This window comes from Pseudomonas sp. GW821-FHT05D12, from assembly GCF_059419825.1.
Map to the genome: position 1 here is coordinate 365424 of NZ_JBWKSN010000006.1, position 55800 is coordinate 421223.

At 57.4% G+C, this 55800-nt stretch carries 59 protein-coding genes and 2 tRNA genes (1 of these 61 cut by a window edge); 22 read left to right on the forward strand and 39 right to left on the reverse strand.

Annotation, left to right across the window (positions count from 1 at the left end):
* Positions 1 to 134: 134 nt before the first annotated feature.
* From fecE to AC07SI_RS14135, 5 genes are all read right to left on the reverse strand, one after another.
* Positions 135 to 923, reverse strand: a complete 789-nt coding sequence (gene fecE / locus AC07SI_RS14115; protein WP_065903609.1) for a Fe(3+) dicitrate ABC transporter ATP-binding protein FecE — start codon at positions 921 to 923, stop codon at positions 135 to 137.
* Positions 924 to 927: 4 nt separating this feature from the next.
* Positions 928 to 1896 (reverse strand): iron chelate uptake ABC transporter family permease subunit, encoded by a 969-nt coding sequence (locus tag AC07SI_RS14120; RefSeq protein WP_495005916.1) that lies wholly within the window; start codon positions 1894 to 1896, stop codon positions 928 to 930.
* A complete protein-coding gene (gene fecC / locus AC07SI_RS14125; RefSeq protein WP_120449169.1) occupies positions 1893 to 2882 on the reverse strand; it encodes an iron-dicitrate ABC transporter permease FecC in 990 nt (329 codons plus the stop codon). Before fecC ends, AC07SI_RS14120 begins: the two co-directional genes overlap by 4 nt.
* A 2-nt stretch (positions 2883 to 2884) precedes the next feature.
* On the reverse strand, positions 2885 to 3799 hold the full coding sequence (locus tag AC07SI_RS14130; protein WP_371920694.1) for a Fe(3+) dicitrate ABC transporter substrate-binding protein FecB: 915 nt from the start codon (positions 3797 to 3799) through the stop codon (positions 2885 to 2887).
* A gap of 443 nt (positions 3800 to 4242) precedes the next feature.
* Positions 4243 to 6648, reverse strand: coding sequence for a TonB-dependent siderophore receptor (locus AC07SI_RS14135; protein ID WP_495005917.1), 2406 nt, complete (start codon positions 6646 to 6648; stop codon positions 4243 to 4245).
* 255 nt (positions 6649 to 6903) lie between these two features.
* On the opposite strand from AC07SI_RS14135, the gene AC07SI_RS14140 reads away from it, so the two are divergent.
* Complete coding sequence (locus tag AC07SI_RS14140) at positions 6904 to 7755, forward strand: WaaZ-like lipopolysaccharide core biosynthesis protein (protein WP_495005918.1); 852 nt, start codon at positions 6904 to 6906, stop codon at positions 7753 to 7755.
* Between the two features lie 55 nt (positions 7756 to 7810).
* Here AC07SI_RS14140 and AC07SI_RS14145 read toward each other — a convergent pair whose 3' ends face one another.
* The gene (locus tag AC07SI_RS14145; protein ID WP_106803202.1) at positions 7811 to 8359 is read right to left on the reverse strand and encodes a cytochrome b; all 549 of its coding nucleotides are present in this window, start codon (positions 8357 to 8359) and stop codon (positions 7811 to 7813) included.
* Positions 8360 to 8810: 451 nt separating this feature from the next.
* Here AC07SI_RS14145 and AC07SI_RS14150 point away from each other — a divergent pair, with 451 nt between their 5' ends.
* Positions 8811 to 10265, forward strand: coding sequence for a tyrosine-type recombinase/integrase (locus AC07SI_RS14150; RefSeq protein WP_495005919.1), 1455 nt, complete (start codon positions 8811 to 8813; stop codon positions 10263 to 10265).
* Positions 10266 to 10988: 723 nt separating this feature from the next.
* On the opposite strand, the gene AC07SI_RS14155 is transcribed toward AC07SI_RS14150, so the two are convergent.
* Positions 10989 to 11165, reverse strand: coding sequence for a transposase (locus AC07SI_RS14155; protein ID WP_495005920.1), 177 nt, complete (start codon positions 11163 to 11165; stop codon positions 10989 to 10991).
* A gap of 313 nt (positions 11166 to 11478) precedes the next feature.
* Here AC07SI_RS14155 and AC07SI_RS14160 point away from each other — a divergent pair, with 313 nt between their 5' ends.
* From AC07SI_RS14160 to AC07SI_RS14170, 3 genes are read left to right on the forward strand one after another with little or no spacing between them, the layout of a single operon-like run.
* Positions 11479 to 12783, forward strand: coding sequence for an HD domain-containing protein (locus AC07SI_RS14160; protein WP_495005921.1), 1305 nt, complete (start codon positions 11479 to 11481; stop codon positions 12781 to 12783).
* Positions 12770 to 13954 carry a DNA methyltransferase gene (locus tag AC07SI_RS14165; RefSeq protein ID WP_495005922.1) on the forward strand — a complete coding sequence of 395 codons (1185 nt, stop codon included), beginning with the start codon at positions 12770 to 12772 and terminating at the stop codon, positions 13952 to 13954. Before AC07SI_RS14160 ends, AC07SI_RS14165 begins: the two co-directional genes overlap by 14 nt.
* A gap of 18 nt (positions 13955 to 13972) precedes the next feature.
* The gene (locus AC07SI_RS14170; RefSeq protein WP_495005923.1) at positions 13973 to 14719 is read left to right on the forward strand and encodes a class I SAM-dependent methyltransferase; all 747 of its coding nucleotides are present in this window, start codon (positions 13973 to 13975) and stop codon (positions 14717 to 14719) included.
* Here the strand turns inward: AC07SI_RS14170 and AC07SI_RS14175 are convergent, their stop codons facing one another.
* The 15 genes from AC07SI_RS14175 to thrS form a co-directional block, all read right to left on the reverse strand.
* Positions 14720 to 15274, reverse strand: coding sequence for an AAA family ATPase (locus AC07SI_RS14175; protein ID WP_495005924.1), 555 nt, complete (start codon positions 15272 to 15274; stop codon positions 14720 to 14722).
* Positions 15250 to 16164, reverse strand: a complete 915-nt coding sequence (locus tag AC07SI_RS14180; RefSeq protein ID WP_495005925.1) for a hypothetical protein — start codon at positions 16162 to 16164, stop codon at positions 15250 to 15252. Before AC07SI_RS14180 ends, AC07SI_RS14175 begins: the two co-directional genes overlap by 25 nt.
* 572 nt (positions 16165 to 16736) lie before the next feature.
* On the reverse strand, positions 16737 to 17264 hold the full coding sequence (locus AC07SI_RS14185) for a condensin complex protein MksE (RefSeq protein ID WP_495005926.1): 528 nt from the start codon (positions 17262 to 17264) through the stop codon (positions 16737 to 16739).
* Positions 17265 to 17310: 46 nt separating this feature from the next.
* Positions 17311 to 18735: a hypothetical protein gene (locus AC07SI_RS14190; RefSeq protein WP_495005927.1), complete on the reverse strand. Its 1425-nt coding sequence runs from the start codon at positions 18733 to 18735 to the stop codon at positions 17311 to 17313.
* Positions 18735 to 21683: a hypothetical protein gene (locus AC07SI_RS14195; RefSeq protein WP_495005928.1), complete on the reverse strand. Its 2949-nt coding sequence runs from the start codon at positions 21681 to 21683 to the stop codon at positions 18735 to 18737. Before AC07SI_RS14195 ends, AC07SI_RS14190 begins: the two co-directional genes overlap by 1 nt.
* Positions 21680 to 22492, reverse strand: coding sequence for a hypothetical protein (locus AC07SI_RS14200; protein WP_495005929.1), 813 nt, complete (start codon positions 22490 to 22492; stop codon positions 21680 to 21682). The genes AC07SI_RS14195 and AC07SI_RS14200 overlap by 4 nt, the downstream gene beginning before the upstream one ends.
* Before the next feature lie 549 nt (positions 22493 to 23041).
* A tRNA-Pro gene (locus AC07SI_RS14205) sits at positions 23042 to 23118 on the reverse strand.
* Positions 23119 to 23208: 90 nt separating this feature from the next.
* Positions 23209 to 23565, reverse strand: a complete 357-nt coding sequence (locus tag AC07SI_RS14210) for a MerR family transcriptional regulator (RefSeq protein ID WP_003174972.1) — start codon at positions 23563 to 23565, stop codon at positions 23209 to 23211.
* On the reverse strand, positions 23546 to 23848 hold the full coding sequence (gene ihfA, locus AC07SI_RS14215; protein ID WP_002553164.1) for an integration host factor subunit alpha: 303 nt from the start codon (positions 23846 to 23848) through the stop codon (positions 23546 to 23548). Before ihfA ends, AC07SI_RS14210 begins: the two co-directional genes overlap by 20 nt.
* Before the next feature lie 3 nt (positions 23849 to 23851).
* Positions 23852 to 26230 carry a phenylalanine--tRNA ligase subunit beta gene (gene pheT, locus AC07SI_RS14220; protein ID WP_282397102.1) on the reverse strand — a complete coding sequence of 793 codons (2379 nt, stop codon included), beginning with the start codon at positions 26228 to 26230 and terminating at the stop codon, positions 23852 to 23854.
* A 26-nt stretch (positions 26231 to 26256) separates the two neighbouring features.
* Positions 26257 to 27273, reverse strand: a complete 1017-nt coding sequence (gene pheS, locus AC07SI_RS14225) for a phenylalanine--tRNA ligase subunit alpha (RefSeq protein ID WP_034099107.1) — start codon at positions 27271 to 27273, stop codon at positions 26257 to 26259.
* 109 nt (positions 27274 to 27382) lie between these two features.
* A complete protein-coding gene (gene rplT, locus AC07SI_RS14230; protein ID WP_002553161.1) occupies positions 27383 to 27739 on the reverse strand; it encodes a 50S ribosomal protein L20 in 357 nt (118 codons plus the stop codon).
* A 30-nt stretch (positions 27740 to 27769) separates the two neighbouring features.
* Complete coding sequence (gene rpmI / locus AC07SI_RS14235; RefSeq protein ID WP_002553160.1) at positions 27770 to 27964, reverse strand: 50S ribosomal protein L35; 195 nt, start codon at positions 27962 to 27964, stop codon at positions 27770 to 27772.
* Positions 27965 to 28024: 60 nt separating this feature from the next.
* The gene (infC, locus tag AC07SI_RS14240) at positions 28025 to 28576 is read right to left on the reverse strand and encodes a translation initiation factor IF-3 (protein WP_169850653.1); all 552 of its coding nucleotides are present in this window, start codon (positions 28574 to 28576) and stop codon (positions 28025 to 28027) included.
* The gene (gene thrS / locus AC07SI_RS14245) at positions 28576 to 30498 is read right to left on the reverse strand and encodes a threonine--tRNA ligase (RefSeq protein ID WP_065903656.1); all 1923 of its coding nucleotides are present in this window, start codon (positions 30496 to 30498) and stop codon (positions 28576 to 28578) included. Before thrS ends, infC begins: the two co-directional genes overlap by 1 nt.
* 367 nt (positions 30499 to 30865) lie before the next feature.
* Here thrS and AC07SI_RS14250 point away from each other — a divergent pair, with 367 nt between their 5' ends.
* Both AC07SI_RS14250 and AC07SI_RS14255 read left to right on the forward strand, forming a co-directional pair.
* Positions 30866 to 31180, forward strand: coding sequence for a hypothetical protein (locus AC07SI_RS14250; RefSeq protein WP_083221367.1), 315 nt, complete (start codon positions 30866 to 30868; stop codon positions 31178 to 31180).
* A 289-nt stretch (positions 31181 to 31469) separates the two neighbouring features.
* On the forward strand, positions 31470 to 31682 hold the full coding sequence (locus AC07SI_RS14255) for a cold-shock protein (RefSeq protein WP_003234260.1): 213 nt from the start codon (positions 31470 to 31472) through the stop codon (positions 31680 to 31682).
* Between the two features lie 74 nt (positions 31683 to 31756).
* On the opposite strand, the gene AC07SI_RS14260 is transcribed toward AC07SI_RS14255, so the two are convergent.
* Together AC07SI_RS14260 and AC07SI_RS14265 are read right to left on the reverse strand one after the other, a co-directional pair.
* A complete protein-coding gene (locus AC07SI_RS14260; RefSeq protein ID WP_065903659.1) occupies positions 31757 to 32077 on the reverse strand; it encodes an I78 family peptidase inhibitor in 321 nt (106 codons plus the stop codon).
* A gap of 144 nt (positions 32078 to 32221) precedes the next feature.
* Positions 32222 to 32530: a hypothetical protein gene (locus AC07SI_RS14265; protein WP_065903662.1), complete on the reverse strand. Its 309-nt coding sequence runs from the start codon at positions 32528 to 32530 to the stop codon at positions 32222 to 32224.
* Positions 32531 to 32701: 171 nt separating this feature from the next.
* On the opposite strand from AC07SI_RS14265, the gene AC07SI_RS14270 reads away from it, so the two are divergent.
* Positions 32702 to 32914, forward strand: a complete 213-nt coding sequence (locus AC07SI_RS14270) for a hypothetical protein (RefSeq protein WP_010209115.1) — start codon at positions 32702 to 32704, stop codon at positions 32912 to 32914.
* A 33-nt stretch (positions 32915 to 32947) separates the two neighbouring features.
* On the opposite strand, the gene AC07SI_RS14275 is transcribed toward AC07SI_RS14270, so the two are convergent.
* Genes AC07SI_RS14275 through AC07SI_RS14305 form a run of 7 tightly spaced genes read right to left on the reverse strand, consistent with a single transcriptional unit; the run spans position 32948 to position 39911 of the window.
* Positions 32948 to 33976: a nucleoside hydrolase gene (locus AC07SI_RS14275; protein ID WP_495005930.1), complete on the reverse strand. Its 1029-nt coding sequence runs from the start codon at positions 33974 to 33976 to the stop codon at positions 32948 to 32950.
* Between the two features lie 25 nt (positions 33977 to 34001).
* On the reverse strand, positions 34002 to 34406 hold the full coding sequence (gene rbsD, locus AC07SI_RS14280; protein WP_065903671.1) for a D-ribose pyranase: 405 nt from the start codon (positions 34404 to 34406) through the stop codon (positions 34002 to 34004).
* Positions 34403 to 35320, reverse strand: coding sequence for a ribokinase (gene rbsK, locus AC07SI_RS14285; RefSeq protein WP_495005931.1), 918 nt, complete (start codon positions 35318 to 35320; stop codon positions 34403 to 34405). Before rbsK ends, rbsD begins: the two co-directional genes overlap by 4 nt.
* Before the next feature lie 23 nt (positions 35321 to 35343).
* Positions 35344 to 36366 (reverse strand): LacI family DNA-binding transcriptional regulator, encoded by a 1023-nt coding sequence (locus AC07SI_RS14290; RefSeq protein WP_495005932.1) that lies wholly within the window; start codon positions 36364 to 36366, stop codon positions 35344 to 35346.
* A gap of 3 nt (positions 36367 to 36369) precedes the next feature.
* On the reverse strand, positions 36370 to 37347 hold the full coding sequence (locus tag AC07SI_RS14295) for an ABC transporter permease (RefSeq protein WP_010209107.1): 978 nt from the start codon (positions 37345 to 37347) through the stop codon (positions 36370 to 36372).
* The gene (locus tag AC07SI_RS14300) at positions 37344 to 38897 is read right to left on the reverse strand and encodes a sugar ABC transporter ATP-binding protein (protein WP_065903699.1); all 1554 of its coding nucleotides are present in this window, start codon (positions 38895 to 38897) and stop codon (positions 37344 to 37346) included. Before AC07SI_RS14300 ends, AC07SI_RS14295 begins: the two co-directional genes overlap by 4 nt.
* A gap of 57 nt (positions 38898 to 38954) precedes the next feature.
* On the reverse strand, positions 38955 to 39911 hold the full coding sequence (locus AC07SI_RS14305; RefSeq protein WP_065903701.1) for a sugar ABC transporter substrate-binding protein: 957 nt from the start codon (positions 39909 to 39911) through the stop codon (positions 38955 to 38957).
* A gap of 563 nt (positions 39912 to 40474) precedes the next feature.
* Here AC07SI_RS14305 and AC07SI_RS14310 point away from each other — a divergent pair.
* The 3 genes from AC07SI_RS14310 (at position 40475) to AC07SI_RS14320 (ending at position 42687) form a co-directional block, all read left to right on the forward strand.
* Positions 40475 to 41563, forward strand: a complete 1089-nt coding sequence (locus AC07SI_RS14310; protein WP_065903702.1) for an asparaginase — start codon at positions 40475 to 40477, stop codon at positions 41561 to 41563.
* Between the two features lie 178 nt (positions 41564 to 41741).
* Positions 41742 to 41993, forward strand: coding sequence for a DUF1654 domain-containing protein (locus AC07SI_RS14315; RefSeq protein WP_495005933.1), 252 nt, complete (start codon positions 41742 to 41744; stop codon positions 41991 to 41993).
* Between the two features lie 4 nt (positions 41994 to 41997).
* A complete protein-coding gene (locus AC07SI_RS14320) occupies positions 41998 to 42687 on the forward strand; it encodes an endonuclease (RefSeq protein WP_106803194.1) in 690 nt (229 codons plus the stop codon).
* A gap of 31 nt (positions 42688 to 42718) precedes the next feature.
* Here the strand turns inward: AC07SI_RS14320 and AC07SI_RS14325 are convergent, their stop codons facing one another.
* A complete protein-coding gene (locus tag AC07SI_RS14325; RefSeq protein ID WP_065903706.1) occupies positions 42719 to 43084 on the reverse strand; it encodes a penicillin-binding protein activator LpoB in 366 nt (121 codons plus the stop codon).
* A gap of 263 nt (positions 43085 to 43347) precedes the next feature.
* Between AC07SI_RS14325 and csrA the strand changes: the two genes are divergently transcribed.
* The 3 genes from csrA (at position 43348) to AC07SI_RS14340 (ending at position 44395) form a co-directional block, all read left to right on the forward strand.
* The gene (csrA, locus tag AC07SI_RS14330; RefSeq protein WP_027604095.1) at positions 43348 to 43542 is read left to right on the forward strand and encodes a carbon storage regulator CsrA; all 195 of its coding nucleotides are present in this window, start codon (positions 43348 to 43350) and stop codon (positions 43540 to 43542) included.
* 210 nt (positions 43543 to 43752) lie between these two features.
* A complete protein-coding gene (locus AC07SI_RS14335) occupies positions 43753 to 44004 on the forward strand; it encodes a hypothetical protein (protein ID WP_106803193.1) in 252 nt (83 codons plus the stop codon).
* A 94-nt stretch (positions 44005 to 44098) separates the two neighbouring features.
* Positions 44099 to 44395 carry a hypothetical protein gene (locus AC07SI_RS14340; RefSeq protein ID WP_120449182.1) on the forward strand — a complete coding sequence of 99 codons (297 nt, stop codon included), beginning with the start codon at positions 44099 to 44101 and terminating at the stop codon, positions 44393 to 44395.
* 20 nt (positions 44396 to 44415) lie between these two features.
* On the opposite strand, the gene AC07SI_RS14345 is transcribed toward AC07SI_RS14340, so the two are convergent.
* Positions 44416 to 45093, reverse strand: a complete 678-nt coding sequence (locus tag AC07SI_RS14345; RefSeq protein ID WP_106803191.1) for an HAD family hydrolase — start codon at positions 45091 to 45093, stop codon at positions 44416 to 44418.
* Positions 45094 to 45303: 210 nt separating this feature from the next.
* On the opposite strand from AC07SI_RS14345, the gene AC07SI_RS14350 reads away from it, so the two are divergent.
* The 5 genes from AC07SI_RS14350 (at position 45304) to AC07SI_RS14370 (ending at position 48979) form a co-directional block, all read left to right on the forward strand.
* On the forward strand, positions 45304 to 46074 hold the full coding sequence (locus AC07SI_RS14350) for an alpha/beta hydrolase (protein WP_495005934.1): 771 nt from the start codon (positions 45304 to 45306) through the stop codon (positions 46072 to 46074).
* A gap of 112 nt (positions 46075 to 46186) precedes the next feature.
* Entirely contained in the window at positions 46187 to 46432 is a 246-nt protein-coding gene (locus AC07SI_RS14355; RefSeq protein ID WP_106803190.1) for a DUF2790 domain-containing protein, read from the forward strand.
* A gap of 42 nt (positions 46433 to 46474) precedes the next feature.
* Positions 46475 to 47146, forward strand: coding sequence for a heavy metal response regulator transcription factor (locus tag AC07SI_RS14360; RefSeq protein ID WP_065903725.1), 672 nt, complete (start codon positions 46475 to 46477; stop codon positions 47144 to 47146).
* Positions 47143 to 48543, forward strand: a complete 1401-nt coding sequence (locus tag AC07SI_RS14365; protein WP_495005935.1) for a heavy metal sensor histidine kinase — start codon at positions 47143 to 47145, stop codon at positions 48541 to 48543. Before AC07SI_RS14360 ends, AC07SI_RS14365 begins: the two co-directional genes overlap by 4 nt.
* Positions 48544 to 48754: 211 nt before the next feature.
* Positions 48755 to 48979 carry a hypothetical protein gene (locus AC07SI_RS14370; RefSeq protein ID WP_065903730.1) on the forward strand — a complete coding sequence of 75 codons (225 nt, stop codon included), beginning with the start codon at positions 48755 to 48757 and terminating at the stop codon, positions 48977 to 48979.
* A gap of 16 nt (positions 48980 to 48995) precedes the next feature.
* On the opposite strand, the gene pcp is transcribed toward AC07SI_RS14370, so the two are convergent.
* Genes pcp through AC07SI_RS14385 form a run of 3 tightly spaced genes read right to left on the reverse strand, consistent with a single transcriptional unit; the run spans position 48996 to position 51308 of the window.
* Complete coding sequence (pcp, locus tag AC07SI_RS14375; protein ID WP_106805624.1) at positions 48996 to 49637, reverse strand: pyroglutamyl-peptidase I; 642 nt, start codon at positions 49635 to 49637, stop codon at positions 48996 to 48998.
* 7 nt (positions 49638 to 49644) lie between these two features.
* Positions 49645 to 50595, reverse strand: a complete 951-nt coding sequence (locus tag AC07SI_RS14380; RefSeq protein WP_065903735.1) for a DUF979 domain-containing protein — start codon at positions 50593 to 50595, stop codon at positions 49645 to 49647.
* Positions 50592 to 51308, reverse strand: a complete 717-nt coding sequence (locus AC07SI_RS14385) for a DUF969 domain-containing protein (protein ID WP_065903737.1) — start codon at positions 51306 to 51308, stop codon at positions 50592 to 50594. The genes AC07SI_RS14380 and AC07SI_RS14385 overlap by 4 nt, the downstream gene beginning before the upstream one ends.
* A gap of 339 nt (positions 51309 to 51647) precedes the next feature.
* Between AC07SI_RS14385 and AC07SI_RS14390 the strand changes: the two genes are divergently transcribed.
* Entirely contained in the window at positions 51648 to 52193 is a 546-nt protein-coding gene (locus AC07SI_RS14390; protein ID WP_065903742.1) for a DUF4410 domain-containing protein, read from the forward strand.
* A 68-nt stretch (positions 52194 to 52261) separates the two neighbouring features.
* On the opposite strand, the gene AC07SI_RS14395 is transcribed toward AC07SI_RS14390, so the two are convergent.
* Positions 52262 to 52891, reverse strand: a complete 630-nt coding sequence (locus AC07SI_RS14395) for a YajG family lipoprotein (RefSeq protein ID WP_495005936.1) — start codon at positions 52889 to 52891, stop codon at positions 52262 to 52264.
* 186 nt (positions 52892 to 53077) lie between these two features.
* On the opposite strand from AC07SI_RS14395, the gene AC07SI_RS14400 reads away from it, so the two are divergent.
* Complete coding sequence (locus AC07SI_RS14400) at positions 53078 to 54505, forward strand: DHA2 family efflux MFS transporter permease subunit (RefSeq protein ID WP_495005937.1); 1428 nt, start codon at positions 53078 to 53080, stop codon at positions 54503 to 54505.
* A 16-nt stretch (positions 54506 to 54521) separates the two neighbouring features.
* Here AC07SI_RS14400 and AC07SI_RS14405 read toward each other — a convergent pair whose 3' ends face one another.
* Together AC07SI_RS14405 and AC07SI_RS14410 are read right to left on the reverse strand one after the other, a co-directional pair.
* Positions 54522 to 54956 (reverse strand): hypothetical protein, encoded by a 435-nt coding sequence (locus tag AC07SI_RS14405; protein ID WP_120449185.1) that lies wholly within the window; start codon positions 54954 to 54956, stop codon positions 54522 to 54524.
* A gap of 148 nt (positions 54957 to 55104) precedes the next feature.
* Positions 55105 to 55181: transfer RNA gene (locus AC07SI_RS14410), tRNA-Val, on the reverse strand.
* A 184-nt stretch (positions 55182 to 55365) separates the two neighbouring features.
* Here AC07SI_RS14410 and AC07SI_RS14415 point away from each other — a divergent pair.
* On the forward strand, positions 55366 to 55800 hold the beginning of the coding sequence (locus tag AC07SI_RS14415) for an NAD(P)/FAD-dependent oxidoreductase (RefSeq protein ID WP_495005938.1). 849 nt of this gene lie beyond the right edge of the window; the window shows 435 of its 1284 coding nt (coding positions 1-435); the start codon lies at positions 55366 to 55368; its stop codon lies off the right edge, out of view.

A 55800-nucleotide genomic window follows, 5' to 3' on the forward strand; every position in this document is an offset into this window, starting at 1 on the left:
GCCGATGTACGACCCGGTTCGAACTTGAAATACAACCCAAATGTGGGAGCTGGCTTGCCTGCGATAGCGGTCGGTCAGCCACTGCATGAGGTGACTGACACACCGCCTTCGCGAGCAAACCCACTCCCCATTTTCTAACCGAGCCGGGTGCTCTTCTCGACCAGGCACATGGGCGTGCCCGCCACCGGCTCCTGCATGATCTGCACTTGCACTTCAAACACCTGGCGCATCAATTCGGCACTGATCACTTGCTCCGGCGCGCCATCGGCCACCAGCTTGCCGCCGTGCATCACCGCCAGGTGATCGGCGTAGCGGCAGGCCTGGTTGATGTCGTGGAGCACGGTGATCACCGTCTTGCCTTCGGCGGCGAGTTCGCCCATCAGGTCGAGCAGTTCGACCTGGTGGCTGATGTCGAGGTAGGTGGTGGGTTCGTCGAGCAGCACCACGGGCGCGTTCTGCGCCAGCACCATGGCCAGCCAGGCACGTTGGCGCTGGCCGCCGGACAGGTCGGCCAGGGCACGGTCGGCCAGGTTATCCAGTTCCAGGCGCTGCATGGCCTGGGTCACATGAGACTGGTCGTTGCCGCTCAGGCGCCCCCACAGTGAGTTGTGCGGGCTGCGACCGTAGGCGATCAACTGGCGCACGCTGACGCCCTCCGGCACCGGCAACACCTGAGGCAGAAACGCGACCTGTCGGGCCAGTTGGCGGGCAGACAGGCTCGCATAGGCCTGGCCATCCAAGGTCAACTCACCCTGGGTCGGCTTGAGAATGCGCGCAAATGCCTTGAGCAAGGTGGACTTGCCGCAGCCGTTGGGGCCGATCAACGCGGTGACCTTGCCCACCGGCGGCGCGAACGACAGGCCCTGCACGATGCGCGTCGCGCCGTAACCGATATCGAGCTGTCGTGCGTGGAGAATACTCATGTGATCAGCCCTTGAACCGTGCCAGCAACCAAAGAAAATACGGCGCGCCAATCACCGCCGTGAGCACCCCCGCAGGGATTTCGCTGGGCGCAATCAAGCTGCGCCCGAGGGTGTCGGCGAGCACCAGCAGCAGCGCGCCGATCAGCATCGCCGCCGGCAGCAAATAGTGGTGATGCCCGCCCACCAGGCGCCGCGCCATGTGCGGTGCGACCAGGCCGATAAACCCGATCGGGCCGATCACGCCCACCCCCAGGCTGGTGAGCAGCACCGCGCAAACCATTGCCAGCCAGCGCGTGCGGCCGAGCGCGGTGCCCAGGCTGTGGGCGGCTTCATCGCCCAGGGCGATCAGGTTCAGCGGCTTGGCCAGGCACAATCCCAGCGGGATCAGCACCAGGAACGGCAGCACCAGCGCCACATGGTGCCAGTTGCGGCTCCACAGACTGCCGGTCAGCGCGAGCAAGGCGGTGTTGATATCCAGCGGATGGGACAGGATCAGAAACTCGGTGACGCTGGACAGGGTCACCGCAATCGCCACCCCGGACAGCGCAAAGCGCACCCCGGAAAAACTCACGCCGGTGTTGTACAGCGCCAGCAGCAACGCGCCGCCGGCACCGCCCAGGCACGCCACCAGCGGCAGCCAGGCGATCGGCAGGTGCGGCCAGCCGATGATCGCCACGGTCAGCGCCAATCCCGCGCCTTGGGTCACGCCGAGAATTTCCGGCGAGGCCAGCGGGTTGCGAATCACCCCCTGCACAATCGCCCCGGCCAGGCCGAATGCGCAGCCTGCGAGGATCGCGATCAGGCTGCGTGGCAGGCGGTGGTTCCACACTTCAAAGTCGAGCGCGTCATGGGCCAGCAGGCGGTCCAGCACGGTCTCCGGCGCGAGCCAAACGGTGCCCGCGCTGAGGCTGACAAAGGCCGCCAGCAGCAACAGGCCGAGCAACAGCCAGAGGCGCAATCGTGGCTGGGTCATAGGGCACGCCTGGCGAGAAAGAGGAAGAACGGTGCACCAATCAACGCGGTGACCACCCCGGCCGGGGTTTCCACCGGGAAGGCCACGGCGCGGCTGAGCAGATCGGCGCCCAGCACGATCACCGCACCCAACGCCGCGCTCAGCGGGATCAGCCAGCGGTAATCGTTGCCGAGAAACTGGCGCAGGATATTCGGCGCGATCAGCCCGACAAAACCAATCGGCCCCACCGCGCAAACGCTAGCGCCCACCAGCAACAGGCTGGCGACAAACACCTGCAGGCGCAGGCTGGCGATGCCCACGCCCAACGAGCGCGCGGCGTCTTCGCCGAGGTTGATCAGGTTCAAGCGCGGCGCGCACCACAGCGCCCACAGGCCGCCGATCAAGGTGCACGGCCAAAGCAATTGCACCTGCGCCGCACCGACGTTGGCCAGGGAACCGGCCAGCCAGTTCAACACGCTTTGCGCCTGGGCCTCGACCAGGATCACAGTGAGGCGGGTCAAGGCAGCACACAGGGCTGCGACGGCAACGCCCGCCAATACCAGGCGCCCCTGGGCCGTGGTCGGCGACCAGGCACCGCCGAGGCTGAACACCGTGATCCAGGCCAGTGCGCCGCCCAGGCAGGTCATCAGCAAGGCGCCGCCGGCGAACGGCAACGCGACCAACCCGGTGGAAAACAACGCAAGCCCCAACGCCGCCCCCGCCGTCACGCCGAACAACGAAGGCGATGCCAGGCGGTTGCGGGTGATGCCTTGCATCAGCGCCCCGGCCAGGCCCAGGCAAGCCCCCACCAACGCCGCGCACACCGCTCGCGGCACACGCAACTGAGCCACGATATAGGCCATGTTGCCGCCGACACGGCCCTGATGAACCAGGCCGTTCCAGGCATCCGCCGCCGTCAGGGTGAACGGTGACCAGCTGTACAACGACAGCCAGAACAACCCGGCGCCGAGCAGCAGAATGCCGGCTGCCGCCACACTGCGCGCCATGCTTATTGGCTCAGTACGGCTTTACCGCCCTTGAGAATCGCCAAAGCGTCTTCGGCGATCTGCTCCGACGCCAGCACCCCACGGTTACGCGCCCAGCTGTCGCCATCCACTTCGGCCACCTGCTGGTGACGTACGGCGCCGAGCACTTGCCACAGCGGCTGCTTGCTCCAGCTGTCGACGATGCTCGGGCGGCGGTAATGGCCGACCAGCAACCAACCCGGGTCGAGGGCGAGGAGTTGCTCCAGGCTGACGAACTCGGTCGGCGCCGCATTCGCGCGTACCGCTGGCACCTTCAGGCCGATCGCCTGCAGCACGCTGCCCGCGTAGGAGTCCGGGCCGTGCACCGAGAAGCTGTCTTCCCGCGCGACACCAAACAATACGTTGGTACCGGCAGGGATCTGCGCGGCGATTTTTTTCAGGTTGTCGCGGTTCTGCGCGATACGCGCTTGCATCTGCGGGCCTTTGCCGAGGGCCTTGCCGATCAGTTCGGCGGACTTGAGGCTACCCTGGTAATCCTCGCCGCGCGAGGGCAGCAACAGGGTCGGCGCAATGCTTGCCAAGTCGCTGTACAGCGCCTGATGACGGTTAAGGTCGGCAACGATCAGGTCCGGCTTGAGCCGGGCGATTTCCTCGATGCTCGGCTGCGAACGCAGGCCCACGGACTGCCACTGGCCGATGGCTTGGCGCACCCTGGGCAGCACGCGGTTGGCGTCGCCATCGTCGGCGGCGCCAACGGGTGTGACGTCGACGGCGGCCAGGCTGTCGAGAAAGGAGAACTCCAGCACCACCACGCGCTTGGGCGCATCGGGCAGATGCACGGCGTGCTGGCCGTCATTGAGGTCGATGGGCGCAGCGCTTAATACGCTTGAAGAAAACGCCAGGAGGCAGGCGGCAAGGGTCGGGATGGAGCGCAGCATTCGCATGACAAGTACCTCGGCGTTAAAACACCCCGGCTAGACAGGCTGGGGAAAACGGCGGGTACTATTCCATATCGGCGCGGCGTGATCAAAAAACATTCTCATTTCCACCCTGGCAACGGGCTTGCTGTGCTGAGCAAGCCTGTTGGGGTCAGCAAACTTGTTAGGGTGAGCAGGTTTGTTGGAGTCAGCAAATTTATTGTGGTGAGCACGCGCCTGTGGCGAGCGGGCTTGCCCCGCGTTGGGCTGCGCAGCAGCCCCAAAACAGATCAGCATGGAATACCTGGCACACCGCATTTTGCTTGAAAGGGGCTGCTGCGCAGCCCAACGCGGGGCAAGCCCGCTCGCCACAAAAGATCCTGTGCACCCCGCCCTGCAGGCTCACCTTAGAAAGCCTGCTCACCATAGAAAGCCCCCCCACCCAGGCATACCCGTCACAGCGATCAGAAATCGACAGTAGCCGACAGCAAATACGTACGCGGTGTCGACAGGGTCAGCCCCGGCTCGCTGTCATCCGACGCTCCCGCCGAACTCCAGTAGCGTTTATCGGCGACGTTTTCCACGTTCGCGCGCAAGGTAATGTGCTTGTCATCCACCTTGAACGCATAGCGCGCGCCGACGTCGACACGGTTCCAAGCGTCGATCTCCTTGACGTTGGAGGTGTCCAGGTACTGCGAGCTGGAGTAGATGCCACGGCTGGTCAGGGTCAAACCTTCGAGGCCCGGCACATCCCATTCGGCGCCGAGGTTGACGTTGTACTTGGGCGTGGCCGGCGCGCGGTTGCCGTTGGTGGCGCCGTTGGTGGTGTCCTGCAGCTTGCTGTCGATGTACATCACCCCGCCGAGCAGGCGCACGCCCTTGAGCGGCTCGCCGAACATGCTCAGCTCCGCACCGGTGTTCTGGCGCTTGCCGTTGGGACCGAACACCGTCGTGATGGCATTGGTTTCGTAGGCAGGCTGCTTGATACGGAACACCGCAGCGGTCACCGCAAAGGCGCCGGCGTCGTATTTGGCGCCGACTTCCACCTGGCGGCTGATGAACGGCGGGAAGATTTCATCGTCGTTGGCCGAGGTCGACGGCGCGACCTTGCCCTGGCTCAGGCCTTCCATGTAGTTGGCATACAGCGACAGTTTGTCGGTGGCCTTGAACAACAGGCCACCGGACGGCGAAACCTTTTCCTCGTCGTAGGCGGTGCGGCCTTTGACCCCGTTGTTCCAGTCATCCACCTTGACCCGCTGCCAGCGCGCGCCGAGGGTCAACAGCAGGCGGTCGTCGAAGAAGCCCAGGGTGTCGGACAACGCCACGCCGCTGAAGCGGTTCTCGGTGTAGACCTTCGGATCGGGGCGGGTTTGCACCGAGGGTGTCGGTATCTGCACCGGGTTGTAGAGGTTGCTGCGACCCTGCGCATACCGTGCGCCGCCGTTTTCGAAATCCATATAGAAGTAGCTGGCGGCCAGGTTGACCTCATGGCTCACCGAGCCGGTCTGGAACCAGTTGCGCACGCCGGCGGTGTAGGTGCGCACGTTTTCATCGCGGGTGAAATCGCGCGGCAGCACCAGGAAGTCGCCGGTGGCGTTGGTCACGGACACTGCATGGCGCAGGAAGTCGTGGTTACTTTTGCGCGCGCCCATACCGCCGTACAGCATCACGTTATCGCTGAGATCGTACTCGGCGTTGACCGTCCCGAAGGTGTCGTTGGTGCTGGCCTTGCTCCAGGACTGCGCGTAATTGCGACGCACATCGTTGGCGCTCGGCACCGGCGCATTGGCTGCCACCTGCACCCGCTCCTGCGGGGCATCGGTGTCGCGCTCGGTGTGACCGATATCCGTGGAAAGACGCAGGCGCTCGCCACGAAAATCCAGGCCGAGCACGGCCATTTCACGGTCGACACTCTGGTGGTCCCACTCGGTGTCGCCGGACTGCTTGACGCCGTTGAAGCGGATACCGAACTTGTTGTCCTCGCCAAAGCGCCGCCCTACATCCACGGCGCCGCCGGCCTGGCTGTCGGAGGCCCAGTTGCCGGTAAACGAGTTGATGTCCTTGTCGGTGGCGCGCTTGGGCACCACGTTGATCCCGCCGCCCACGCTGCCACGCGGCGAGATGCCGTTGATCAACTGGGTCGGGCCTTTGAAGATGTCGACGCGGTCGGCCATTTCCATGTCGATGGTGTAGGTCGGCAACACGCCGTAGAGGCCGTTGTAGGCCACATCGCTGTTGAACAGGCTGAAGCCGCGGATGGTGAACTGTTCATAGCGCCCACCGGCCGGGTTGGTGGCGCGTACCGACGGGTCGCTGGCAATCAGGTCACCGAGCGTGCGCGCCTGCTGATTCTTCACCGCATCCTGGGTGTAGGTGGTCATGCTGAACGGGGTTTCCATGAAATCCCGCGTGCCCAGCAGGCCCTGCGAGCCACGCCGCGCCACCTGGCCACCGGCGTAGGTGTCGCCGTCGTAGAGGCCGGTGGTGCCGAGAATCGAGGTCGGCGCCAGCTCCAGGCTGCTGCCATCCGGTATCGGCACCAGCATGTAATCGCGGTCGCCCATCGGTTGCAATTGCAGGCCCGACCCTTGCAGCAAGCGGGCAAAGCCCTCCTCCACCCCATATTCACCGGACAAGCCACTGCTGCTGCGGCCGCTGACCAGCGCCGGGTCGACGGACAGGTTGACGCCCGACAACCCGGCAAACCGGGTCAGCGCCGCGCTCAGGCTACCGGCCGGCACCTGGTAACTGCGCCGGGCGGCAGTGTCTTCGGCATAGCTGACGGGGACGAACAACGGGCTGGCGCTGAGGCTCAGCATCAGGCTCAGTTTCAGCAACGGGCGCAAGCGCAAAGGTAGAACTGCGGGCATTGGAGGAAGCTCTCGATTTTGTTCACTTGCCTGGAATGACAGGCGAGGCGAAAAAAGGGGACAGGCTTCGGCCAACTTTCTTCAACATCGCAGGGAAATGGCGACGCCACCTCCCTGAAAAATGGGGAAAACAGCCACAAGAATTTCGGATTTTTCGAAGCGTGCGTTTATGTAGTCTTTTTTATAAAGGAACTCCCACGAAGCTTCCGGGTCGGCTGATGTACCTATTTTCATTTCACTACACGGATGGGTCGGATGAAACAGATGTCCTTCGTCGAGACCGAGCATGCTGGCGCCGCCAAGGACGCTCTGTATGCCCGCCTCTCAGGCCCCAGGCACGCTAACGCAAGCCAGCAGGCTGTGCACGACTTTGATAGCTGTCGGAATATCGAATCAGGCGCCGTATTCATTATTGCCTCCGGCCTGTCAGCCAAGTCGTTCCCGTTCGAAACGTTTGCGCACGTGCCAATGATCACGATGAATGGCGCTGTCTCGATGTTTCTGAACACAGACATCCAACCGTTTTTTTACGCCTGCACCGACAGAAGCTTCTCCAAGCAACAGCCGGATTTATTCAAATACGCCATGGCAACCAGCAAACGCGTGGCGCTGTGGGAGGACCATGCGCAATCGTCCCGTGCGCGTCCGACCGGGCAGCTCTATCGGCTGACCAAGGCGAAAAGACCCTCCTGGCTCGATGCGGCCATGGGCAGACACGCTGCCCTGGTGGCCGACCACTCCCTGCTCGCAATGCGCAAAAGGCCGGTAGGCTTCAGCAAGGATATGAGCAAGGGCTTTTTCGACGCACGAACCGTGGCCTACCTGGCCATCCAGTTGGCCTACCACGCAGGCTTCACCAAGGTCTTTCTGGTCGGCGTCGACCTGCATGAAAATTCGGGACGATTCTACGAGACCCAAGACTCGGTCAAGTCGCCCTGCGGGCTCGATGAGCACTACGAAACCCGCATCCTTCCCTCGCTCGAGCTGATGTCCAGGAAGGTCATGGGTGATGACTTCATGGTGTACAACTTCTCCGACTGCTCGCGGATCCCCGAGAGCGTCATACCCCGCGTGACGCTGGGGGAAGTCCAGGCGATGCTCCAGTAAGCTTACGCGCACTTCCAGGGCCCAAGCCCTGGAGCGCGCCGATCACGCTCCCCCTTCAATCGCCGCGGCCGGGCAGCATGCCTGCGAGCACGTTGTCCTTGTCAATGAAGTGATGCTTCAGCGCCACCAATGCATGCCCACCCACAAGTACCCCGCATAACCAGGCAGTGTAGGTGTGGATGGCCTTCGCCAAGTCATAGAGACTTTGATCGGGCTCCACCAGCGGCGGCAACAGCAACAACCCGGCGAGCAGGATGGGTTTGTCTGCAACCGAACTCCAGTACCAGCCAGACATCGGCAACCCCACAAGCGCGACGCCGTACAACAGCAGATGACCGACGAACGCGCCCCGCTGCATCAGCGGGCTCATCGTCGCAGGCATCGCCGGGGCCGCATGTGTAAGACGCCAGCCAACACGCAGCACGATAAGCAAGAGCAGAACGCTGGCCATCGCCTTATGGACAAAGGTGAGCTGGTGCTGAGGGTTAAGCTCATCGCGCCAATGCACCGCCACAATCCCGACAAACCAAGCCACCACCCAGATCAGCGCCATGCCCCAGTGCAACCACTTCGCGGTGGCCGTATAGCTTTCTGCCTTCGACATTCGGATAGCCCTCTTTTTTTTAGAAGCTTGGATTATCGTCAATGGGCGTTATCGAAAAACCGTAAAATGCCGATGATGATGATCGAGTTTTCTGATTTTTCAGGGGGGATGGCGGGTCTTCAGATAGGCTGCAGCGTTAACAAAGTGGGGACTTCACCGACCTTCGCGGTCAGCGTGCGAGGCGCGATTATTTTTTGCGGGCATGAAAAGCCCAATCGTTTCAGATTGGGCTAAGTCATTGAAAATATGGTCGGGACGGAGTGATTCGAACACTCGAACCTAGCACCCCATCTCCTTTTTCATACTTCTTGAAAGACTCCAAAATTTTACTGTGGATTTTTCAAAGCGAGTATTTACGTGAGCTCCAGCGGTGTTCTGCTCTACGAGAGTCCAGTAACGTCCATCAAGAGCCGACGTTTTTGTGAGGGTAAAAGTAGGGGGAGTCCGTTTCTTGGCCAAAATCACCATCAAAGAACTCGAGTCGCTGACTCCCAACGATGCCGGCCGAATCCTCCGAGAGGATGGCAATCTGGCCGGTCGAATCTCAGTCCGCAAGGACGGTGTGTCGGTCAGTTTTTTCTATCGTTATCGCTGGGGCGACCAGAACAAAGAGTACGCCTGCGGAACCTGGCCGCGCAAATCCCTGACGGACATCCGCAAGGCCCGCAACCAGGCCCGTGCGCTCATCGATGAGCAGATCAATCCCAACGAGCAGAAGAAAACCGCCAAGGCACAAGCATACGCCGCTGCTAACGTAGAGGCTGAACTAGTAAAAACGACGAAGGTGCAAACGCTGGCCGTCCAGGATCTGGCCAAGGCCTGGCTGCTGGATGGCGTGGCGCGAAAAGACGGCAATGCCGAGTTGCAGCGCCGTTTTAACAAGGACCTATTCCCGGCACTTGGCAGGACCGCGGTGAACAATGTCTCCGAACACGATGTTCGGGCGCTGATTCGCACCGTGATCAATCGCGGCGCTCACCGGCAAGCCATCAGCTTCTTCGCCGACCTCACCCAGATGTTCAGCTGGGCTAGAAAGCGTCAGCCTTGGCGGGCCTTATTGATCGAGGGTGATCCGACTGAGCTGGTCGACATCTCCCCCTTGATCCCAGCCGACTACGAGGCAGAAAGAAGCCGCATCCTCTCACCGGCTGAGCTGTTGGAACTGCACAACCGCTTCCAGCAAATGACTGCCGATTACGACGCCCTCCCCGCGGGCAAAAAATACGACGGCATTCGTCCGCTAAAGAAGGAAACGCAGCTCGCGCTCTGGATCAGCCTGGGCACGCTGTGCCGGATTGGTGAATTGCTGCAGGCCGAATGGAAGAATGTCGATCTGGACGCGCAAACCTGGTTCCTCCCCAGCGAAAACGTCAAAGGCACCCGCGGCAAGAAGCAGGACCACCATGTCTTCCTCTCGCCCTTCGCCGTGCATTTCTTTCAGGAACTCAAAACCCTGACGGGCGACTCGCAATGGTGCTTTCCGAACAAACTGAATGATGGGCATGTGGACGTGAAAGTGGTGAGCAAACAGGTCGGCGATCGCCAGGCTCGCTTCAAAAACCGCAAAGCCCTCTCCAGACGGCGTCACGACGATACCCTGGTCCTTGCCGACGGCCAAAACGGCGAATGGACGCCGCATGACCTGCGCCGCACCGGCGCGACCATGATGCAGGCTTTAGGGATCAGCCTGGACGTCATCGATCGCTGCCAAAATCATGTACTGGCCGGCTCTCGGGTGAGACGCCATTACCTACATCACGATTATGCCGACGAGAAGAAAAACGCCTGGAACCTGCTGGGCGATCGACTCAATGCGGTGCTGTCCTCGACCTACGAGCACACGCCAAACGAGTCGATGTTGTCTTTTCCAGCGAACGCGGTGCCAGAGACACGAGTACCCTCATAAGCGGTTGCACTCAGAGTTTCCAGAAATTTAACATCCGCGCCCCCGTGTTATGACCTTAAATTCGCGATGAGCAAAGGTGACAGACTACATGTACACATTCGTGAGCTTCACCGTCGTGGAACTGTTCGAAAAAGTATCGTAAACACCCAGGGTCAAACTGGCCCACGACATTGGTGTTTGCGACGTCGCGGTCGCCAAAGCTTGTCGCAACGCCGGCCCCCCTCTCCCTGGGCGTGGCCACTGGAACAAATCGGAAAAGCAGCGACACTGCAAACCCTCCTCAGGTCGAAGGCAATATCAGATTCCAAGTGCTCGACCGTGACAACTCGCTCGCCAGGATTGGCACTGATTTGAACTCACCTAGACTCCGGCGGAATATTGAAGCCCCCCATCAATTAACGGAGCCTCACGCGATAGTGAGTCAATGGCTAAAGAGCACAAAAACGTCGAAGGTCAAGGACGGCTATCTCGAATACGCAGGCAAGCGCGCCTTGGTGGTCAGGCCTCCGAGACTACGGCCTGGCGCATGACGCTGAGAGTTCATCAGCCCTCCTTTTTCCCGGCGCCAGATTAGGCTCGGGCTGCATAACCCGCGTTGAAATCGATCATCCAAGTTTCTAGATCAATCAGTCCTTTTTCGTTTAGCTTGATGTGCAGCCACTTGAGCATCAGGTCGAACGCTCTCTCATTGCGCCAAACTAGAACCCGTCGGTAGACCGTTGACTAAAGCCCAAAACGTTCGTGTATGTCGCGCCACGCAGCGCCTGAGCAAAGCACCAAGAACACGCCATTGAGCATCAAATGGTCATCGACTCTCGGTCGACCGATACGCCGAGGCTGTCCAAAAAGATCAGCAATCAGCTCCCAGGGTGCATCGGTTTTTTTGTGCCGCTTAACCATCGTGGCCTCCTGCCTTCGATGGGCGCGAACGCTACCGAATACCGAGACTCAAATGTGGCGACATTGGTTTCAAATGATTTCATACAGAACCTAGCACACGCACTCGACAAGGGAACGCGCGAGCATAGCTGGCAAAGCCCTTGATCCAAACGTGATGACGCTAGACACGACTGTAAATCTTGTGTCAGATCACTCCAAAAGAACGGCTACAGCTTGGAAAGACATGGGCTATACGTATGATCCACGAGTCTTTAGCGTGTACAATTGAAAAATTTGGGTAGCACCCACCGATACGCTTGAAATGAAGGGCCTTATGGAATTCCACGACATTTTGCATGGGATCATACGGTTTTCGGATGAAAACCTAACCTCTTTGCTCGCTGATCTTATCGATAGCCCGGAGATCCATCGGCTGCGCAATATGCGTCAAATGAATTTTGATGTCCCCCTAATCCAAGAACTTGGCAGATCCCGACGCCTGCCGCATTCCATCGGAGTTACATACTTAGCGGTTGAACTTGCACACAATAGCAACCTTAGCCCTGATGCGACAAAAGCTCTGTTAGCAGCAGCAATTCTTCATGACGCCGCCATCCCACCTTATGGTCACTTGGTAGAATCAGAGCTTAAGCGGGTCGCACCTAACTTCAACCATGAAGAAACTCTATCACAGCTAATTCGTGGAGTGATTGGTGAAGGTAATGACTATGAAGAAATAGTACCTGGAAAACAGCTGCAGCTCGCGAAAATTTTACGAAATCATAATATTGATCAAAGCGCTGTGATCAGTTTAGTTTGCCCAAAAAAAGGCACTCACAGTGCTGTATCTGCTGATATTGATATTGACAACATTGACAATGTTCACCGCATGGCAGCAATGCTTGGCTGGGATAACGCCAAAGAAAACATAGCTGAAATACGTAAACACATGCGACTTAATGAAAAATCAGGTCTCTCTTTCAGCCGAGAGGCCATAAAACCGCTTGAACAATGGTTGGATTTCAGACAGCGCATTTACACTATGATAATAGCGCATCCAGAGTGCATCCCATATAACGCACTTCAAACCGACCTTGTCCGCCTTGCAGTTGATAGCGAAATAATTACACCTAAAAACTGGTATATGACAGAGCCGGAATTCGAAGAAAGACTGCGACAGCACAAAAATACAAAGCTTCTTGCGCAGCAGTTAATATCTGGGTGCGAGTACCACCTTGTTGACTATGTGTGGTTCAAGAATTTCAATACTTCTAAGAAATTAAGAAATGCTGAAATCGCCGAATTCATTTCTGAAAAGGTGAAAGTTTCTTTCAATGACTCCGGCTATTTTGTATGGAATGAAAAAAGTTTAGTCTGTCGAGAAATAAAAATAACTATCGATAATGATTCCGAAATAAAAACCCTGGGAGAAAATTCCACGAGTTGCATGATCGCACTCATTAAAAAGACACAGGGCAAAGCAAAACTACTAAAAAAAGATATAAGCGATTGGAGAGAGGGCGTAACAAAATCTTTCCTCAATCTTTTTGAAGTTGATACTTTCGAAGCTGAATTCCCGGAAACATATAAAGGAAGCTTCTTCGCAGAAACGGACGAGCTGCACTTTGAACTCAACTGAACATTTAGAAAGTATTGACTGGTCATTCCCAAATCAAAGCAATTCGGGGATACACTCTCTTCATTGGTATCCAGCAACATACATAGCTGCAATTCCGGGTACTCTGATCCCTGCGTTCACTCAAAAGAACGACATCGTTCTAGACCCGTTCAATGGATCTGGGACTACTGGTGTCGAGGCAATAAGGCTCGGTAGAAATTTTATTGGAATCGACACCAACCCAATTGCCTTACTTATGAGCGAGGCTAAGCTTTTCTTCCCCGACCCAAAAAGTTTGCGCAAGCGAATCGATAAAATTATAAATCAGTCGGAAGATTTATTTGGGACACTGCATCCAGAATCACATCCTCATGAAGAAGAGCTCAGAGCCTGGTATCACCCGGATACTTTATTTACATTAAATCGCCTTTTAGCATCCATCCTTGAGACCCCAAACCCTCAACTAAAAAAATGTCTGCTCGCTATATTTTCAGGAATACTAAAAAACACGTCCTCGCAAGGACGGCACTGGGGTTGGGTTTGCGATAACGTCAAGCCAAAACCCTTCGAAATCGTGTCTAAAGATGCTCTGTTAATATTCAGAAATGCTTGCAATGAATATCTAAAAATCACAGAGCTATCACACAAGGCAGTTCAAGTTCACATTGAAGGCGAGACGAGAGCACAAACGCGCTCTCGCTACAAATTATTAGCTGGCGATTGCGTAGCTAATATGAAAGCCATTAAAAGCGAACATGTTGATTTTATCATGACATCGCCTCCATATTATGGTGTTGCCGACTATGTGAAATCTCAGCGGCTTAGCTACTTATGGTTCGATAAGGACGAGCTTGCAGCAGAAAGGCTGGGCTTCAGAGATTTCGAAAAACTTAGAGCAATTGAATCCGGCGCCCGATCCAATCGTTTTAGAAAAGATAGTCATGAACGTTATATGAACTTCATTACTAACTTTTTCGAACAAAGCTTCCGCATATTGAAGAAAGGTTCTTCAATGGCTTTAGTAGTTGGAGAATCTCAAGCTAGAGCATCAACGACGGAAGACCTTATTACCGCTGCAGTTGAGCGTGGCTTCTCCCTCGCGTTGAGAAAAGAAAGAAACATAAAAATAAGCCGTAGACGCTTGATGGCGAAAGTCAAGTGCGAAGATATCCTGATATTTGTTAAAAATTAAATTCCGAGGGAATGGAGCATGAACGAGGCTATGTTTGAAATTGTCGAAGATGGCGTACTGAAAATCGTTGACCACACAAAAAAAGGGCCAGAAGCAATTGTATATTTCAAAGTGAATTATTATCGCTTCATGGACTACTTTTATACTCAAACAAAGCATCTAGATGAGCTAACACCAGAAGGTGTCAGCAGCCTTTGTCGTGCTCGTGCAAAATACCCGCTATTAATAAGCAAGACTAACGTAGAAGTACGCTCCCTTTTTAAAGCGCTAGCTAAAAAGGTCGGCCCAGAGACTCTTTTAGAAATAGGAGCAGGTAGGAATCCCGTATTTGAAGATGAAGTGCCTGCAGAAATGCACTACGTACTATCTGATGCAGATAGCGAAGTTGTAGTGTTCCATTCTGAGAGAAACTCAGAGTGCTATGCCTTCTCTGGGGAAATTTGCAACCTGCCCTCTAAGACAGATTATTTTAAAATGGTAATTGCCGTATTTGTACTGCACTTTCCATTTCACAAAAAACAACTCATTGAACTGTATAAACGTCTAAGCTCATCTGGTGTTATCGTAGCGAATGTCTATCGCCGTAGCAATGAAGCTAGGGAAAAACTAACTTCCGAAATGATAGAGGCCGGATTTAAAATTAAAAAAATCATCGACAGCGCCAATCTATGCCGCGATCATGAATACTGGATTCTCGGAAAAAGTGACGCGCAGCTTGAAAACTGCGCAATCACACTAAAAGAATTAATAGATCGGCAGCCCTGACTATGATCGCCATTCCTTCAGGGTCTTATCTACTTTTTGTTTTAGACTCTGAAGCCCACCTTCATTATTGATAATCTTATCTGCTCTCAATATGAGAGAAGGAACATCAAGTTCACTTCTCGAGTGTACAAAGCTGTCGAAAGCTTCACGGGAGATTCCGACATCTTTAAACTCCTTAGACTCCCCAACCGCCCGCTGAAATCGAAGATCTGGGTCTGCCGTAACGGCTAACAACCTAAAATCAGACACTTCAGCATAGCGTGCTAACTCGTCAGGATATCGAATTCCATCAACTACAATCCGCCCCATGTGGAGATTGCCCAAACGATATCTAGCAATAATGTCATTTCCCAAAACCTTGAAAATAGAGTCCCCTAGAGCCCCTAAGCTCTTTCTATCAGGCTCGATTCCCATCCCTTTTAAAACCCCCCTTAAAATATCCGAATTAGACGCTGAGATATACCCGTACTTTTCTACTAAGTACTTCGTAACTGTAGTCTTACCCGCCCGAATTGGGCCGACTATTCCAATTATTGAAGGAAGCTCGGAGGCCATATCAACACCATATAAGAATAAATGTACACCAAAGTTAGGAACATCATACCGACTGATGCTCTAGTCGAAGGAGGATGGTTTCTCTTAGTATTGTCTCTACTCTCTTCACCTGGAAAAAAATTAATCAAGTAAAATTCTAATTGCTTACCTAATGCAAAGAAAAGCAAAAGAGCTACCAATGCGATGTCACCCCACAAAGCTTCATAGGCATTACCTGCAGAAGGCGCGACTCTGCTTATCAGCCATGCCGCAAATGCACAGAGGAAAGAAATCGAACAATAACACAAGATCCCTTGCAAGAAAGTATAAACTCTATCGCGCTTACGAGTTGGGTGAGGAGCCCGGGGACTATATATAACATCTACGATCACATCCCAGATAAAAAACACTGAAAACACCCACATCATCTGAAGAGCTTCCGGCCTAGCAGATGTAACTCCTACATATGTAGCTATCTCCTTATTTTTTGAATATGCCGAAAAATCTTGCTCCATTGTTTTTGCAATAGCAAAATATAAAACTACTAGAAAAACCTCTATCAATAAAAGTACAAATTCTTTTGAAAAAATACTCTTTATTTCGGTCTTATGTCCAGCTGCCTGAGACTTTGACCACATAACCCAGCTCATTGAAACCAGTAAAAGCGCTAGAAATGAGTGACTTAGTGACGCAAATAAAAGCCCATTTCCAGAGAGTAAATTATTCCACATTTTGGTAGGGCTCGAAGCCAAATCCCAGCCACCAGTTATAACAAATAGAAGTTCCGCTATTTGCTGCGCGATAGTAGCTGCAACTAACGCGAACAACATTGCTATGAACATCCGTCGAAGCTCATTCTGGCTCGTACCGCTATTCGGCCCTGCATTACTGCTTTGAGTTATAGTACCCATGCGCATTCCTTTGAGTTGTTCCAGATCCCAACCCGACTTAATACAAGTCATTTAACAGCATGTGAAAAGGCCCCATCCAGACACTGTCCTAACATCTAGGGCATCTGAGTGGAGGCCGTTGTCACTCCATCATTCACACTACCGGATGCTGACGTTTTTTGCTAATAGGATTGAACGCCATCTTTCACGGATGATGCGTGCAGGTTTAAGGGGATTGGTAAGGGTGTGACTGACGATAAATCTGAGTGTTTCATCAGCACCACCGGGATTTCGCGTTCAATGATCTAGGCCGCGGCGCCTTCACTCAGACCGCCAGGACTTCCTCAAAAGCATTGAAAATTTGACCAGCGAGAGAGTCGCGGTGGTTAGGGAATAACGGAGATTTAACACTGCACCAATCGGATAACGTCCTGATCCAGCTTGAAAAGCCTATTGATGCGTTATCCGAGGACGGAAGCGATGAAGCATTCATTGAAAGGAATTGCTGTATGGTCCCACCCCATACAAAACTGAACGAATCGTAGGACAATGTGGTTTGAGATAGGTGCAGCTCTATCAGATTAGGAAAGTCATCAGGCGTGAATGTCTCCCTCCCCAAGTAACTCCTTGTAGAACGCGACGCCGGCATCAGTCAGAACCAAATTCCCTTTCGCGTTCCTGTAAGCAATCGCTCGGCTCTCCAGCGTCTTCACATAAGAGAGTAGCGTGTCACCTTTCATGCCGCAGGCGTGCAGAACCTCCTGCTTGTCCTCACCGCTGCCGATCACTTCGAGATAAGCATTGCTCAGTCCCGCATTATCCTTGGTCAGGACATCCATGGTGAATCCAAGCTCCATCGCACCACGAAAAAGTACCAGCAGCAGCGCCTGAATGCGGCGCACGGCGTCTTCCACCTGATCCCCCCATCCCGGAGTTCGAATGAATGCGAACCCTTCCTGCATTACCAACTCATAGCCGATCTGGCTGTAAAGGTTACGATAATGATCAAAATGATTGAGCAGCTCTTCAAAGCACTGGTTGGGTCGAAGCTCACCATCGCTGAAAATGCTTCTGTTGATGGCCTTCCCATTCATGAGCTGTTCGTAGATTTCAACGCTCAACCGCTTGTTCGTGAGGCCAGCGATCCCCTCATTAATTATCCCCTGATTAAGCATGAGCTACCTTTAATTCGTGTTTGTAATATCGCATCGACTGCGCCTCAGTCTCGATCAACCCCATCTGAAATACCGGGCTGATAGTGAGGCCCTCTCGGTGCATTAGGAATGTAAGAGACGTAAGAACGTCGGAGAGATCAAAATCCTGAAGCTGAGAATGAAGAAGTCGAAACATCGCGACATGCACGTCGTCAGTGTCCTCTGCCAGCCATTGCTCAGTCAGGGCGCCAATCGCCGCCATCCGCATATCGAGACGCAATAGATTTTTACCCTTCTCATCAGATACCCCCCCTATCCGGTGAATACTGACTTTAGTTTCCTTGACCCTAGGCAGCGTCGTCCGAAGATGCTCTTGGAGGAGAATACGATGGTTCTGAGAAGACCATTCAATCTTCGCCTCGTACTGCCTTGTTTTGAGCCCGTGAAACGTCCGGTTGACTTGAAATACCTCGTGATCCAATTGCAGCTTATTACCCTTCAGACTACCGTCCTGCAGGACTTTTGAGGCTGAATGGATTGAGTTCCAGGCTCGCTCGATGCAGTCATATGAATATCGCTGTATCCTGCTTTGTTGCACATATCGCATCAACGACGAGCGAATGATCTCAATATCGTGTCGGTATGAACGAATGGTCTCCACTGCGTAGTGGATCTGACTACCCAAAACCTTATTCCCCATATTGAAGAGGTGGTCGCCGATCTCAGTCAGGGCAGTTAGGGCGGCAACGCCATTTTTCAAATCGGTATGCTGGTTGAGAAACTCAAGAGACGGAATGATGCTTCGAATGTAGATATGATTGATCTCGCGGAGCGCCTCTTGTGCCTGCTGAGACTCACTAATCACCTCTGCACGCATGGTATCAACGATGTCAGCCAGACGTCGCGACTGCCCATGAAGGCTCTCAACGCTTTCTTTCATTTTCGTTTGAGCGAAGCGGACCTCCCGTCGCAACACACCTATTTGCCCAACGAACTCATCATCATTGGCACTGTAAGAAGGCATCGACAGGAACACCTTCTGCAATTCATTGAAAGATCGCCTGATCGCTTCAAAGTCGGCGCTGTTCAGGTGCCTTAAACGAGCGAGATCAAAGTGCCTGAACATCTCGATCAGAAATGGCGCAAACGCCATCACCCCCCTAGAACGATCGATCTGCAGGATCAACCCGGCGCGTTGAAGGTTTGCGATATCGAGCGTGGCTTCGAGCTTTCGGCGAACAGCGTCAACTTTCTCCACCCCGCCTCGCCCTCGCTGGAGGGGGGCGACTGCATCTAGCAAGCCACGAAGCTTGTGCTCATAAAGTCGGACGCTCACCTCATCCCCTACTCCGGACTGATCCATATGATCGATCAAGTCCAGGTAAATTTTCTTGTGCTCAATCATAGTGGTGATCGTGACGTCAGTAGCAACAATCATTAATCACCCTCAACCAAGTTGGCTGGCAGAGTCTCATTTCTCCCTTTAGACAGAAGGAACTCGTTGAGGCCAGTGAAAAGTCCAGGTCGCTTCGAGTTATAAGATTCTTCAAAGGCGGTGAAATAGCTCAGATTCACATAGTTCCCCAACACCTTGCTGATTGCTCCTGTGAGGGTCGGCGTAGCGCCGAATACGAAGAAACCATCTGAGTCGGCAATTTCCCTAGCCGTTTTGAGATTCTGATCATCGAGATTGGACAACTCATCAATAAACAGCGGGAGATTGATCTTGGTGTCCGGCTGCAGAAGCCCCTTCAACAGGAACGCGAGAAGTCGGCAGTTGATCATTACTGATGTTCCTGTCGACTGAGCGATCTGCGTGAAGCGGTCGTCTCCTTTCTTTTTCACCATATAATCGATGTTCTCAATGAGTCGCTCCATGTTAAGAACAGAATCCCGCCGAGCATCCTTCTCAAAAAATTGACCGCAGAAGCTCCCGATTCTCTCGTACAACACATGGGAGTGCAGGCCGCTCGACATCAGGTTGATCTGATCGAATGAGATCAGCAATTCTTCAAACTGAGGATGCATTTTGCAATCGATCTTAACGGCTTCCAAGTTGGAAACCTGAATATCACACAGATGATCTTCTAACTTCGAGATGAAGTTCGTAATCAGCGTTTTCGCATGCTGTATCGATTTAATCTGGATGGAGGTATCGTGATTGTGGGATTGAACACTATTTCGATGATTTTCCTGCTCCGTTTCCAAACGGCCAAATATTACTGAGAACAACTCATGAAAGCGCGCCATGGAATCGATGTTAATGGTCGCGAAATGGGCAGCCTCCGAGTCATCACCAGTGAGCAATTGCTGCTCTAGGAGATAAACCAGCGGCTCTCTTACCTTGTCAAAACTATCATTCAACTGACGCTTTCGGCAGTGAATGGCCTTTATTGTTTCGTCGTTCACCTCTAGATACTGTGACTCAAACTTAAAATTGTCTGGACGCAGATAAGCCAGGTCCAACTGAAGGGAGTCTTTCACACTTCGCTGCCATGAGGCAATCTGCAAATCTCGGTGCTTTAGCCGGTCGATATCGGACTGAAACCCATCCCGGGTATTTTCTAGGGTCTGTACTTTATCCCTAAACCCGCGAAGAGCTTCTTCGAACTCTTCGAACAAGGCCTTCGACTCATTCAGTCGCCTAGTCTTTTCCTCATAAGTCCGCTCGACATGCTCCCGCCTGCGCAACAGGTCAATATCATCTCTAGTCTGCGCAATCTCGGCGTGCAACTCCTTTACCGACGACTCCACCTGCTCCTTGGACTTGGAGGAGTATTCGGCAAGATCCTTCATCAATCGGCGATTGCCTTCACGCCTCCGGCGAAGGTCTTGAAGATCTGATTCCAAATTTTGGCGAGCTTGAAGCGCATCGAAGGGCAGGAGCTCCACGGGTATTTGCTGGTCCAGAAAGACCAAAGCTCCATCCCTGGAGGAGAATAATCCTGTAAACTCGCGGATCACTCGATGGTGTTCACTGCTCAATGGCCCAGATACTGCCGTGAATGCTCTGCTGTTCAGGGTATATAGAATATCGGCACTGAAGCCATCGAGCTGCTCAAGGACGCTATGCAAGCTCTGCTCAAGCGACGCACGTATCTGATCTTCTCGAGCGCTGTCTATGCGATCCTGTCGCTGTGCATTTGCAAATGTTTCGGCCTTAGTGACTGCATCTTGAAGACTATCAATACGGGCCTGTCGCTGTTCAATGAATTCCTCGAGTATCAGTACGGCCTCATCCAGTTCCATGCCACTATATTCACGACGCAGCTCAGATAACCGAAAGCTATCTTGCTGAGCAACGTTGTGTTCCTTGGTTTGCTCGATGATTTGCCCAGTTAGTTGTTCCCGATCACGGTTCTTGGATCGCTCCTCTTCGCGAACACCAATGAAAGTGCGGTTGGCCTCGGTGAATGCAGCAGCAGCTGTGTCCCGCTGCCGCTGAATTGATGCTCGTTCTTCCTCAATGGATCGATCGGCCCCCACTAGCGTGCCAATTAACCCTTGGATAGACGCAACGAGGCTCCGGTACCCAGCGTCGAACTGGGTCCACTTCGGCGTAGCATTTTGGACAGTCAGCAGTCTGTCGTTTTCTACACGCAGCACGTCATAGCGATCCAAAATGTCGCGAAAACGAATCTTCAGCTCCGCCTCCGGCCGATCTTTGTTGCCCTCGATGATCGTAGCGATCGTGTTAGGCAGCGTTCGCTGATCCTTGGCTCCGATATCGAAGGCCAGACGAATGAGACTCTTCCATGCCTCAATCTCCCGCGGCTGTGCACCACCACCCTTCAACGGAAGAAGGCAAAATCGACCTTCCACAGTCTTGATTGATTGGTGCTTGTATATCCGTTCCTTGATCGTGGCTACGTCACGCATCAACACCGCGCCCAGCTTCTTAAGACTGGGAGTCACATTTAACGGAGAAAGGTGGTCCACGGGAGCCCCCATTCCACTGTTCACAGAGGAGGTCTTATCCCAGAACAAGTGCTCGATCTGGTCGTAGGTAACTGGCACTCCTTGGCGCTCGTAACCGAACGGCCGATTGCTGCGATTCAGCACAATGCAGAAAGGCCCATGGGGATTTTCCGCTTCCAAGATCATGAACGAACTGGACTCTGGAAAGTACCAGTCATAGCTGGCCGACTTATCGTAGAGACCTTTGGAGTTGCGGAAACCGAACTTATCCTCGCAGCCATTCAAGTTTTCCTCCGGTAGGAAGAAGAACTTCAGGGCATTGAGCATTGAGGTTTTACCCTGGTTGTTTGTACCTAATAGGGCTGTGTGCTGATCGAGGCGGATTTTCGTGTAGCAGTAGGCTGCACAGTTCACCAACACCAGCTGCTTGATACGGAAGGCCTCATAAAACATCGAAGGGACGGTCATGGTTTGGGCGATCCCAGGTCGGGTGCGAGGTAGGTTTCTTGTTCGAGCATGCGCCATGCCTTACGCATCAGACCTATAACCGTGTTGGTAGCCTCTGAGAGGTTCTCGAAGGCAGCCAGGTCCTGACGCTGCGCGTTGCTCATGGGGTACTTGGAACGCTCTAGTCTGGATTCGATGTCGCCTGGGTATAGGAATACTGGCTTCCTACCAAGCAAGGAGTGCAATGAGGCGAACATCCGGATTCCGCCCAGATCAACGTCAAACAGGCAATAGATTTGGACAAAAGTCGAAAGAAATTGCGAATTTAGCCGGTTGGTCACTTGATTCCCTGAGCCATAGATGAACTCAATCTGGTCGGGTGGAACATCAATCAAGCTGGCAACTAGTGCCGCGGTCTCCAACAGGCGCAGGAAGTTCTCTTGATTTTCAACGACCACAGCTGTGGGGCACACTGGACGTGGAGTACGGGCTCCCAACTCGTCGATTAGGATAACCACCGGGTGCGGCTCCTGAAGGTTGCGGATCACCAGCATAGAAGTAGTTACGCCAGCGGCATGACTGTTCCCGTCGAGCGCAGCCCCGGTTCTCCCTGACACAGAGGTTGGCCTGAACTGTACGAGCATATCTGCGAACTCGGCCTGATCTATGACCTCGACCTGATACCTGCTTTTCCCAAGCTTGGTTACGGCGAAAACCCTGCTGATCTGGGCAAGGGAGAAGCCCTTATCCAAAAGCGCGATTCTCAGCGTTTCGAAGTTAGTCGGCTTGGCGGCTTGGATCCTCTCCAAGTGAGCGAAGATTGCTGACACGCTAGACACTGTCCAGGCGACAGGGACTGATTTGGTGGGTAGCGATTGGCATCCGGGCATGCTCCTTCATGTCTCAGCTGGATGAATGGAGAATAACGACGGGGCCATACCATATCAACCCAAAGCAGCTACCGGGTGTTGCGGCATAATTGCCTGTTGTCAGTCGACGGCGATGAAGACGTAAAAAGTTAGAGGGTGGCACCTAGGGCAAACTGAAAAACCACTATCCAAAAGCTCGATAGACGTGAACCCAGAGTTACTTACCCTCCTCGCCGCAGTTCGGTGAGCTATGAGTTTCGCAGACATATCTTATACGAGGTGCTATTCAGTGCGTCGGCCACCTGTACTTTGAGTGCCTGATCGATTTACAGCACACACGTTCGGACCTTGGGTGAGCCTCGAGTGGAATTTCCCGCCCCCCTTGTTCAACCTTTCCAGAATCTACGCGCGACCTAAGATTCCACCCAGAGCCAGTCATTTTGTAGGGGTAAAAACGACCAAAAATAAAAAGGGGTCACGAGATAAAATCTCGCAACCCCTTGAATTATATGGTCGGGACGGAGTGATTCGAACACTCGACCCCTAGCACCCCATGCTAGTGCGCTACCGGACTGCGCTACGCCCCGACTAGGCGTGTTACTGGGTTTGCTTCGCAACGAAGCGATCAGGAATATACCGCAAGCTTTTGAAATGTGGAAGTATTTTAAAAGCCGGATTTATTTCTTCAAAACCACCAGCACATCTTCGAGTTCGGAGATCATCTGGCGGATCAGTTGCTTGTATTGGGTGGTGTCGTCTTTGGCTTCATCACCGGACATGCGCTGGCGCGCACCACTGATGGTGAACCCCTGGTCGTACAGCAACGCACGGATCTGTCGGATCATCAGCACATCCTGGCGCTGATAATACCGACGGTTCCCGGTGCGTTTGACGGGGTTGAGTTGAGGAAACTCCTGCTCCCAATAGCGCAGCACGTGCGGCTTTACCGCGCATAGCTCGCTGACTTCACCAATGGTGAAGTAGCGTTTGCCTGGGATGACGGGTAGCTCGTCGTTATGACTTGGTTCCAGCATAAGCCTCAACTCGGGCCTTCAACTTCTGCCCTGGACGAAAGGTGACCACACGGCGAGCCGTGATCGGGATTTCTTCTCCCGTTTTTGGATTGCGGCCAGGCCGCTGGCGTTTGTCCCGCAGGTCAAAATTGCCGAAACCGGACAATTTGACCTGCTCATTGTCTTCCAGAGCGTGCCTGATCTCTTCAAAAAACAGCTCGACCAATTCCTTGGCCTCGCGTTTGTTCAGACCCAACTCTTCGTACAGACGTTCCGCCATCTCAGCTTTCGTCAAAGCCCCCATACGTCACTTCCTTAACGTGGCGTTCAACCTTTGTTCGAGCGAGGTGAGGATATTTTGTGTCGTGGTATTCACCTCATCGTCATTAAGAGTGCGCGATGGATGCTGCCAGGTCAAGCCAACTGCAAGGCTTTTTCTATGCGGATCAATGCCTTTACCCTGATAGACGTCAAATAGCCTGAGGTCTGTCAGCCATTCCCCTGCATTTTCACGGATTACATCCAGAACGGCAGTGGCGGCCACTTCACGGTCAGCGATCAGCGCCAGGTCGCGACGCACTTCAGGGAAGCGCGACAACTCGCTGAATTTAGGCATCTTGCCCGCGGCGACTTCAGCCAGGACCAGCTCGAAAACGAAGACTGGGCGGTCCAGCCCCAGGGTTTTCGACAGTTCAGGGTGAATAGCCCCCACGAAACCCACCAGGCGACCTTCGCGCTCAATGCGTGCAGTCTGGCCCGGATGCAGTGCCGGATGCTGACCCGGTACAAAAGTGAAGTCATCCAGCGCACCGGCAAAGCCCAGTACCGCTTCCACGTCGGCCTTGACGTCGAAGAAGTCCACGCCATCGCGGCCCTGCGCCCAGCCTTCCGGCAGACGGCTGCCACAGACCACACCCGCCAGCATTGGCTCTTGCTTGAGGCCGTCGAGTTGACCGACGAAACGCAGGCCGCTTTCGAACATGCGCACGCGGTCTTGCTGACGGTTCAGGTTGTGGGAAAGCGCCTTCACCAAGCCAGGCCACAGCGACGAACGCATGGCAGCCATGTCATTGGAGATCGGATTGGCCAACAGCAGCGGCTCGACGCCCGGGTTGAACAGTTCGAACTGCTTCGGGTCGATGAAGCTGTAGGTCACCGCTTCCTGGTAGCCACGGGCAACCAGCAGACGGCGCAACTCAGGCAAGTGCGCACGCGCCTCGGCCTTGGGTTGTGGTGCCAGGCGGGCTTGCGGGTAGCGAACCGGCAGACGGTTGTAACCGTATAGACGCGCCAGTTCTTCGATCAGGTCGACTTCCAGGCTGATATCGAAGCGATGGCTTGGCACTTCAACGTGCCACTGCCCTTCCCCACCGGCGGTAATACCCAGGCCGAGAGCGGACAACAGTTGCTCGATTTCAGCCGGCGCGATCACCAGGCCGAGCATCTGCTCGACGCTTTTGGCACGCAGGGTAATCGGCGCAATGGACGGCAGGTACTGCTCACTGACGGTTTCAGTGATCGGACCCGCTTCACCACCGGTGATTTCCAGCAGCAGGCCCGTGGCGCGCTCCATGGCTTCACGGGCGAGTTTCCAGTCCACACCACGCTCGTAGCGGTGCGAGGCATCGGTGTGCAGGCCGTAGGAACGCGCCTTTCCAGCGATGGCGATCTGGTCGAAAAACGCGCTCTCCAGGAAGATATCGCGGGTAGTCGCGGATACACCGCTGTGCTCGCCACCCATCACACCGGCAATGGCCAGGGCGCGGGAATGGTCGGCGATTACCAGGGTATCGGCACGCAGGCTGACTTCCTGGCCATCGAGCAGCACCAGCTTCTCGCCTTCTTCGGCCATGCGTACGCGGATGCCACCGTTGATTTCGGCGAGATCGAACGCGTGCAGCGGTTGGCCCAATTCCAACATCACGTAGTTGGTGATGTCGACAGCGGCATCGATGCTGCGCACGTCAGCGCGACGCAGACGCTCGACCATCCACAGCGGAGTAGGCTTGGACAGGTCGACGTTACGGATTACCCGACCCAGGTAACGTGGGCAGGCGTTGGGTGCCAGCACTTCGATCGAGCGCACTTCATCGTGCACTGCCGCTACAGGAGCGACCACGGGGCGGGTCACGGGGGCGTTGTACAGCGCGCCCACTTCACGGGCCAGGCCGGCCAGGGACAGGCAGTCGCCACGGTTCGGGGTCAGGTCGACCTCGATGCTGGCGTCTTCCAGTTCCAGGTAGACACGAATGTCCTGGCCAACCGGCGCGTCGGCCGGCAGCTCCATCAAGCCGTCGTTGCCCTCGCCCACCTGCAGCTCGGCCTGGGAGCACAGCATGCCGTTGGACTCGACGCCACGCAGCTTGGCCTTCTTGATCTTGAAGTCGCCTGGCAGCTCGGCACCGATCATGGCGAACGGGATCTTCAGGCCCGGGCGCACGTTAGGCGCTCCGCACACGACCTGGAAGGTCTGCGCGCCATTACTGACCTGGCACACACGCAATTTGTCGGCGTCTGGATGTTGCTCGGTGCTCAGCACCTCGCCCACCACCACGCCACTGAAAACACCGGCGGCCGGCGTCACGCTATCGACCTCGAGGCCGGCCATCGACAGACGAGCAACCAGCTCGTCGCGACCCACCTGCGGGCTTACCCAGCCACGCAGCCATTGTTCACTGAATTTCATCCTGCTCTCCTAAAGATTCGTTACGACTAGCGAAATTGCGCGAGGAACCGCAAGTCGTTGTCGAAGAACAGACGCAAGTCATTCACGCCGTAACGCAGCATGGCCAGACGCTCGACGCCCATGCCGAAGGCAAAGCCCGAGAACTCTTCCGGGTCGATCCCGGACATGCGCAGCACGTTGGGGTGAACCATGCCGCAGCCCATCACTTCCAGCCAGCCGGTCTGCTTGCAGACGCGGCAGCCTTTACCGCTGCACATCACGCATTCCATGTCGACTTCGGCGGACGGCTCGGTGAACGGGAAGAACGAAGGACGGAAGCGCACCGCCAGCTCTTTCTCGAAGAACACCCGCAGGAACTCTTCGATGGTGCCCTTGAGATCGGCAAAGTTGATGTCGCGATCAACCAGCAGGCCTTCGACCTGGTGGAACATCGGCGAGTGGGTGATATCGGAGTCGCTACGGTACACACGGCCTGGGCAGACGATGCGGATCGGCGGCTTGTTCGCTTCCATGGTGCGGACCTGTACCGGCGAGGTATGGGTGCGCAACAGCATGTTCGCGTTGAAATAGAAGGTGTCGTGCATCGACCGGGCCGGGTGATGGCCTGGGATGTTGAGCGCCTCGAAGTTGTGATAGTCGTCCTCGACCTCAGGGCCTTCGGCAATGCCGTAGCCGATGTGGGTGAAGAACTGCTCGATTCGTTCCAGAGTCCGGGTGATCGGATGCAGACCGCCCGAGGCCTGGCCACGGCCAGGCAAGGTCACGTCAATCGACTCGGCGGCGAGCTTGGCCGCTAGATCGGCCTCCTCGAGCGACGCCTTGCGCGCATTGAGCACCTCTGTGACACGCTCCTTGGCAACGTTGATCAGCGCACCGACTTGCGGACGCTCTTCAGCCGGCAAATTCCCCAGGGTCTTCATCACCTGAGTCAATTCGCCCTTTTTGCCAAGGTAGTGAACCCGGATTTGCTCCAGGGCATTGATATCTTCAGCGCTTTGCACAGCCTCAAGAGCTTGAGCGACGAGCGCGTCCAGGTTTTCCATGTACAGACTCCAGATACAAAATAGGGGAAGAGCTTGAAGGCTCTTCCCCTATTTATGACGTTTAACACCTTGGGCCACAGGAGTGACCCAGGGTGACTGTCGGGGGTACTTAAGCCAAGGTGGCTTTAGCTTTCTCGACAATCGCAGCAAACGCCGCTTTTTCGTTCACTGCCAGATCAGCCAGAACCTTACGGTCGATCTCGATGGACGCTTTTTTCAGGCCAGCGATGAAACGGCTGTAGGACAGACCGTTAACACGAGCACCAGCGTTGATACGAGCGATCCACAGAGCGCGGAACTGACGTTTTTTCTGACGACGGTCACGGTAGGCGTATTGGCCTGCCTTGATTACCGCTTGCTTGGCAACACGGAATACGCGTGAGCGTGCGCCGTAGTAGCCTTTAGCAAGTTTCAGAATTTTTTTGTGACGTTTACGGGCAATGACGCCACGCTTTACACGAGCCATGAGTTACTTCCTCTATTCTTGATCCAAAAATTAACGAAGGCGCAGCATGCGCTCGACTTTTGCCACGTCAGACGGATGCAGCAAGCTGCTACCGCGCAGTTGACGCTTACGCTTGGTCGACATTTTGGTCAGGATGTGGCTCTTGAAAGCGTGCTTGTGCTTGATACCGTTAGCAGTTTTCAGAAACCGCTTAGCAGCACCACTTTTAGTCTTCATCTTTGGCATGTTCGGATACTCCGCATTCAGTTGATAAACATAATCAGAAGGCCTGCCGTGCCCTGTTGATTACTTCTTCTTTTTCGGGGCGATGACCATGATCAGCTGGCGTCCTTCCATCTTAGGATGCTGTTCGACCGAACCGTACTCGAGCAGGTCAGCTTCAACCCGCTTGAGGAGTTCCATCCCCAGCTCCTGGTGGGCCATCTCACGGCCGCGGAATCGCAAGGATACCTTGGCCCTGTCCCCATCACTCAGGAAACGTACCAGGTTGCGCAGTTTTACCTGGTAATCCCCTTCCTCCGTCCCTGGACGAAACTTGATTTCTTTTACTTGAATCTGCTTCTGGTTTTTCTTCGCCGCAGCAATCTGCTTCTTCTTCTCGAAGATCGACTTGCCGTAGTCCATCACCCGGCAAACAGGCGGGACTGCGTCGGCGGAGATTTCCACCAGGTCCAATTTGGACTCTTCAGCGATACGAAGCGCTTCATCAATCGAGACGATGCCAATCTGCTCGCCGTCAGCGCCAATTAACCGAACCTCGCGTGCCGAGATATTCTCGTTGATCGGGGCTTTCGGTGCAGCTCGTTTATCTTGTCTCATTTCACGCTTAATAATAATTACTCCGAATCTGGGCGACCACGCCGGGAAACCGCTTGCGCGAGGAACTCAGCGAACTGGGCGACGGGCATCGAGCCCAGGTCAGCACCTTCACGAGTACGCACAGCGACAGTCTGCATCTCGACTTCCCGATCTCCGATAACCAAAAGATAGGGAACCTTGAGCAAAGTATGCTCGCGGATTTTAAAGCCGATCTTTTCATTTCTCAAGTCGGACTTGGCACGAAATCCGCTTTCGTTGAGAGTTTTTTCAACTTCAGCGGCAAAATCTGCCTGTTTATCAGTGATATTCATGATCACTGCCTGGGTCGGAGCCAGCCACGCAGGGAATGCACCCTCGTAGTGCTCGATCAGGATCCCGACGAACCGTTCGAACGAGCCGAGGATCGCCCGGTGCAGCATAACCGGGTGTTTACGGCTGTTGTCTTCAGAGACGTATTCGGCTCCCAGACGGATCGGCAGGTTAAAATCGAGCTGCAAGGTACCACATTGCCAGACACGGCCAAGGCAATCTTTCAGCGAGAACTCGATCTTCGGCCCGTAGAAGGCCCCCTCGCCCGGCTGCAGGTCGTACGCAAGGCCCGCACTGTCTAGCGCTGCGGCCAGGGCAGCTTCGGCGCGATCCCACAGCTCGTCGGAACCGACGCGTTTTTCCGGACGAGTGGACAGCTTCATTTCGACTTCGGTAAAGCCGAAATCGCGATAGACATCCATGGTCAGCTTGATGAACGCGGCGGATTCGGCCTGCATCTGCTCTTCGGTGCAGAAGATGTGGGCGTCGTCCTGGGTGAAGCCGCGCACACGCATGATGCCGTGCAGCGCACCCGAGGGCTCGTTACGGTGGCAGGCACCGAACTCGGCCAGGCGCATCGGCAACTCGCGGTAGCTCTTCAGGCCCTGGTTGAACACCTGCACGTGGCACGGGCAGTTCATCGGCTTGATGGCGTAGTCGCGGTTTTCCGACTGAGTGGTGAACATGTTGTCGGCGTAGTTGGCCCAGTGCCCGGATTTCTCCCACAGGCTGCGGTCAACGACTTGTGGAGTCTTGATCTCCAGGTAGCCGTTTTCGCGCTGAACCTTGCGCATGTATTGCTCGAGCACCTGGTACAGGGTCCAGCCGTTCGGGTGCCAGAACACCATGCCCGGCGCTTCTTCCTGGAGGTGGAACAGGTTCAGGCGCTTGCCGATCTTGCGGTGATCGCGTTTTTCAGCTTCTTCGATGCGCTGGATGTAGGCCGCCAGCTGCTTCTTGTCAGCCCAGGCAGTGCCGTAGATCCGCTGCAGCTGCTCGTTCTTCGCGTCGCCGCGCCAGTAGGCACCGGAGAGCTTGGTCAGCTTGAACGACTTGAGGAAGCGTGTATTCGGCACGTGCGGGCCACGGCACATGTCGACATATTCTTCGTGGTAATACAGGCCCATGGCCTGCTCGTCCGGCATGTCTTCCACCAGACGCAGCTTGTAGTCTTCGCCACGGGCGGTGAACACGTCGATCACTTCGGCGCGCGGCGTGACCTTCTTGATCACGTCGTAATCTTTTTCGATCAGCGCGTGCATGCGCTGCTCGATAGCCGCCAGGTCGTCCGGGGTGAAAGGACGCTCGTAGGCGATATCGTAATAGAAGCCTTCTTCGATGACCGGGCCGATGACCATCTTCGCGGTCGGGTACAGCTGCTTGACCGCATGGCCAATCAAGTGCGCGCAAGAGTGGCGAATGATCTCCAGCCCCTCTTGATCCTTGGGCGTGATGATTTGCAGGCTGGCGTCACGAGTGATCAGGTCGCTGGCATCCACCAGCTTGCCGTCGACCTTGCCGGCCACGGTGGCCTTGGCCAGGCCTGCACCAATGGATGCGGCGACCTCGGCTACGGAAACCGAATGATCGAATGAACGTTGACTGCCGTCGGGAAGAGTAATAGTTGGCATGGCGCCTCCTCTCCTAGTGGTGACCCCTACCAAAGGTCACGTGGGTTGGGATGAGCCAGTACAAGATCCAACACCAGGCCGTTCAGTGATGAACGCCTGCCTTACAGCGGCAGGAGCCTTTCGGCCAACCGATAATCGAACCAGAGTGACTGGAGTGAGCTAAAAAGAAACATGGCAAGGCGGCAATTGGCACGCCCGGAATTCGCCAAGCGCAAGATGCTAGCACAGATGAACGGTCATCGCGCCGACGGCATCCTGCGTAAACGCAAATTCCGGCCTTTATAGCTGCAAAAGTGAACTTGAGCTGTACGCCATGCCTCAAACCCACTGAGAATCGCCGTTCGTCCTCGACCCAAAGGAGCATCCCATGATGCGTTTCACCTCTACCCTCGCTCTCGCCGCTACCCTGAGCCTCCTTTCCCTCGGCGCGCAGGCTGCAGCCCCATCCAACTGGCCAGCCGGTGCCCGTGACAGCTTCGTTAAAGACTGCAGTGCAGCCGCCCAACAGAACGTGGACGCCAAAACTGCCAAAGACCATTGCGAATGTGGCGCCGACAAGATCAACGCAGAATTGAGCACTGCCGAGATCAAGGAGCTGATGACCAATCAGAACGCGGATCCTGCGCTCAAGAACAAGGCAGTCGCGGCGATTACGTCGTGCAAAGTCGTGAAGAAAAAGTAACTACGACCCGAAATCAGACGGTCGTTTTGCTGAAAAAAAGGCCTGAAAACTGCCATTTCGCACAAATTACGCAGCTTTTACGGCTTTTTTTAACAGCTGATATTTCGTGCTAAAGCCCCGTAGATCGGGGCTTTCAGCCAAGAACAGCACTAAACGCAACGCTATTGATTAGCAAACAATGCCTTGGGGGGGCTCCCAAGTCGAACATTTCGACTATGATAGCCCAGTGTGCCCAGTTGGCCTGAGCAGCACAGCACTACTGAAAATATATGTTTCTTGGAGATACACCATGTCTAATCGCCAAACCGGCACCGTTAAATGGTTCAACGATGAAAAAGGCTTCGGCTTCATCACTCCTCAAGGTGGCGGTGACGACCTGTTCGTACACTTCAAAGCTATCGAAAGCGACGGTTTCAAAAGCCTGAAAGAAGGCCAAACCGTTTCCTTCGTGGCTGAGAAAGGCCAAAAGGGTATGCAAGCTGCACAGGTTCGCGGCGAGTAATTCTCCGCTGAGCTAAAAAAAACCCCGTCCATGTGACGGGGTTTTTTATGCGCGCTGCAAAAGCCGGCAGGCTATCAGCCGCAATTGACCCGCGTGATCACCAGGTTATCGTCGGTGTTGAGGTTCAAGCGGTCGGAGCGGTATTCCAGGGTGATCATATCGTTGGGCTTGAGGATGCGCGCGTTCTGCGCACCGGCACGGGTACGGGCCTGCTCCAGCAACTGGGGCGAAGCTTTCTGGCCGATCGTGAATTCGGCGGCCTTCGACTCACAGCGGCTATGACCGGCATCGGCCACGGCGGCGTCTTTGGCTGGCTCAGAGGCACCCTGGGTGCTGCAACCCGCCAACGCGAGTGCTGCCAACAAAGTACCGAATGATGCGAGCTTCCAAGGCATGAAGCCTCCTATGATAAAAAATGGACAGAGATCGTGCGACAGCAGTCGCGCGGATTGGTTTCAAGACGTAAACCGCCGCCGGGCAAGTCTGCCTGACTCTGCACCGGCATTCGCCCGGTCAATCGTGACCAGATATGAAAACAATCAGTAGATATCGATGTAGTCAAACGGCGGCTTCGGCCAGTTCTGCTTCAACGCATTGAAAATCTGCGTGACCCATACCTCATCGCTTGCCGCCACATTGCCTACGTATCCAGAGCCTTTGGCCCAGGTTTCCAGGCGAAACAGCAGCCCATCGATGTCCACGCCGCCCACAGCCTTCCCGGAAGAGATGTAGGCAATGCCGCCCTTGGTCACCCGCAACTGGGTATGTTCGTCGTCGCTGGCGCTGGCGATCAGTTGACGCACGGCAGCCAGGGTCAGGTTCTCGGGGTTGTTCAAATCGATCTGCACGCGGTGTTCCCCGGCAATTGGACAGGCGGACAGTGTCGCACAGGGCTGGGCATCTGCCGAAGCGCTTGATGCCTAAGTAGCAGTGCCAAACGCCGCGCAAAATGGTTAACTGCGCCCGTGAGAACCGCGTTCCAGCGCATTGCCCAGTACTTTCAGCCCCGTGAGATTTCCATGACCACCGTAACCCTCCAAGCCGACATCAAAGCCAAGTGGCCCCAAGGACAGAGCTCCTACAGCCCCGGAAGCCCGGAGGAATTGGCGATCATCGGTATCGACCTGCTGGTCAAGGAACTCGGCACCCAGGCGGCGCAAGCCTTCATCGGCCAGATATTCGAGAAATACCCGGCCGACCACATGGGCGCACACGACCCCGAGCGCGAATAAGAACCGGCCGGCGAGCGCCGACCGGCAACAGCATTACTTCAGACGCGCGAGGCGCTCGGTCAGCAGGTCGAAGAAGCCCTGGGCGTCGCCGTTTTCAACCCAGAACGCGTTCTTCGGTTGTTTCAGGCCGTCGTACCAATCGACGATGGTCTGGCCGAAGGTCGGGCCTTCACGGCTGTCCACCACCACATTGACCTCACGGCCGCTGAACAGCGAAGGCTTGAGCAGGTAGGCAACCACGGTAGCGTCATGCACCGGGCCGCCGGGGATGCCGTAGTGCTCCATGTCGCCCTTGACGTATTCATTCAGGATATCGCCGACGATCTTGCTCGCGTTGTTCTTGATATCGGCGATCTGTTTCAGGCGCGCTTCACTGGTCAGGACCTTGTGGGTCACGTCCAGCGGCAGGTAAGTCAGCTTCACCCCGCTCTTGAGCACGATCTCGGCCGCTATCGGGTCCGCGAACAGGTTGAACTCGGCCACAGGCGTGATATTGCCGCCATTGAAGTGCGCACCGCCCATCACCACCACTTCCTTGATGCCTTGGGTGATTCCAGGCGCCTGGGTCAGCGCCAGTGCGAGGTTGGTCTGCGGACCGAGCATGGCGATAGTGATGCTGTGGGGCTTGGCGGTGCTCAGGGTCTTGATCAGGTAGTCGACGGCATTGCCGTCAGCCAGGCCCTTTTTCGGTTCATGCACGGTGACCCCGGAAATCCCCTCCTTGCCATGGATGTTCTCGGCGTAGATCGGCGTGCGCAGCAGTGGCTGTGGCGCACCGGCGTACACCGGAATGTCCTCGCGCCCCGCCCACTCGCGCGCCAGGCGTGCGTTGCGAGAGGTCTTGTCCAGGCGCACGTTGCCGGCGACGGTGGTCAGCGCACGAATGTTCAACTCATCCGGCGAGGCCATGGCGAACAGCAACGCCACCACATCATCGGCGCCAGGATCGGTGTCGATGATCAGGTCGATTTTTTCCGCCGCTTGGGCGCTTGCAGCAGTGAGCGCGGACAAAAGCAGAACACTCCGAAACAGATTTTTCAGGGTTGGGAGACCACGTTGCATAAAACACTCCTTGTCGTTGGGAACTCTAGAAGGTTACGCCGGACACCAGCGCGATATTGCAGTAAGGCTGGCATTCGCCGGTGCGCACCACGGCGCGCGCCTTGCGGCTGAGTTGTTTGAATTCGTCATGGTTGACCAGCCGCCGCTCACCCAGGGCCGCCTGTTCGGTGAGCGTATTGAGCTCGGCCAGCGCCGGCGGCTGCTTGAGCAGGATCTCTTCGGCCAGCACATGGCTTTCCACCTGCATCTCACTGAGCACGATGCGCAAGGTGCTGATGAAATCCGGGATGCCCTGGGTCAACGCCAGGTCGATCAACTCGACGCCGGGCGGTACCGGCAAGCCGGCATCGCCGATCACCAGGATGTCGCCGTGACCCAGGGAGGCGATCACGCGCGACAGGGCGATATTGAGCAGAGGGGTCTTTTTCATGAGGGCACAAAACCTTGTACGTCGTGCAGCGTGGGAATGGAGGGTTGCGCACCGGCACGAGTGACCGACAGCGCTGCCGCGACCTGGCCAAAACGAATCGCCTCGGCTTCGCGCTTGCCATTGGCCAGTGCTGCTGCGAAGCCACCGACAAACGTATCGCCGGCCGCAGTGGTGTCCACTGCCTTGACCTTGGGTGCCGGCAAATGCTCGAACACTTGGCCGTCAGTAAACAGCGCGCCCTGGGCCCCCAGGGTGATGATGACCTTACCGGCGCCCGCCTTGATCAACTGCGTCGCAGCGACCTTGGCGCTGTCGAGGGAATCAACCGTCACGCCGCTCAGCGCACTGGCTTCGCTTTCGTTGGGGATCAGGTAGTCGATCGAGGCGTACCATTCGGCCGGCAAGGGCGCGCTGGCCGGGGCCGGGTTGAGGATCACCGTCTTGCCCAGTTCGCGACCGCGCTTGAGGGCATAACCCACGGTCTCCATCGGCACTTCCAGCTGGCAGACGATCACGTCGGCCGCCTGCAGCACGGCATCAAACGCCTGCAACGAAGCAGGCGTCAGCTGACCATTGCTGCCGGCAACGATCACGATGGCGTTCTGGCTGTTGTCATCGACCACAATCAACGCCACGCCGCTGGAGCCATCTACGATGCTGACGGCCTGGCAATCGATGCCTTCCACCTGCAACGCGTCACGCAGCTGAGTGCCATACGCATCGCTGCCGACGCAGCCGACCATCGCGACCTCCGCCCCGAGCCGCGCCGACGCCACAGCCTGGTTCGCCCCCTTACCGCCGGGCACGGTGGAAAACGTCTGGCCAACCAAGGTTTCACCGGCACGCGGCAGCCGGCTGGCACGGGTGACCAGGTCCATGTTCAAGCTGCCTACTACCACTACTTTTGCTGGCATACATCAGTACTCATCAATTCGGTTCAGCGGTATTGCGCAAACGTACCGGCGATAGGCGCCGTCGACTCGCGCAACACGATGCTCGGCGTCACGATCCGTTGATCGATCGGCAGTTGGGGTGTTGCAATTCGTCGCAATAAAAGCTCGGCAGCGGTCTCGCCCAGTTGCACGATCGACTGCCCGACCGTGGTCAACGCCGGGTAGACATAGCGACCCATTTGAATGTCATCGAACCCGATCACCGACAGCTCGCCGGGTACACGGATATTACGCTCGGCAGCGGCGCGCAATACACCGAAACCGATCATGTCGTTGCTGGCGAAAATCGCACTGGGCGGGTTTTCCGCCAGCAGCTTCACCGCCGCGGCATACCCGCCGGTGCTGGTGAAATCACTTTCCTGCGCGCGATCAGCCGCCATCTCGACGCCCGCCTCGCGCAGCGCACGGTGATACCCCGCCAGGCGCATCTGCGCGACACGGGTATGGCCCGGGCCGCCGATGCAGGCGATGTCCCGGTGGCCCAGTTCGAGCAAATGCCGGGTGGCCAGGTACGCGCCCTGCTCATGGTCGATGCGCACCAGGTCGACATCAATGCCGTCCAGCGCCCGGTCGACGATCACCATCGGCGTGCGCACCGCGCTCAAGCCGGCGGCGAGGCCACTGTCATCGCCGCCCACCGAGGTCACGATCAACCCGTCGACGCGCTTCTCCAGCAACACGCGCAAATAGCTGCGCTGCTTTTCGGCGTTGTCATCGGAGTTGCAAAGGATCACGCAGTAGCCATTACGCTCGCAATAATCTTCGATGCCGCGCGCCAGTTCGGCAAAGTATGGGTTGAGGCTGTTGGGCACCAACAAGCCAATGGTTGCCGTGGTCTTGGCCTTGAGCGAACGCGCGACGGCGCTGGGCACGTAGTCGAGCTGCTTGATCGCCGCTTCGACTTTGATCCGTACCGGCTCGCTGACCGGGCGCGTCTTGTTCACCACGTGGGACACCGTGGTGTAGGAAATGCCTGCAAGCGCTGCCACATCCTTGATCGTTGCCATGGTTCAGCCTCGACGACTGGCGCGCTGGCTGCGGTAGGTGTCGAGCACCACGGCAATCACGATCACGGCCCCGGTGATGATGCGTTTGGTCGGTTCCGTGGCACCGATCTGCGCCAGGCCGGCGGCCAATACCGAAATGATCAACACGCCGAAGAAGGTGCTGATCACCGAACCGCGTCCGCCCATCAGGCTGGTGCCGCCGATCACCACCGCTGCAATCACTTGCAGCTCCAGGCCGGAGCCAGCATTCGGATCCGCCGCTTCCAGGCGTGAAATCTGGAACAGGGCCGCCACACCGGCCAACAGGCCCATGAGGCTGAACACCAGGATTTTATACGGCTTGGGGTTGATCCCCGCCAGGCGCACGGCCTCTTCGTTGGTGCCGATGCCGATCAGGTAACGCCCGAAGACAGTGCGGGTCAACACCAGCTGGGCCGCTATGATCACCAGCAAGGCGATGATGAACGACGGCGAAATCCCAAAGGCAATCGGGTTGGACAGCCAGGCAAACGAGTCGCCGATGTAGGCGGTGCGCGAACCGGTCATCTGGTACGCCACGCCACGGGCCATTTCCAGCACGCCCAGGGACACGATAAACGAGGGGATCCGCCAGGCCACGGTGATCGAACCGGTGATAGTGCCGGCCAATGCTGCGCAGCCCATGCCGAGCACGGCCGCCGGCAAGACGCTCCAGCCCCAGCCGAGAATCGCCACGCTGACGGCCGACGCCGCCAGTGCCAGCACCGAGCCCACTGACAGATCGATGCCACCGATGATCAGGATGAAGGTCATGCCGACCGCCAGCACCATCAGGTCTGGAATCTGGTTGGCCAGGGTGCTGAAGGTGTCATAGGACAGGAAGTGGTCGCTGAGCACCGAGAACAGCGCAATCATCGCCAGCAACGCGCCCGCCAGCCCCAGGTAGGTGCCCAGGCCGTAGAAGTTGCCACCAGTTTTACCGGGGGAAGTTGTTGTTTTCATGGGGTATCCCTAAGCACTGCGTCATTGAGCAGCGCATCACGTTTCTGATAGCCGGCAAAGGCGGCGGCGAGCAATTCGTCCTGGGTCCAGCTGTCGCGCTCGAAGGTCTCGATCAGGCGGCCGGCAGACAGCACGCCGATGCGGTCGCAGATCAGCATGAGTTCGCGCAGGTCACTGGACACCACCACCAGCGCTTTGCCCTGGCGGGTCAATTCGCCGAGCAAGGCATAAATGTCGAACTTGGCACCCACGTCGATGCCACGCGTGGGCTCGTCGAACAGCATCACCGAGCAGTCGCGCTCCAGCCAGCGGCCAATCACGACTTTCTGCTGGTTGCCGCCCGACAGCTCCGACACCAACTGCGCCGGGCTGGAACTGCGGATACGCATGGCGTCGATCTGGCGCTTGGCCAAGGCGGTTTCGTCGCGGCTGTTGACCACGCCGCCGCCGGAGATTTCCGGCATGTTGCCCAAGGCGATATTGGCGCTGATGGACTGGGTCAACAGCAGGCCTTCGCCCTTGCGATCCTCGGTGATCAGCGCAATGCCATGGCCGACCGCGTCCACCGGCGAACGAATGCTCACCACTTGGGCCGGTGAACCCAGGGCCACAGTACCGCTGTCGGCCAGGTCGGCGCCGAAAATCAGGCGCAGCAACTCGGTGCGACCGGCGCCGATCAGGCCGGAGATGCCATAGATCTCGCCTGCACGCACTTCAAAGGAGACATCGCGGACCTTGTCCGCGCGGGTCAGGCCTTTAACCGTCAAGGCCGGGCCGCCGATGCTGCGCGGGCCCAGGTCAATGTGCTCGCCCAGCTCGCGACCGACCATCAAGGTGACCAGTTGCTCGCTGTTGTAGTTGGCCATCGGCTCGACGCACACCAACTTGCCGTCACGCAGGACCGCAATGCGTTGGGCGACACGGGCGAGTTCTTCAAGCCGGTGTGAAATGTAGATGATCGCCACGCCCCGGGCCTGCAGGCGGGTGATTTGTTCAAACAGCATCTCGACTTCACGGGCAGTCAACATGGCCGTGGGTTCGTCGAGGATCAGTACATGGCAGTCGCCGATCAGGTTGCGGGCGATCTCGACCATTTGCTGGTGGCCGATACCGAGGCTGCCGACCAGGGTGTCCGGGTCGATGGCGTCCAGGCCGACCTGGGCCATGGCTTCGATGGCGGCTTTGCGCAACTGCTTGCGACTGATCCAGCCACAGTGGCTGGGCAGATTATCCAGGAACAGGTTTTCGGCCACGGTCAGCGTCGGCAGCAGGTTGAGCTCCTGCATGACCATGCGCACGCCCAGTTCTTCAGCCTGGGTGCGGCTGCCGGGACGGTAATCCTGGCCGTTGAACTGCATATGCCCGGTCGTCGGCGTGACCAGCCCGCCGATGATTTTCGACAACGTGCTTTTACCGGCGCCGTTCTCACCGGTCAGCGCCAGCACTTCCCCACGATTGAGCGTTAGGGTGATGTCGGACAGAACCGGTTGGGCATAGGTCTTGCCGATACCGCTGACCGAGAGGACAGCGTTCGGGGCGGAAGATGACATAGGAAAATCTCCAGGCGCCCGCTCAGGACGAGCGGGCGCTGTTGGGTGCTGCCAGGATTACTTCTTGAGGACGAGTTCGACCGGGGTTTCGATCACGCCATCTTTGGCATCGACCTTCTCGCCCTTGACCAGCTTGAGCGCGTTCTGGATACCGAACACAGCTTGCTGGGCAGCGGCCTGGTCAGCGGTCGCCAGGACGCGGCCGTCCTGCAGCATGGGCTTGATGGCTTCGATGTTGTCGTAGCCAACTACCAGCACCTTGCCAGCCTTGCCGGCCGCACGCACGGCGGAAACCGCGCCCAGCGCCATGTTGTCGTTACCGGCCAACAGGGCCTTGAGATCCGGGTATTCGCTCAGCATGGCCGAGGCCACTTTCTGACCCTGGTCAATTTCCCAGTTGCCGGATTGGGTCGAGACGATCTTCATGCCGGCAGCGTCCATCGCATCCTTGTAGCCTGCGGTGCGCTGCTGGGCGTTAGTGGTAGTCGGTACGCCTTCGATGATGCCGACCTTGTCACCCGCGGCCAGTTGCTTGGCCAGGTAGTCGCCGACCAGCTTGGAACCTTTGCGGTTGTCCGGGCCTACGAACGGGATGTCGAGGTTTTTACTTTTCAGCACGTCTGGGTCCAGGCGGTTGTCGATGTTGACCACCTTGATGCCGGCATCGGAGGCTTTCTTCAACACCGTCACGAGTGCCTTGGAATCGGCGGGCGCGATGACGATGGCGTTGACCTTGGCGAGGATCATCTGGTTGACGATATCGATCTGCGCGCTGGTATCGGTTTCGTTCTTGATACCGTTGGTGATCATGTCGAAATCGGCGGCGTGGTCTTTCTGATAAGCCTTGGCGCCGTCCTGCATGGTCACGAAGAATTCGTTGGCGAGGGATTTCATCACCAGGCCAACCTTGGGTTTGGCGGCGTCATCGGCGAAAGCAGAGGAAAGAGGTAAAACGGCGGATGCGGCAGCAAGCACAGCGACAGCAAGAAGACGTCCAGCGAATGGCAGCTTCATGGGTTCACTCCGATCTTATGATTATTGTGAGCAACGCTTGCACCGAAGAGTGCTTCGGCAGCCCTCCCACCCGGGGTGGCTGATACGAGCTGTCACGTTACTCCAGGAGTGCGCCGTGAAACATCTCGCAAACGTTTGCGTTAATCAAACTATGAGAACCTTGTCGAGATTTGTCAACGGTAGAAACCCGTCTTTCATCCAAGCCCTCTAGCGCCTGGCCTCGCAGTGTGCAAGGCGCGAGATTAAACATCGCGACCTGCCCTTCGTTCTCTAAAACGACAGGCTTTGCCGGAACATTCGCCACCGCCCTCATGGAACCAGTGCGCCTTTTCGGACAACCGAACACAATCGCGGCCAATGTTCGGAAAGCCGGACGAAGGGGGTTCGAACGCACTCAAAAACAAAAAATAAGTTGTTTTAAATCAACAGCTTAATTTATATCCGCGAATACAATCAGCCTGGTACAGATCCTGCTCTCATCCTGCACCTCGTGGCATTCAGAACCGCCCGGGTGTTCTAGATGAACCTGCTACAGCACTCATCAAAAACCAGAGAGAAAAATAATGAAATCTGCACTGAAGAACATTGTCCCGGGCGCATTAGCCCTCCTGCTGCTGTTCCCTGTTGCCGCCCAGGCAAAGGAAGCCGAAACCAAGACCAAGCTGTCCAACGTGGTGATTCTCGCCACCGGCGGCACCATTGCCGGCGCTGGCGCCAGCGCGGCCAACAGTGCCACCTACCAGGCGGCGAAAGTCGGTATCGAGCAATTGATCGCTGGTGTTCCTGAGCTTAGCCAGATCGCCAATGTACGCGGCGAACAAGTGATGCAAATTGCGTCCGAAAGCATCAATAACGAAAACCTGCTGCAACTGGGCCGTCGCGTCGCCGAACTGGCCGACAGCAAGGACGTGGATGGCATCGTGATCACCCACGGTACCGACACCCTGGAAGAGACCGCCTACTTCCTGAACCTGGTGGAAAAAACCGACAAGCCAATCGTCGTGGTCGGCTCCATGCGCCCAGGCACCGCCATGTCGGCGGACGGCATGCTCAACCTGTACAACGCCGTGGCCGTGGCCGGCAGCAAAGACGCGCGCGGTAAAGGCGTGCTGGTGACCATGAACGACGAGATCCAGTCGGGTCGTGACGTCAGCAAGATGATCAACATCAAGACCGAGGCGTTCAAGAGCCCATGGGGCCCGCTGGGCATGGTGGTTGAAGGCAAATCCTACTGGTTCCGCCTGCCTGCCAAGCGCCACACCATGGATTCGGAATTCGACATCAAGACCATCAAGAGCCTGCCGGACGTGGAAATCGCCTATGGCTATGGCAACGTGAGCGACACAGCGGTCAAGGCCCTGGCCCAGGCTGGCGCCAAAGCCATCATCCATGCCGGCACCGGCAATGGTTCGGTGTCCTCCAAGGTGGTCCCTGCCCTGCAGGAACTGCGCAAGCAAGGCGTGCAGATCATCCGCTCCTCCCACGTGAATGCCGGCGGTTTCGTTCTGCGTAATGCTGAACAACCTGACGACAAGTACGACTGGGTCGCCGCACATGACCTGAACCCGCAAAAAGCCCGCATCCTGGCCATGGTCGCCCTGACCAAGACCCAGGACAGCAAAGAGCTGCAACGGATGTTCTGGGAATATTGATTCCTGGCCATACCTTGTAGGAGCTCGCCTCTCCAGGCGCGCTCCTACACATTACACTCCCCCGCCTTACGCAAAACTACCTGAACAGCTGTCAGACGAACTTCTTGAAATTTAAGCAGTTGCGAAATCGCCCACAGTTAAATACTGTATGTGCGTACAGCTTATTAAGGAATACTCCGTGGCAAAGTCCTCTTCCGCAGCGCCAACCTCGCCTGATGCCTACGAACGCCTGGCCATTCGTGTGCAAAAGATCATCAACTCGACCAACGCCCAAAAAGCCAAGGCAGCCTTGATCTTCCGCCTGCCGGACGAGCCGGAGGATGAGTGGGAGCGGTTGCTGGAAGAAATTGCGGAGAACGACAACGTCACCCTCGCCTATCGGGACGACGGTGGCGTGCAGATTTTCTGGGTTGTACCGAAGGAAGATTGATTCAATGAGTGTCCGTTTTATCGCTGTGTGCTGCCTGTTCTTTGCTGTCGGTGCCCAGGCCCAGGCACCCCGCACCTTCAGCGAAGCCAAGAAAGTCGCCTGGAAACTCTATGCCCCCCAATCCACCGAGTTCTACTGCGGCTGCAAATACACCGGCAACCGCATAGACCTGAAAGCCTGCGGCTACATCCCGCGCAAAAACGCCAACCGCGCCGCCCGCATCGAGTGGGAGCACATTGTTCCGGCCTGGCAGATCGGGCACCAGCGCCAGTGCTGGCAGAACGGCGGGCGCAAGAACTGCACGCGCCACGATGACGTGTTCAAGCGCGCCGAGGCAGACCTGCACAACCTGGTGCCGAGTATCGGCGAGGTCAACGGTGACCGTAACAACTTCAGTTTTGGCTGGCTGCCGGTGCAAAGCGGGCAGTACGGCTCATGCCTGACCCAGGTCGACTTCAAGGCCAAGAAGGTCATGCCCCGCCCGTCCATCCGCGGAATGATCGCGCGCACCTATTTCTATATGAGCAAGCAGTACGGCTTGCGCCTGTCTAAACAGGATCGCCAGCTCTATGAAGCCTGGAACAAGACCTACCCGGTGCAGGCTTGGGAGCGCCAGCGCAACCAGACCGTGGCGTGTGTGATGGGACGTGGCAATGAGTTCGTCGGCCCGGTGAACCTGAAGGCCTGCGGTTGAAACTGGGCGGTACTCCCGCCCATCCAGCCGGTTATTGCGCAGCCGCGTGCTCGATGACTTGCGATTCGGTATCGGTTTTCTTGGCGCGTGCCAGCTTTTCAGTGAGTTGCACCTGCTTGGCCTCGGCTTCAGCCTTGGTGGCGAACGGCCCCAGCAGCACTTCGTCCTTGCCGTCGACCTTCACGATGTAAAAATTGAAACCATGTTCCAGCAACCAGGCCGTGAGGTCGGTGAGCGCCTGTAATTTGTGGTCGGGTGGCCCGACCCATACATCCCACTCCTGAGCGGCAATCGCGCCGGTTTGTGGCTGGCTTTCAGTCACGGCAGGCTTGGCCTTGGGCGCATCGACGCTTTTGCCTTCACCGCAACCGGCCAATGCCAACACCGCAATTGCCATCGCTACTTTACGCACTGCCCTGCTCCTTAAAGGATTAAAGAGGCGACTTTATCATTCACTGTCTATTCTGGCCGTCATAAACGTTGGCTTAAACAATGCGAATGATGTATCGCAGACCTGTATGATGCCGGCATGGGAATTAATGCCGCCTCTATGCGTCCTAAAAGAGGCAGCCACAGGGAAGCGCTTAGCAGTAAGCTACACACATCTGACATCTGCCCTGTCTGAAACACGTGTCCTTAAAAGTAATCAAGGAGAAGTCCATGCTTATACTCACCCGCAAAGTCGGTGAAAGCATAAACATCGGTGATGACATCACGATCACCATCCTGGGCGTCAGCGGCCAGCAAGTACGAATCGGCATCAACGCACCCAAGGATGTTGCCGTGCATCGCGAGGAGATCTACCAGCGCATCCAGGCCGGCCTGAGTGCCCCGGACAAAAACCAGACGCCTTGAAGAACCTTCAGTAGCCAGCCCTTTCGTTCACTGTAACGGCTGGCGAAAACCCCTTCGAACCGCTCTAGTGTCTATTGCGTGACTGACGCCTCCAATGCATTCATCTTCGCGCCAAGATGAAACTGTCTTCACGCTTTGAACTTGTCGTGTCATCCATAGCCGAATCTTCTACTAATACCCTGCCATCCGTGTGCGCGAAGGAGCACGTCGATGAGGTTAACCCCTGCGCAACCATTCGCTCTACGAGCCTGGATCATCGCCCTCCTGATAGGGCTGGCATTCGTGGGGCTGGAATATGGCTTGAGGCTTGAAATCGCAGGCACCGACCCCGCCGATCCGCCGTCCTGGCTAGACCTCACACTGGTGCTGGGTGGCTACCTCTTCATGTTCTGCCTCAAGCCCATCCAGAGGGCCGTACAGCTTAAATTGTGTCAACAAACCGCTCAGAAAAATGCACGTTGATGCGCAGCGCTTCGCTATCAGATCGCCGGTATTTACAGCGACGCAGCACGACCTATGCTTTGCTCTGCACGCTCACTGAAAGGTGCTGAAACCGATGGACACTTTGAGCAAATCGCAAATCGAGTCTGCACTGGCTGCCCGTCTGCCGAGCTACACCATCACCTGCACATTGCACGCCGACGGCACCCTTTCGGCGGTGCTCAGCGGCCCGGAAACCGACCATTTCGCAATTACCGGAATCGTGCGCGCGCACTATCGTGGGGCGGAAGCCATTGCCCGGCTGGCGAATGAAATTCTCAGGGAAATGGTGCTGTCCCGCCAGGCGATGAGGAATGACCGGATGCAGCCTCCCTCTGCTTCACCTGGCTGCGAACAAGGCCGAGACCGGTAACGGGTTTCGGCCTTTTTGTATCAGCCCACTTCATTCTGCAAGGACAACAAGCCATCAGCACCGCGCTGCACGCGCAGGTGGGCATAGCCGTCAATCCTGGCGTGTTCGGTCACCATGGGCTTGAGGTGCGTCGACGTTACGACCATCACGTCCGCCCCTGCCGCTTCTCCCGCACGAATCCCCACCGACGCATCTTCAAACACCAGGCAGTCCTGCACCGGCACGCCCAGGCGCTGTGCCCCCAATAGGTAACAGGCCGGGTCGGGCTTGCCAATGGCGACGTCTTCGGCCGTGACCAGCACCGCCGGCGGCGCAATCCCGGCCGCTCGCAGCCGACGCAACGCCAGCTCACGAGGCGCTGAGGTGACCAGCGCCCATTGATCGCCCGGCAGGTGGTTCAGAAACGCGACCGCGCCGGGGATCGCGACAATGCCTTCGACATCATTGATTTCCGCTTCGGTAATCCACTGCGCCTCAACTTCGGGATCAACCCCCGGCAACGCCTGGCGGGTGATGGTATCGATCGCGCGGGCGCCGTGAATGGTGGTCAGGAACGCCGCCACGTCCAGGCCGTGGCGTTCGGCCCAGGTGCTCCACACCCGCTCGGCGGCGGCGATGGAGTTGAGCAGGGTGCCGTCCATATCGAACAGAAAGGCGCGGTAACGGCGGGCAAATACGGCTGAACCTCGGATGGACACTGCGTGGCTTCCTCGTGGGCGGTAACAAATAATCGGCCCGATGCAATCTACGGATCACCTCGGTGCTTGTAAACGCCGCCAACCCCTCGATCGCATTACAGCTTTGTAATCAAGCTGTAAGTCTTGTCAGCACCCTCACTTCATACAGTGGCGGCGTCAGTCACCCACACCGGTTGACGCCACCTTCCCACTGATGAAAAGGGTCACCCCATGAAACCTGCAAGCAAACTCTGCCTGATCGCCGCCAGCCTGCTGATGCTGGGTACCGGCACCGCCCTGGCCGGCACCGTCGCACCGGTCAAAGCCAACAACGTGGTGCTGGTGCACGGTTCCTGGGCAGATGGCTCGAGCTGGTCCGAAGTGATCACCCGCCTCCAGGCCGCCGGCCTGCACGTCACCGCCGTGCAAAACCCACTGACATCGGTGGCCGACGATGTCGCCGCCACCAACCGCGTACTGAATCAACAGGACGGTCCTACCGTGCTGGTCGGCCATTCCTACGCCGGCACCGTGGTAAGCGATGCCGGGGTGAACCCCAACGTCAGCGCCCTGGTGTACGTGGCGGCCCGCGCCCCGGATGCCAATGAAGACTTTGTCGCGCTTTCCGCCAAGTACCCGACCATGCCGGTGCGGGCCGGTGTGGAAGATCACGATGGCTACCTCACGCTGAGCCAGGACGCGTTTCTCAAGTACTTCGCCGCCGACGTGCCGCACGCCAAGGCCATGGAGCTGTACGCCGTGCAGCAACCCATCACCAAGAGCCTGTTCAGCGGCCGCACCATGAACGCCGCCTGGCACACCAAGCCGTCCTGGTACGCGGTGTCGACCCAGGACCAGACCATCAACCCGGACCTGGAACGGTTCCTCGCCAAGCGCATGAACGCCAGCACGATCGAGCTGCCCTCGAGCCACTTGTCGCTGGTGTCCCACGCCAAGGAAATCACCGACCTGATCCTCGAAGCCTCCGGCCGCCAGCCTTGAGCCCTTGCATTACAAACTTGTCATGAACCTGTTGGTTGGCTGTTCGGAGCGCTTGGTTACCGTGAACCCACTGCCACGCTCTGGCAGCCAACCTATTAAGAGAGAGATCGCCATGAAACTGTTTATCCTCGGCTTTGCCGCTTTGTTTGCCACTGGCACCGTGTTCGCTGCCGAACCCGTCATCCACGACAAGACCGGCTTTTTCGTGCACCTGGATGTCGACAAAGTCTTGTCGAGTACCGATACCTACGGCCAATGCGGCATCGTTCCCGCGCGTCTCGACTACCTGGACCACCAGGGCCGCGAACACGTGCTGGACTACCAGGTACAGGCGATCGGTTGCCCGAGTGACAATTGATCGGACTACACTTGCGCAACGCACAGAAGCAGGGCACTTCCCATGAACATTCTTGTAGTCGAAGACGAACCCAAGGCCGGCAATTACCTGCTTAACGGCCTGCAGGAGCTGGGCTACTCCGTCAGCCTCGCCCGCGACGGCGTGGACGGTTTGCACCAGGCCCTGGAAACCTCGTTCGACGTGATCGTGCTGGATGTGATGATGCCGAAGATGGACGGCTGGGAAGTCCTGCGCCGCTTGCGCAAGGAAGCCGATACGCCGGTGCTTTTTCTGACGGCCCGCGATGATATCGCCGACCGCATCAAGGGCCTGGAACTCGGCGCCGATGATTACCTGATCAAGCCCTTCTCCTTCGCCGAACTGGTGGCGCGCCTGCGCACCCTGACCCGCCGTGGCCCGAGCCGGGAAGAAGAACAACTGCAGGTCGCCGACCTGCAGATCGATGTGCTGAAACGCCGCGTGACCCGCGCCGGCACACGCATCACCCTGACCAACAAAGAGTTTGCCCTGCTGCATTTGTTTGCCACTCACCAGGATCAGGTGTTGTCGCGCTCGCTGATTGCCTCGCGAGTGTGGGACATGAACTTCGACAGCGACACCAACGTGGTGGACGTGGCCGTGCGGCGCCTGCGCCTGAAAATCGACGACCCGTTCCAGCTCAAGTTGATCCACAGCGTGCGGGGCATCGGCTACCGCTTCGATACCCAGCCATGACCCACCGTCGCCATTATTCACTGACCCTGCGCCTGGCGGTGATTTTCGCCTTGCTGGCCTTCGCGCTGCTGGCCACGCTGGGCGTTGCGCTGTACCGCGAACTGGAGCGTGAGTTGATCAAGCGCGACGACGCTGCGCTGATCTATCGCACCGATCAGTTACGCAACCTGCTCAACGACAGCAATACGCTGGATCTGATCAGGACCAAGCCGGAGCTGTTCCAGAACATGCTGGGCAACAGCGAGTCAGTGCTGAGCATCGCGGCGCCGGGGCAGAAGCCCTTGCTGCTGGTCAACCCGGGCAATATTGAGATGCCGGTGGTGCCGGCCGTTGCCAAAGACCACGCGCTGGGCCTTGCCGATGTGCACCATTTGCCTGGGGTCAACAATGTCCCCTTCGCCGCCGTGGCGGCGTCGATCGATTCCGGGGACCTGGGCAGCCTGCAAGTCACCACCGGACGCTTGATGACCGAACGCACCGCCATGCTCGCCAGCTATCGCCTGAGCGTGTTTATCCTGGCAAGCATTGCCGCGATCATCCTTGCCCTGGTCGGGTACTTGCTGGTGCACCGTGGCCTGCTGCCGTTGCGACGCCTGGCCCGGCATGCCCAGGGCATTGGCGTCGGCAACCTGGCCGAGCGCCTCGACAGCCACGGCGCGCCAAAAGAGTTGCTGCCGATGATCGACGCGTTCAACACCATGCTCGAACGCCTGGCCAGAGGGTTTGTGCAACTGGGCCAGGTGTCCACAGACATGGCCCACGAACTGCGCACGCCGATCAACAACCTGCTGGGCGAAACCCAGGTCGCGCTGCAACAGAGTCGCAGCGTCGAGAGTTATCAACAGTTGCTGGCGTCCAACGTCGAAGAGCTTGAACGCCTGGCGCGGATGCTCGACAACATGCTGTTCCTCGCCCGCACTGATCCGGCCAGCGCCCTGCGCCAACGCCAGGAACTCAGTGCAGCGGATGAAGTGGAACGTATCGCCGATTACTTCGAAGGCCTGGCCAGTGACGTGGAGGTCAGCATTCGTGCCGAAGGTGAAGGCGTGATCTGGGCTGAACCGATGCTACTGCGCCGGGCCCTGGCGAACCTGTGCGCCAACGCGATCAAATATGGCGCGCCGCGTTCCGAGCTGCTGATCCAGGCGGTGCCACAGGCCGAAGGCATCACCCTGAGGGTCAGCAACCAGGGTGAAACCATTGCTGCCGAGCACCTGCCACGGCTATTTGAGCGCTTTTACCGGGTGGATGAATCGCGCGAGCGCTCGGCCCAGTCCAATGGCCTGGGCCTGTCGATTGTGGCGACCATCATGCAGTTGCATAACGGTCGATACAGCGTGAGCAGCGAGGCAGGACTGACGTGTTTTGAGTTGTTTTTTCCGAGGCGGGACGACTGAATCGCGCGCCCCAGGCGCCTGGTGTTATTTTGCAAAAATTTGGCTGTCACCCCTGGCCGGAGTTCCCACTATTCTTTCCCCAAAGCGCGCGCTCAGTATTGGAAACAGGTGAAGTGCAGTGGAAAGGAAACACTATCGATTCGGCGGGACAAACTCGCTGAACACCCCACCTCAAGGCAGAGGTGGTGGCGGTAACGACGGAGGTTCAGGCATGGAAAAACGATTGGGTCTACTGGAAAAGGGGCTGGCTGAAATGAAAGAAAGGCTGATCACCGTTTCGAGCAGGGCAGACTCCCTGGAAAAGCACTTCGCGACCAAGGCGGACCTTACGACCACCGAGGTGAATCTCATCAAATGGTACGTGGCCACCGCCTTCGCAATGACAGGCCTGGCGTGCGCCATCACCTTCGGGCTCACCCGCCTGTTTGCTACCTGACGATGACCCGCGCAGGTCAGCTGACCTGCCCGCCCGTTTCCGTCACATCCACTGATGTATGCCAAGCGGCCAGCAACGCCACCCGGAGTCCCTCGACCTGCGTCTCCAGTGCCATTGACGCCGCGCCCGAAGCCAGCACTTGTTCGGGCAGATATGGCACGTGGATAAACCCACTGCGCACGGCGCTAGCAGCCAGTGCATGCTGCAATAGGTAAAACACCTGGTTACACACGAAGGTACCGGCCGTGTGCGACACCGTCGCCGCAATCTCCGCTTCGCGCACCGCCTTGACCATCGCCTTGATCGGCAGCGTGGTGAAGTAGGCTGCGGGGCCGTCAGCCACCACGGCGGCATCAATCGGCTGCTCGCCGAGGTTGTCGGGAATACGCGCGTCATTCAGGTTGATCGCCACCCGCTCCATGGAAATAGCACTGCGCCCCGGCCCCAGCCCCGTGGCGATCACCATCGCCGGCTGCAATTGGTCGATCAACTGGATCAGGCACTCACCCGCCGTGGCAAACGCACACGGCAGCCGACGCGCAACAACCTGCACATCGGCGCCCAGTTGCCAGCCATCCAGCAGGCGTACCACTTCCCAGGACGGGTTTATCGGATCTTGATCAAAGGGCTCGAAACCCGTCAACAATAGAGTCTGCATCGTGGCCTCACATCAACAGGTAAAGCAGGACAATATTGACCACCAGCATCATCAGCGCGGTCGGTAGTTGAGCCTTGATCACCGCGTTTTTGTCGGGCAACTCCAGCAGTGCTGCCGGCACGATATTGAAGTTGGCCGCCATCGGTGTCATCAACGTACCGCAGTAACCCGAGAACATGCCAATCGCGGCCATCACTGCGGGGTTGCCGCCGTAGATCCCCACCAGCACCGGCACGCCGACGCCGCCGGTCATCACCGGGAATGCCGCGAAGCCGTTCCCCATGATCACCGTGAACAGTGCCATGCCCAGCACATACACCATGACTGCCACCAGCTTGAAATCCAGGTTGATGTAGGTGGTGGTGACATGCGCGACGGCCGTACCGACCCCGGCTTCATTGAACAACAGCCCCAGCATCGCCAGCATTTGCGGCAGCACCATGGCCCAGCCCAGGGCTTCGGTCAGGCGCCGCGATTCACGCAAGGCCTGCACCGGGGTATCGCGGGTCAGCCAGCACGCCAGGCCGAGGGCGATCAGGCACCCGATGCCGAGGGAAACGAAGGTGGTGTTTTTCGGGTCCAGCAGCGGTACGCCGCCGATCTCGGTGTGCTTGAGCAATACCGAGCCGATCACCGTCGTCAGGGGAATCGCCAACGCCGGGATAAACAGTTTGTGCCCCAGGCGACCGGCGCTGGCGCGGGACGCCTTGTCATGCAGCTCGGCGTGCGTGCCACGGCCGACGCCGCCCAGCCCGGCAATCAACGCCATGACCACCACGCCCACACCAATGACCACCGAGGGCAGGCGCTCGCCCACCAGGAACGGAACCGCGAACAGCAACCAGAACAAGGCGCTGGACCAGCGCTTGGGGTGGGTCCGGTCCATCAGGATCATGCCCGCAGTGATCAGCAGCAGCACTCCGGCGAGCCAGTACAGGTATTGAATCGAGATGATCATTGCGCGGCCTCCACGGCAGTGGCGACAGGCGTCATCTCACGGGTCAGCCGCCGGTCGAACCGATGCAGGCGAATCGCGTGAATGATAAACGCGCAGATCGCCGTCGGGATGCCCCACACCGCGATGTGCAGCGGCTCGACATCAATCCCCGAGCCCAGCAGGAAGGTGTGCATCAGCGCAATCGCACCAAAGGCGACGAAGATGTCCTCACCGAAAAACAGACCGACGTTGTCCGTCGCAGCGCACATGGCCAGCACCTTGTGGCGCAGCTTGTCCGGCAACTTGCCGTAGCGCTTTTCCGCTGCCCCCTCGGCCATCGGCGCCAGCAGTGGGCGCACCATCTGCGGGTGTCCGCCGAGGCTGGTCAAGCCCATGGCGGCCGTGGATTCACGCACAAACAGGTAGATGATCAACAGGCGCCCTACCGTGGCGCGCTCGAACCGCGCGATCCAGTTCTGCGCGTGCAGGCGCAACCCATGGCGCTCCAGCAGGCCGATGACCGCCAGGGGCAATAACAGAATCAATTGCAGGGCACGGGTCTGAAGGAAACCGTCGCCCATGGTCGCGAGGATTTTTTCCAGCGGGAAGTGGGCGGCAAGCCCGGTGGCGATGGCGGCGGCGGTCACCACCAACAGCGGATTGAAGCGCAAGACAAAGCCAACCACGATCACAAGTACGCCGATCAACGGCCATAAGTTCACAACAGTTTGCATGGCGGTGAGGTCCTTTAATGCGCGCTGCGGCGCCGTTACAGCAGGATGTGAACAAAGGGTTCACAGCAGGAAGTGGCGTGCAGTCGGCTCGGTTTTTTATTGTTGACCCGGAAGGTCGAGCGTCAGTGGCGGCAACTTTGCTGCCTGGGGGCGGGAGGTGTCCAACAAGAAAAATTGTTGCTGCAAACCAATAAATTTTGTCGGGGTTTGCTGCGCACACGTAACAAGATGTGGACAGGTAACCCGCGAGTCACGCATCTTAGCGCCGCCCGTTGATCGGGTGCGGCACCGGGTACCGGCGCACGCCTCTCTCACTATTGTTGTGGATATGGAAATTCGATGAAAACCCAAAAGGTCCTGATCGCCCTCTCGTGCGCCGTTGCCCTGTCCCTGCTGGGCGGTTGTGCAGCGAAAGTTAAAAGTGGCGGCAGCGCAGCACTGGCCATCCCGGAAGCGGCCAAGCAGAACCTGGTGGTGAGCATCCAGGGCGAAAAACAGGTGGAGCAAAACCCTGACTGGAACCTGCTCAAGCGCGACTGGAATAACGCGCTCCAGGTCGAAGCACGCCAGGCCGGCTTCACGGTCACCGAAAGCCCTAAAGTCGCGGCCAATGGTGAAGACGGCGTGGGCATCAGCATCAACGTGAGCAAGTTTCGCTACATCGAACCGGGTTCGCGGTATGTCGCCGGTGCGCTGGTGGGTAATGCCTGGGTGTTCTCCCGCGCCGACTACTCCGACTTGAAATCCGGCGCGCCCATTGGCTCACGCACCTACGACACGTCATCCTCGGCCTGGGAAGGCGTGGCTTCGGCAATGACGCAGAAGCAGGTCCAGGCAATCGCCAAGCAGATGATCAGCGACATCAAGAGCGCCAAGGCCCAGTAAGCCACCGCGCCTGCAAAAAGGGCCAACCGCCGGGTTGGCCCTGATACTGCAATTCCGCCTGGCTTGCTTCAGAGTTGCTTGAGGGTCTCACGCGACACTTCTTGCAGACCCGCCTCGGTGATTTTCTTCCAATCACTCTCCGTCACCGCCTGCATGCTTTCATTCTTGCGCGTCACCACATTCAGCGCAGTGGCGCCCGGGGTTTCGATACGCAGGTGGGCTTTGTTACTCACGTCGACAGAGAAGAAGCCTGGGGTAAACCAGGACCAGAATTCGACAATATGCACGTTCACTGGCGCGGCATCCGGAGTGCCTGGCTCGGTGACGACCTGGTAACCGGCCTGCTTGTAAGCCGCGGCTACCGACTCATTCACCAGTTGGGAAACGGTGCGGCCAGAGGGCAGCAACACGTCGCCCAACCCTTTGCCGTAACCGTTGCGCTTACGGGCAATGGCGCGCTCGGTAATCGACTTGTCATTGACCTCGTTATTTTTCAGCGATGGCGTATCCGGGCTTCGTGGAGCGATCTGGAAAACGCGATCATCCACGGTGCTGATCAGGACTTTCTTGCCATTGCTTGTTGCTGCGGCCTGGCTTGTGCTGAGCGGCGCAACATTGACATCCACTTCCGAGCGACTCGTGGCGCATCCCGCCAGAACCATCAGTGCCGCAATCCCCACCACTAACCGAACGCTCATGACTACCGCTCCTTATCGCCATCATTGGCATGGCCGGATATCGGCCGGCGACGATTGTACATGCGCGATATCATTTAGACATCACTCCGACTTTTTTGAAGTAACTGCATACCGGTGAGTGTGTACTCAAGCCCGACCCGGTATCGTCAACCCAGAACGAACGTCAATGAACAAGAGGCAGCACCGGTGACTTCTTCCGCCACACCCACCGCCGAGAATGGCCTCAGCATCCAGACCCGCCTGATCGCCCTGGTGGTCGCCGTGACTTTCTTCATGGAAAACCTCGATGCCACGGTGATCGCCACGGCATTGCCGACCATGGCCACAGCGTTCGGGGTCACGCCGGTCGACATGAACATCGGCATCACCGCCTACATCCTCGCCGTGGCGATCTTCATACCGTTGCCCAGCTGGATCGCCGACCGATTGGGTGCGCGCCGGGTCTTTGCCGGCGCGATCATCGTCTTCACCCTCGCCTCGCTGCTGTGCGGGCTGAGCCAGAGCCTTGAAATGTTCGTCTTTGCGCGCATCCTGCAGGGCATCGGTGGCGCACTGATGGTGCCCGTGGGGCGGCTAGCGGTGCTGCGCAATACGGATAAAAAAGACCTGGTCAAAATGATCGCGATCATCACCTGGCCCGGCCTGGTGGCGCCGATCCTGGGGCCAGTGGCCGGCGGACTGATCGTCACCCATGCCTCCTGGCCCTGGATCTTCTACGTGAACCTGCCGCTGGGCGTATTGGCGTTGGCCGCCGCACTGTGGCTGGTGCCGGAAGGTCGCGAAGCCAGCGTGCGCAAGTTTGATGCGAAGGGGTTCGTACTGCTCGCAGGCGCTTGTGTCGCCTTGTTGGGCGGGCTGGAATGGCTGGGCAGCGAGGCCGGCGAAATGCTCATCCCAGGCGTGGTGCTGGTCGCAGCGGGCATCGCGTTGGCGGTGTGGGCCGTGCACCACTGTCAGCACCATACTGACCCGTTGTTGCCGCTGCAGACCCTGGCGATCAATACCTTTCGCGTGAGTATCTATGGTGGGTCGCTGTTTCGCCTGGCCATCAGCGCGCTGCCGTTCCTGCTGCCGCTGTTGTTTCAGGTGGCCTTTGGCTTATCCCCGGTGGACGCGGGCCTGTTGGTGCTGGCGGTTTTTGCCGGCAACCTGGCGATGAAACCCTTGACCACGGCCATCATGCAGCGCTTCGGCTTTCGCCAGGTGCTGCTGGTGAATGGCGTGATCGGGGTGGCGTCGATTGCGGCGTGCGCCCTTTTCACCGCGCAGACCCCGCTCGCGGTCATCGCAGTGGTGCTGTTTGTGGGCGGGTTGTCACGCTCGATGCAGTTCACCTGCTACAACTCGATTGGCTTTGCAGACGTGCCCAAGCCACGCATGAGCGAGGCATCGGCGTTGTTCAGCATGTCGTTCCAGCTGGCCATGGGGATGGGCGTGACGGCAGCGGCGCTGTTGTTGCGCGCGTCGATGAGCGTGCAGGGGCATGAGATTCACGCACAAGTGGGTGACTTCCGGGTGGCGTTCATCGGGGTGGCATTGCTGGGAGCGCTCGCGCTGGTAGACGTCTATCGACTGCCAGCGCACGCGGGAGAAAGTGTGTTGAAACGCGGTTGAACGCCGCCTCGTCGAATTAGGCGGTGGTGCTGACGATTGATCCCGTCGCACTGCCGCCCTCAGCGGTGACAGCCTGCAACAGCGCGGCAGTCGCTGTCTGCAACGCAGCGGCAGTGGTTGCAATCTGCGCTTGCGCCGCCGCAACCGCAGCAGCCTTGGCCGCCTCGCTCTGGTTGCTGGACTGTGCCTGCTGCATGGCTTGTTGCTGCTCTTGAAGCTGCTTTTGCAACTGCTCGATCTGCTTCTTCAACTCCTTGACCGTGTCCGACTCCGTCGAGCTGGAAGACGCCTGGCCACCGCCGCCAGCACCCGCAGTCGCTTGCGTGCCAGCGTTCATATTGACGGTCAGGCCGCCGGTACGGTTGGTGCTCTCGGTTGCCTGGGGAACCGTCGAGGTTGCAACGCTTTGACTGCTGGCTACGGCAGGAGGATTGCTAATGTTGATGAGCATGCCAAATGTCCGATGATGAAGGCTTACCGACTGCATCGGCGTGTCGGTCGATTAATTGAGGGCGGCGTCAGGATTAAATCCGAAGCAACAAAAAAGGGCCCACCTTTCGGTGAGCCCTTCTAGACCGCCCAGCAGAGCGGATTTTGTTTGGTAGGCGCGATTGGACTCGAACCAACGACCCCCACCATGTCAAGGTGGTGCTCTAACCAACTGAGCTACGTGCCTGCTGTGAGGCGGCATTCTACGGAATTCCGGAGGGGTGTCAACATCTTTTTTGCAGCTAACCCTATGAATATGCGAATTTTTTATTTGCGGCCGGCACATCGGTATTTTTTCGGTGGCTGGCAGGCAATTTTCAACTCAGGTAGGATCGGGGTACTCGTAAAAAATATAAAACAGAGGTTCCAGGATGGCGAACACCCCCTACCCCCAGTCGTATTACGCCGCTTCCGCGAATGCCGTACCGCCACGCCCAAGCCTGCAAGGCGAGGTCGAAACCGACGTGTGCGTGATCGGTGCTGGCTACACCGGCCTTTCCAGCGCGCTGTTCCTGCTGGAGAACGGTTTTCGCGTGACAGTGCTGGAAGCCGCCAAGGTCGGCTTTGGTGCCTCTGGTCGCAATGGCGGGCAGATCGTCAACAGTTATAGCCGTGACATCGACGTGATCGAGCGCAGCGTCGGCCCCAAGCAGGCACAGTTGCTCGGGCAGATGGCGTTCGAGGGCGGCAAGATCATTCGCGAGCGGGTGGCGAAGTACCAGATCCAGTGCGACCTGAAGGACGGCGGCGTGTTCGCTGCACTCAACAGCAAGCACATGGGCCACCTGGAGTCGCAGAAGCGCCTG

Bases quoted from the DNA above. Each gene is read 5' to 3' on its own strand.
- fecE (WP_065903609.1), bottom strand. From the start codon at position 923: ATGAGTATTCTCCACGCACGACAGCTCGATATCGGTTACGGCGCGACG.
- AC07SI_RS14120 (WP_495005916.1), bottom strand. From the start codon at position 1,896: ATGACCCAGCCACGATTGCGCCTCTGGCTGTTGCTCGGCCTGTTGCTG.
- fecC (WP_120449169.1), bottom strand. From the start codon at position 2,882: ATGGCGCGCAGTGTGGCGGCAGCCGGCATTCTGCTGCTCGGCGCCGGG.
- AC07SI_RS14130 (WP_371920694.1), bottom strand. From the start codon at position 3,799: ATGCTGCGCTCCATCCCGACCCTTGCCGCCTGCCTCCTGGCGTTTTCT.
- AC07SI_RS14135 (WP_495005917.1), bottom strand. From the start codon at position 6,648: ATGCCCGCAGTTCTACCTTTGCGCTTGCGCCCGTTGCTGAAACTGAGC.
- AC07SI_RS14140 (WP_495005918.1), top strand. From the start codon at position 6,904: ATGAAACAGATGTCCTTCGTCGAGACCGAGCATGCTGGCGCCGCCAAG.
- AC07SI_RS14145 (WP_106803202.1), bottom strand. From the start codon at position 8,359: ATGTCGAAGGCAGAAAGCTATACGGCCACCGCGAAGTGGTTGCACTGG.
- AC07SI_RS14155 (WP_495005920.1), bottom strand. From the start codon at position 11,165: ATGGTTAAGCGGCACAAAAAAACCGATGCACCCTGGGAGCTGATTGCT.
- AC07SI_RS14160 (WP_495005921.1), top strand. From the start codon at position 11,479: ATGGAATTCCACGACATTTTGCATGGGATCATACGGTTTTCGGATGAA.
- AC07SI_RS14170 (WP_495005923.1), top strand. From the start codon at position 13,973: ATGAACGAGGCTATGTTTGAAATTGTCGAAGATGGCGTACTGAAAATC.
- AC07SI_RS14175 (WP_495005924.1), bottom strand. From the start codon at position 15,274: ATGGCCTCCGAGCTTCCTTCAATAATTGGAATAGTCGGCCCAATTCGG.
- AC07SI_RS14180 (WP_495005925.1), bottom strand. From the start codon at position 16,164: ATGGGTACTATAACTCAAAGCAGTAATGCAGGGCCGAATAGCGGTACG.
- AC07SI_RS14190 (WP_495005927.1), bottom strand. From the start codon at position 18,735: ATGATTGTTGCTACTGACGTCACGATCACCACTATGATTGAGCACAAG.
- AC07SI_RS14195 (WP_495005928.1), bottom strand. From the start codon at position 21,683: ATGACCGTCCCTTCGATGTTTTATGAGGCCTTCCGTATCAAGCAGCTG.
- AC07SI_RS14210 (WP_003174972.1), bottom strand. From the start codon at position 23,565: ATGCTGGAACCAAGTCATAACGACGAGCTACCCGTCATCCCAGGCAAA.
- ihfA (WP_002553164.1), bottom strand. From the start codon at position 23,848: ATGGGGGCTTTGACGAAAGCTGAGATGGCGGAACGTCTGTACGAAGAG.
- pheT (WP_282397102.1), bottom strand. From the start codon at position 26,230: ATGAAATTCAGTGAACAATGGCTGCGTGGCTGGGTAAGCCCGCAGGTG.
- pheS (WP_034099107.1), bottom strand. From the start codon at position 27,273: ATGGAAAACCTGGACGCGCTCGTCGCTCAAGCTCTTGAGGCTGTGCAA.
- rplT (WP_002553161.1), bottom strand. From the start codon at position 27,739: ATGGCTCGTGTAAAGCGTGGCGTCATTGCCCGTAAACGTCACAAAAAA.
- rpmI (WP_002553160.1), bottom strand. From the start codon at position 27,964: ATGCCAAAGATGAAGACTAAAAGTGGTGCTGCTAAGCGGTTTCTGAAA.
- thrS (WP_065903656.1), bottom strand. From the start codon at position 30,498: ATGCCAACTATTACTCTTCCCGACGGCAGTCAACGTTCATTCGATCAT.
- AC07SI_RS14250 (WP_083221367.1), top strand. From the start codon at position 30,866: ATGATGCGTTTCACCTCTACCCTCGCTCTCGCCGCTACCCTGAGCCTC.
- AC07SI_RS14255 (WP_003234260.1), top strand. From the start codon at position 31,470: ATGTCTAATCGCCAAACCGGCACCGTTAAATGGTTCAACGATGAAAAA.
- AC07SI_RS14260 (WP_065903659.1), bottom strand. From the start codon at position 32,077: ATGCCTTGGAAGCTCGCATCATTCGGTACTTTGTTGGCAGCACTCGCG.
- AC07SI_RS14270 (WP_010209115.1), top strand. From the start codon at position 32,702: ATGACCACCGTAACCCTCCAAGCCGACATCAAAGCCAAGTGGCCCCAA.
- AC07SI_RS14275 (WP_495005930.1), bottom strand. From the start codon at position 33,976: ATGCAACGTGGTCTCCCAACCCTGAAAAATCTGTTTCGGAGTGTTCTG.
- rbsD (WP_065903671.1), bottom strand. From the start codon at position 34,406: ATGAAAAAGACCCCTCTGCTCAATATCGCCCTGTCGCGCGTGATCGCC.
- rbsK (WP_495005931.1), bottom strand. From the start codon at position 35,320: ATGCCAGCAAAAGTAGTGGTAGTAGGCAGCTTGAACATGGACCTGGTC.
- AC07SI_RS14290 (WP_495005932.1), bottom strand. From the start codon at position 36,366: ATGGCAACGATCAAGGATGTGGCAGCGCTTGCAGGCATTTCCTACACC.
- AC07SI_RS14295 (WP_010209107.1), bottom strand. From the start codon at position 37,347: ATGAAAACAACAACTTCCCCCGGTAAAACTGGTGGCAACTTCTACGGC.
- AC07SI_RS14300 (WP_065903699.1), bottom strand. From the start codon at position 38,897: ATGTCATCTTCCGCCCCGAACGCTGTCCTCTCGGTCAGCGGTATCGGC.
- AC07SI_RS14305 (WP_065903701.1), bottom strand. From the start codon at position 39,911: ATGAAGCTGCCATTCGCTGGACGTCTTCTTGCTGTCGCTGTGCTTGCT.
- AC07SI_RS14310 (WP_065903702.1), top strand. From the start codon at position 40,475: ATGAAATCTGCACTGAAGAACATTGTCCCGGGCGCATTAGCCCTCCTG.
- AC07SI_RS14320 (WP_106803194.1), top strand. From the start codon at position 41,998: ATGAGTGTCCGTTTTATCGCTGTGTGCTGCCTGTTCTTTGCTGTCGGT.
- AC07SI_RS14325 (WP_065903706.1), bottom strand. From the start codon at position 43,084: ATGGCAATTGCGGTGTTGGCATTGGCCGGTTGCGGTGAAGGCAAAAGC.
- csrA (WP_027604095.1), top strand. From the start codon at position 43,348: ATGCTTATACTCACCCGCAAAGTCGGTGAAAGCATAAACATCGGTGAT.
- AC07SI_RS14335 (WP_106803193.1), top strand. From the start codon at position 43,753: ATGAGGTTAACCCCTGCGCAACCATTCGCTCTACGAGCCTGGATCATC.
- AC07SI_RS14340 (WP_120449182.1), top strand. From the start codon at position 44,099: ATGGACACTTTGAGCAAATCGCAAATCGAGTCTGCACTGGCTGCCCGT.
- AC07SI_RS14350 (WP_495005934.1), top strand. From the start codon at position 45,304: ATGAAACCTGCAAGCAAACTCTGCCTGATCGCCGCCAGCCTGCTGATG.
- AC07SI_RS14355 (WP_106803190.1), top strand. From the start codon at position 46,187: ATGAAACTGTTTATCCTCGGCTTTGCCGCTTTGTTTGCCACTGGCACC.
- AC07SI_RS14360 (WP_065903725.1), top strand. From the start codon at position 46,475: ATGAACATTCTTGTAGTCGAAGACGAACCCAAGGCCGGCAATTACCTG.
- AC07SI_RS14365 (WP_495005935.1), top strand. From the start codon at position 47,143: ATGACCCACCGTCGCCATTATTCACTGACCCTGCGCCTGGCGGTGATT.
- AC07SI_RS14370 (WP_065903730.1), top strand. From the start codon at position 48,755: ATGGAAAAACGATTGGGTCTACTGGAAAAGGGGCTGGCTGAAATGAAA.
- pcp (WP_106805624.1), bottom strand. From the start codon at position 49,637: ATGCAGACTCTATTGTTGACGGGTTTCGAGCCCTTTGATCAAGATCCG.
- AC07SI_RS14380 (WP_065903735.1), bottom strand. From the start codon at position 50,595: ATGATCATCTCGATTCAATACCTGTACTGGCTCGCCGGAGTGCTGCTG.
- AC07SI_RS14385 (WP_065903737.1), bottom strand. From the start codon at position 51,308: ATGCAAACTGTTGTGAACTTATGGCCGTTGATCGGCGTACTTGTGATC.
- AC07SI_RS14390 (WP_065903742.1), top strand. From the start codon at position 51,648: ATGAAAACCCAAAAGGTCCTGATCGCCCTCTCGTGCGCCGTTGCCCTG.
- AC07SI_RS14395 (WP_495005936.1), bottom strand. From the start codon at position 52,891: ATGAGCGTTCGGTTAGTGGTGGGGATTGCGGCACTGATGGTTCTGGCG.
- AC07SI_RS14405 (WP_120449185.1), bottom strand. From the start codon at position 54,956: ATGCTCATCAACATTAGCAATCCTCCTGCCGTAGCCAGCAGTCAAAGC.